This window comes from Pseudomonas sp. S3_G06, assembly GCF_054667565.1.
The window spans coordinates 1,034,003-1,089,204 of the sequence record NZ_CP162738.1; the positions used below are offsets into that span (position 1 = coordinate 1,034,003).

Consider the following 55,202-nt stretch of genomic DNA (forward strand, 5'->3'; position numbering starts at 1 on the left):
ATGACCAGTGCCGGAATACAAGCGAGCAACAACGACGCTTCGTACATGAAGCAGGCGGCAGAGAAAAGAGTGGCGCCAAGAGTGCTGACCAGTCCCGCATGAAGCTTGCGTTGCAGGTTCAGAGCAAAAAGGAACAAGGCGCTGCCCAGCAGAGCCAGGCTGAGTGCCCAATTGATATGAATCGCGCGAAACGACAGCTGCATGGTATCCGCGGGATAGATGATCACCAGAACACTGGCAATCATCCCTAACTTCATACTGCCTGTCAGATTTCTCAGGAGGTAGCTGACCGCAGAGCCTTTGATGACCAAGGCAATCATCAGCAATACATGCCAGTAATCGAACGAGTTGCTGTCCAGCCAGTAGGCAACAGCCTGAGGGAAAATCGTCAGCGGTCGGAGCGCGTGGGGTGCAAGAGGGCTGGTGGTTCCGGTGAAAAAGAACACACCGTTATTGACGAACAGGCCCAGAATTCCCCATTCCTCCAGCAAGCCTGTCAGGGCGAATCCGAAGGGCAGCCAAAGTATCAGTACCACAACTATGGCAGGCAGGATATCGGCGAGACAGCGGCTCGTAAATGTGTGCCGGGAAAGCGTGCCTGGCTCGCTAGTCTTTACCGAAGACTTCGTAATCATTGCAAATGCCTTTGCGCGATACGCCGGGATCCAGGTAGGCCAGTCCTCGGCGGGAATAATTTAAAGTTGCCGGTATCCCGGATACCTGCGAAGAAGCATCCAGGATCAAACGGCTTGTCGGAGCTACGGGTCAGCGCTGCTTGGCTATTTTTACCCAGTCCAATCTGGCTGAAAGTCCGTAGTAGTTGTTATCCACTGCCGACACGAACTCGATGACATTGCGCCCGGTCTTGAGCAATTGCGGATTCAAATCACCTCCGAAGCTGCCGTCCGCGCTCCACTGCACCGGTATGACGGTACCGTTGACCAAAACCTGCATTTCGGCACGAATTTTTTCATTGGCAAATGCGTTGAACAGACCACTGATTGCGTAAGGGCCCGGGGTCGGCGCCAAGTCAAAATTCAGTGTGGCATGGGGAGCGTTTTTCCAGGCGGACGAGGTATGCCCGACTCGGCTTGCCTCCCATTCCGTGTTGCGCCAGCCAGATCCTGCAATAGGCGCGTCCAGGCTCCAGTATTTGCCGAAGCCCCAGAAGTATTCGTCTCGGTGTTCCTGAGTGCGGAACGTGAAGAAATTGAACCACGGTGCACTTTCAGTAATGCCATGCAGTCGCGCTGAAATCGGCAATACATTGGAGGCAAGGTTGCGACGGTAGACCTCCAGTTCCGGTGTAGTCGGTGCCGGATCTGGTTTGCCAACGGCGACCGTCACGACGTCGGCTTTTGCCAGTTTCCTGTCAGGTAGTTGCTGCGTAGTCGCAACTCCCGGGCCGCCAGCGGGGGTTGGATAGTGAAATGTCCAGCCCTCTGCGGTTTGTTCACAGGTACCCTTGCGTGCCAGCGAGTCGGTTTGCTGCCATTCATGACTCGGCATATAGCAAACCTCGAGAGTGTCGACAGGCTTGCCGTAGATGTGGAAAAGAGCCGCTGAAAGATTGGGGTTCAAGAACATCCAGTCATGGTTCAGCTCATTGGAATAATCAAGGATCACCAACGTTTTATTGACAGCATTGCCATCGAAATTTTCGACGATGTCTTTCAGCACGCGTTGTTGTCTTTGCGAAATGTCGATGTAGTGCTGAAACTGGAACAGCTGGGCCGCCAGACCTGTGCAAACAAGCAGTGCCGCCACAGCCGTGCTGGCGATCTTCGAATAGCGGTCCACAGCGACAAACAGGGCGAGGAAGAACAGGGTTGCGCCAGGCGCTGCGTAGAGGAAGGTCCGCTGGCTGACCGACATGTGAGCGAGGTTGAAGATGAAGGGCAGGTAGCCCATGCAAATCAGCAACAGGCCAACGACGATCATGCGACCCAGCATGGACCAGCTACGGCCGTTTTCGTTTGCGGAAGTCAGGGCGGTCGACTTACGGGCGACGACCTGGATCAGAACCAGCAGCACCAGAGTGGCGAGGGCCAGATACCAGTAGCTGCTGATTTCGCGGAGCGTGATGCGTACAGCGTCTATCCAGCCACCGATGATGCTGTGTCCCAGGCCCAGAGTGAAAATCTTGCTGTAGTGGCTCTTCAGCGAGGCCAGGGCGCTATCGCCGACGACTGCGCCTTGATAGGTCTGGACCAGCGGAGCGGTATGGATGACGTAGGCGATGTAGGCGACCGCTCCGGCGGCCCAGATCAGGTAGTGGGCGAAAAATCGCTTGAGATGGGGTATCAGCCCGCTGAAGCCGACTTGAACGAAGACGACCAGTGCCGGAATAGCGGCCAGCAGCAAGGCGACTTCATACATTGCGCAGCCTGCAGCGAGCAGGAGGCTGGAGAGAATGCTGAATGTAAAAGCGCGCGCGCGACTGCGCTGGTCAAGCGCATGCAAAAAGGTGACGCTGGCGAGCAGAACCAGACTCAATGCCCAGTTGATGTGAATCGATCTGAACGACAGCTGCATGGTGTCGGCAGGAAAAACGATGACCAGAATGCTTGCCAGCATGCCCCATTTCAATGCGCCCGTGATGCGCGTGGCGATGACGCTCAGCGCCCATCCCTTGATGACCAGAGCGATGATCAACAGCACATGCCAGTAATTGAACGTGTCCGGGTCCAGAAAGTAGCCAAGAGCGTGTGGGAAAATGGTCAATGGGCGCAGTGCATGTGCCGGCATCGCACTGGTCACATCGGTCACGAAAAACACGCCGATTCTGCTGAACAGACCGATGACACCCCATTCTTCGAGCAGGCCTGTCAGCGCGAAGCCAAACGGCAGCCACATGAAAAAGACTGTCAGTAAAGCCGGGCCGAAATGCGCCAGCAAAGTCAGCGCCGTTCTGCGCTGCAACGACGACGTCGGCGTGAACGCCAGATTAGTTGATGTCATGGGGCGCCTGTTAATCCTTCGCGGGCTTGGTTTTATGAGTTGCCTTAAGAACGACTTTGTTTAGAAGGTAACTTGAGGGTAGGAGAAGCAATATGACCAGAATCGGTGCAACAGCCTTGTGCATATTCAAGTGCTCGACCAGCACATTGAGTAAAACTGCGCCGAGTACGTACTGCACGAGATAAATGGTCGGATAAACAAGCATGCCGATCACCGAGTGCTCGACCTTGAACACGACTTTCGAGTTGAAGAAGTAGGCAAAGACTATTCCGGCAACATAGGCGATCGCATAGGCTATCTGGTAGTTGATCACATAGCTGAGCAACAGATAGAGGCAGTAGGTTATTCCGGTATTGAGCCCGCCGCCGATCAGGAAGCTGATCCAGCGGCGAACTTGCGGATTGTTTTTCAGTGTGGTCACGGCGCGCTTTTTTTGGCAGTCAGCTTGGTGAACTCTGAATAATCACGGATGTAATCGTCAGCTTCGTAATAGTCCGAGGTGAACACCAGCAGTACCGCATCTTCGGAATATTTGTACTGGATACCCCAGGTCAGTGGCGGCAGATAGATGCCTTTGTTCGGAGCGTCGAGCAACACTTCGGCACGGTTGGTGCCGTCATCTACTACTACTGCGCAACTGCCTTTGACGCAAATCAGGAACTGGTGGCACTTGTGGTGGGCATGCTCGCCGCGGGTTTTCTGGCTCGGAACATTGAACACGAGAAAGTAACGCTTGGGGGTAAACGGAATTTCCTTGTGAAACTCACCTACGGAGAGGTCGCCGCGCATGTCCGCAATGTATTTGAAGCGGTGGGTGGTGACATCGCCGACGCCGATACGCACTACCGCATCATCCTGCTCCTGGGTTTTGACAGCAGGAGTCTTGGTGGCATCACTGGATGCGGAGTTTTCCACGTAGCCAGTTATACGCGCCGGAGAGCCAGTCACGATGGCGTACGGAGGTACGGACTTGGTAACGACCGCACCTGCACCCACCATTGCGCCGGTACCGATGGTGATGCCAGGCAGAATGACCGCGCCGCCGCCAATCGAGGCGCCGTCCTGGATGACCGTCTGCGAAAACGACTCCGGATATACCTTGGAGCGTGGGAACTTGTCGTTGGTGAACGTGGCGTTCGGGCCGATGAATACGTCGGAACCGATCCGCAAGCCGTCCCACACGTAAACACCGGACTTGATGGTGGTGCGATCACCGATCACCACGTCATTTTCAATCAGTGAGTGCGAGCAGACGTTGACGTCGTCACCGATCACCGCGTCCGGGAAGACCACAACGTATTGCCAGATGCGAGTGTTCTTGCCGATCTTCGAACTCTTTACATCGGCGCTGGCGTGGATGAACGGCTCAATCATTGGAATGTTCCTTGTTGTCGAGTTTCATGCAGACGATGGCAAGCGGTCGCTGCTTGCTGTTTTCGTAGGCGCGCCAGGCATAGGTGCCCACGAGCCCCAGGCCGAGCAGATTGAGTGTGCCCAACAAGAGCACCACCAGCATGGTGGCGGCATACCCTGGCACTTCGATAGCTCCAGACAACTTCGCAATGACCACCATGAAGCCGATGAACAGCGAAATGAGCGAACCCATGGCGCCCATGCGTGTGAGCAGTCTGATCGGGTAATCGGTAAACGCGAACACACTGTCCATCATGTACTCGAGTTTCTTCTTGAAGGTCCACGCCGATTTGCCTTCCAGGCGTGTCTGCCGTTCGTATTCGATGAACTTGCGCCGGAAGCCGAGCCAGAAAATAAGCGCAATCAGCGACGAGCGCGACTCGTTCAGCTGCAGCAACTGCTCGCGAAACGCCTTGTTGCAGCCGAAGATGTCGACCCCTCCTGCAGGCATGTCGTGCACCACCAGGCGGCGATACAGGCCCCAGAAGATCGACGACGCCATCCGGCTGGAGAACGGATCCTGGCGGGCATTGCGCGTACCGATGGCAACGTCGCATTCATCGTCGGACAGCGACTTGAAAAAACTGATCAAGAGTTCTGGCGGCTCTTGCAGGTCGGCGGCCATCACTCCGAAATAATCACCCTTGGCAGCCATCAGGCCGGTGCGAATGGCAGGGAACGACCCGAAGTTGCGCGAGTGCGCGAGCAATTGTGCAGAAAACTTCATGCTACCCAAAGCCTGTTTGAGCAACAGGAACGAGTCATCAGGGCTGCCATCCACCACAAACACCACCTCGAGCTGATTCTCGAGTGTGGTGTTCATGTCGGTCAGAGCCTGGATCAGCCGGGGAATCGAATCAGCGTTTTTATAGACTGGAACGATGACGGAATATCTCATGCAGTCCATCCATTGACGGCTGCAATCACGTTGCTGACTTCGGCGTCGGTCATTTCCGGGTAGCAAGGCAGCGTGAGGATGACCGAAGCCAGTTGCTCGGTGTTGACCAGGTTGAGACCGGCGAACTGTTGGCCGAATACCGGCTGCTTGTAGTCGGGGATCGGGTAGTGCACGTCGGAGGCGATCTGCGCTTCACGCAGGTGTTTTTGCAGAGCGTCACGTTTCGGCGACTTGATCACGTACAGGTGGGCAACCGAGGCCAAGCCCGTGTCTGGCGCGTGGTTGATGTCACCGTGGCGAATCTCGGTGCGGTAACGCTGGGCGATTTCGCGGCGGCGCGCATTACCCTCATCAAGGTGCGGCAGAAATTCGGACAGGATGGCCGCCTGCATTTCATCGAGGCGACTATTGCGGGCGCCTGCGAGCTCCACGCAATACTTGGATGACCACCCGTATTGGCGCAATTGCGCAACACGCTGGGCAATTGCAGCCGAATTGGTCACGACAGCGCCGCCGTCGCCCAGGGCTCCGAGATTCTTCGTGGGATAGAAGCTGAAACTGGAAGCGTCCCCGAAGGTACCCACCCGCTGACCATCGCGCTCGGCGCCATGAGCCTGGGCGCAATCTTCCAGCAGAGCAACCTTGTGCGCCGCGCAGTACGCGGCGATGGCCTTGATGTCCGGCACTGCGAGACCGTACAGGTGGGTAACGACAACGGCTTTGGCCCCGGTTTCGATCGCTTGCTTGACGCTCGCCAATGTGACCACATGAGTGTCCAGGTCGACGTCCATGAACAGCGGAGTTGCGCCGATGGCCAGTACCGATGTGGTGGTGTACATGCCGGCATTGGCCACTGTAGCGACCTGATCGCCTTCAGCGACACCGAGTGCCTTGAGCGCCAGCTCGATGGCGTCGGTTCCATTGGCGACGCTGATGCAGTGTCCAGCCTGCAGATATTCTGCGAATGCTGTTTCAAAGCGTTTGACTTCCGGCCCTAATACCACCCAACCGCTGTCGACCACGCGCTGCACCGAAGCGTTTATCTGCGACTTGAACTTGTCGATCTTCGCTGCGAGGTTGTTGATCTGTTGCATGGGTGCTCTCCATTTCGAAGCAAAAGGCGTCTGCTATCTTGATTTTGGCCGGTGTTAGCCGAGATTTGACGTGATGACGGAGCTGAAATCCTGTAACTGCGAGCGCTCCGATCACTTTTCCGCACGGATTCTATCCGTACCCTGAGTCCGCTCCAACAGCAAAGTGCAATTAGCGCCAGTGTTTGGCTTTGCGGTAGATGCGACTTGCACGATTGCCATCGCCACAGAAGTGGCTATGACGTTGTCGATTCAATAAACTGCCCGCCTCGTGCGCTAGCCGATCGATTTCCTGGCATCGCGCCAGAAGCGCGGTTCCGCCACTTGCAACAGCGTCGCTGCAGTGTGTTTGCAGTATCCATTTCTTCCAAGGGTCGCCCATGAGCACCAAGACATTTCTGGTAACGGGTGGCAGCGGTTTCGTGGGCCGGGCATTGATCGGCCGATTGCTTGCGTCAGCGGACTGCCATGTCGTGGCCCCTCTGCGCCGCGCCGAAACGGCTACGGATCCTCGCATCCATTCGGTCCAGTGGTCCGGTCTTGGCCGCGGGCAGGATCTATCGGAGGCAATGCAGGGCGTCGATTGCGTCATCCATACTGCGGCTCGGGTGCATATCATGAACGAGGTGGTCGCCGATCCGCTGGCAGCGTTCCGTCTAGCCAATGTGCAAGGCACTCTGGACCTCGCACGGCAAGCCGCGACGGCCGGAGTGCGGCGTTTCATCTTCGTCAGTTCTATCAAGGTCAACGGGGAGGGCACTGCGCCCGGGCGCGTGTACACGGCCGATGACATACCTGCGCCGGTCGATCCTTACGGCATCTCCAAGCACGAAGCCGAACAGGCGTTGCTGTCTTTGGCGGCCGGCACCGGCATGGACGTGGTCATCATTCGCCCGGTGCTGGTCTACGGCCCGAGCGTCAAAGCCAATTTCCTCAGCATGATGCGCTGGCTATATCGCGGCGTGCCACTGCCGTTCGGTGCCGTCGACAATCGGCGCAGCCTGGTGGCGCTCGATAATCTGATCGATCTGGTGCTGACGTGCGCCGAGCACCCGGCAGCTGCAAATCAGGTGTTTCTAGCCAGTGATGGTGAAGATGTCTCGACCACTCAGCTGTTGCGCAGGCTCGGCACCGCGCTTGGCAGACCGGCCCGGCTATTGCCGGTCTCCGTCGGCTTCATGAGCGGTGTGGCCAGATTGCTGGGCCGTGAAGCGCTGTCGCAAAGACTCTTCGGTTCTTTGCAGGTCGATATCAGCAAGAACCGCCAACTATTGAACTGGGTGCCTCCAGTGGCCCTTGATCGCGCCTTGAACCTGACGGCGCAGCATTTTCTGGATACTCGCCAAAAATGAATTACGGATGGTTCATCGCGATCATTGCACTTCTCTCCCTGACGCTGACCTGGGCTTTGCGTCACTACGCTCTGGCAAGAAGCCTTATGGATATTCCCAATGCGCGAAGCTCGCATTCGGTGCCAACCCCGCGTGGTGGCGGGGTGGCGATTGTTCTGACGTTCTTGTTGGCAATGGTGTATCTGCTGTGGCGGGATTTGATCGCGTTCGCGCCGTTTATCGCTATCGCCGGGGCGGGGGCGCTGGTCGCCGTGGTTGGGTTCATGGATGACCATGGACACATCGCTGCACGCTGGCGCTTGCTGGGGCATTTTGCTGCGGCGACCTGGTTGCTCTGGTGGTTAGACGGACTCCCTGCCCTGCAGTTCTGGGGCGTGGTGGTTGACCTGGGTGTTGTCGGTCATGTGCTGGCGGTGTTTTATCTTGTCTGGCTGCTCAATCTGTACAACTTCATGGACGGTATTGACGGTATCGCCAGTGTCGAGGCCATTTGCGTATGCCTCGGCGCCTGTCTGCTTGGCTGGCTGGGTGGTTGGCCGCAAGTGGTCTGGGCGCCGCTGCTGCTGGCAGTGTGCGTCGGCGGTTTTCTATTCTGGAATTTTCCGCCCGCTCGGATCTTCATGGGCGATGCCGGCAGCGGATTTCTCGGTATCGTGCTGGGAGGCTTGTCGCTGCAGGCGGCATGGCAGAGTGCCGAGCTGCTATGGGGCTGGCTGATTCTGCTCGGCGTGTTTATTGTCGATGCGACATTCACGCTGTTCCGGCGCTTGCTGCGCGGCGATAAAGTTTATGAGGCGCATCGCAGTCATGCCTATCAATATGCCTCTCGTCGGTTTGGCAGTCATCTGCCCGTCACTATTACCGTTGCCGTGATCAATATGTTCTGGTTGTTGCCGATTGCCGTGGCCGTTACGCATTTCGGACTGGACGGGAGCCTGGGCGTTTTTGTCGCCTATGCTCCTCTGCTGTGGCTTGCAATCGCATATCGTGCCGGCGAACTGGAAAAGAACTGAAAGGCCACCCCGTCACGGCTCTGTCATTTGGGTTTACAGTGCATGCCAGCAGTTCAGCAGAGGATTACAGCAGTTGAAGGGAGAGAACTGAGTGTTTGAAGAGTTGATGGACAAGGTTCGGGAGCGGCTCGTCGCATTGCCGAGGCGACGCAAACGCCTGATTCAGGTGGCAACGGACATCGTCCTGGTCTGGGCAGCCCTGTGGCTGGCGTTCATCGTCCGCCTGGGCATCGATGACATGTATAACCCGTTCAGAGTGCATGTCTGGCTGTTTGTCTGCGCCCCCGTCGTCGCTATCCCCCTTTTCATTCGCTTCGGCATGTACCGGGCTGTCATGCGGTATTTCGGCAATGACGCGCTGATTGCCATTATCAAGGCGGTAAGTCTTTCTTCGCTGATCCTGGCCGTTGTCGTGTACTGGTACAGCAACCACGAGGCCGTGGTACCGCGTTCGATCATTTTCAATTATTGGTGGTTGAGTCTGGTCATCATTGGCGGACTGCGCTTGTGTATGCGCCAATACTTCATGGGTGACTGGTTTACTGCAGCGCAACATGTGCCCTTTACCAATCGTGATAACGGCTTGACCAAGGTTGCCATTTACGGCGCGGGCGTCGCAGGCAATCAGCTGGTTGCCGCGTTGCGCATGGGCAAGGTCATGCGCCCGGTGGCTTTCATTGACGATGACGCCAGTATCGCTGACCGATCGATCTCGGGTCTGCATGTCTACAAACCCAAGCACATTCAGGAAATGATCGACGTTACCGGAGCCCAGGAAATCCTGCTGGCCCTGCCATCCTCCACCCGGGCCAGACGGCGGGAGATTCTCAACCTGCTCGAGGGTTTTCCTCTGCATATCCGCAGCGTGCCGAATTTCACCGATCTGGCCAGCGGAAGGGTGAAAGTCGAGGACATTCAGGAAGTCGACATCGCTGACTTGCTGGGGCGCGACGCAGTGCCAGCGCAACCGGACCTGCTCCAACGCTGCATCAGGGGCAAAGTCGTCATGGTGACCGGTGCCGGTGGCTCGATCGGCTCAGAGCTGTGCCGGCAGATTTTTGCCCTGGGCCCGACCACACTACTGCTGTTCGATCACAGTGAATTCAATCTCTATAGCATTTTGTCCGAACTGGAGCAGCGTGGGTGCAGGGAGTCGGTCAAGGTGCGTCTGTTGCCCATCCTCGGTTCCATTCGCCATCCGGACAAGTTGCTGGATGTGATGAAAACCTGGCAGGTCGACACGGTTTATCACGCAGCGGCTTACAAACACGTACCGATGGTCGAGCACAACATTGCCGAAGGTGTACTGAATAACGTGATCGGCACCTTGAATACCGCGCAGGCAGCCCTGCAGTCAGGTGTGGCCAATTTCGTGTTGATTTCTACCGACAAGGCCGTTCGCCCGACCAATGTTATGGGCAGTACCAAGCGCCTGGCCGAGCTGGTTCTGCAAGCGTTGAGCCACGAGATCGCTCCGGTCCTGTTTGGTGACAAGTCCAACGTTTCACGGGTCAACAAAACCCGCTTCACCATGGTGCGGTTCGGCAATGTGCTGGGGTCTTCCGGTTCAGTGATCCCGTTGTTCCACAGTCAAATCAAATCTGGCGGTCCTCTGACGGTGACCCATCCGAAAATCACCCGCTATTTCATGACCATCCCCGAGGCGGCCCAATTGGTGATTCAGGCCGGCTCGATGGGACAAGGCGGCGATGTGTTCGTGCTGGACATGGGCGAGCCGGTGAAGATCGTCGAGCTCGCCGAGAAAATGATTCACCTCTCGGGTCTGAGTATCCGCTCCGACCGCAACCCGCAAGGCGACATTTCCATCGAATTCACCGGATTGCGTCCCGGCGAAAAGCTCTACGAAGAGCTGTTGATCGGCGACAACGTTGCCGCAACACCGCATCCGATGATCATGACGGCCAATGAGGATCATCTACCTTGGGAAGTGTTAAAGGTTAAGTTGGCCAGTTTGTTGGCGGCGGTTGATGAGGATGATTACTCTCGCGTTCGCCAGTTATTGCGTGAAACGGTCAGCGGCTACTCCCCCGACGGCGAAATCGTCGACTGGATCTACCAGCAACGTCGTCTCGAGCCCTGATTGTTTCACATCCTGTAACGCTCGCATTTTTGACTTAGCTCCATCATGACCTAGGTTTGGAGAGCAGCTTGGGAAAAGTTGCTTTCTAAAACGATGATGGAGCGTCACTTATGCGTACCGGTTATTTCTACTCGCTGATTTTTGCTTTCCTCACCAGCGCCTCGATCGCTGCGATTGCTGCCCCTGTAGCGCCCACCGAGACAACAAAAGCGCCGTTGCTGATGGATGCAGCTGCGCCCTCGGCAAGCGCGAAGGTCGATCTCAACGGCGCGGATGCGGCGACGTTGCAGAAGGAGTTGGCGGGTGTGGGTGAGGCCAAGGCACAGGCGATTGTTGCGTATCGTGATACAAACGGGCCGTTCGCGTCGGTGGATGAATTGCTGGAAGTGAAGGGGATTGGCAAGGCGATTCTGGATCGCAATCGTGAAAAGCTGGAAGTGAACTAAGCTGACAGTTCAACGCCGAGAGGCCGGTCCTTGACCGGCCTTTTTATTGGGTGATGATCGGGTGGATGCCTGAACGCTGAAAATTACGGGTATCATATTGTGCCTTGATTATGCCTATAATAATTACGCTCGGGACTGATTCAGCAGTCGAATCGCCGCACACCGATGCACGTCGAATTTTGAATTGATAGGGGTAACCACGGTATGAACCAACGTCGAGTCGTCGTCACGGGCATGGGCCTGGTTTCACCCTTGGGCAGTGATGTTGAAATTGTCTGGCAGCGTTTGCTGGCCGGGCGTTCCGGGTTGCGCAACCTGCCAGATGCGGTTGTGGCTGACCTGCCGACCCGGGTCGGCGGGAGTGTGCCGACGGTGGAGGAGGACGCGGAGGCCGGGTTTGATCCGGATCGTGCGACGCCGCCCAAGGAACAGAAGAAGATGGATCGCTTCATCATGTTCGCCATGGAAGCGGCTCGGCAGGCGCTGGAGCAGGCCGGTTGGCATCCAGCCGACGCCGAAAGCCAGGAGCGCACTGCGACAATCATCGGCTCGGGCGTCGGTGGTTTCGGTGCGATTGCCGATGCGGTGCGTACCACCGACAGCCGTGGCCCTCGGCGGTTGTCGCCGTTCACCATTCCATCGTTTCTGGTAAATCTCGCGGCGGGTCATGTGTCGATCCAGCATGGCCTCAAAGGACCGTTGGGCGCACCGGTTACCGCCTGTGCCGCCGGGGTGCAGGCGATCGGTGATGCCGCGCGGTTGATCAGGGCGGGGGAGGCGGACATCGCGGTGTGTGGCGGCGCGGAAGCTTCGATTGATCGCGTCAGTCTGGCCGGTTTCGCGGCGGCGCGGGCGCTGTCCAGCGGCTACAACGACACCCCGGAAAAAGCTTCGCGTCCCTTCGACAGTGGGCGCGATGGTTTCGTGATGGGCGAGGGCGCCGGTCTATTGGTCATCGAGTCGCTGGAGCATGCGCTTGCACGCGGTGCGAAGCCGCTGGCCGAACTGGTCGGTTACGGCACCACCGCCGACGCCTATCACCTGACCGCTGGCCCGGAAGACGGCAGCGGCGCACGCCGGGCGATGCAATTGGCACTGGCTCAGGGCGGTGTAAAGCCGGAGCAGGTGCAGCATCTCAACGCACATGCGACGTCGACGCCGGTCGGCGATTTGGGCGAGTTGGCGGCGATCAAGGCGTTGTTTGGCACGCAGAACAAGATCGCCGTGACTTCGACCAAATCCGCCACCGGTCATTTGCTCGGCGCGGCCGGCGGGCTGGAGGCGATTTTCACGCTACTGGCGATTCGGGATCAGGTAGTGCCACCAACGCTCAACTTTGAAAACCCGGATCCGGCGAGCGAAGGGGTGGACATTGTCCATGGCGAAGCGCGATCAATGGCGATCGAATATGCGTTGTCCAACGGCTTCGGTTTCGGCGGGGTCAATGCGAGCGTGTTGTTCAAGCGCTGGGAAGGTTAATCGCTCGATTGCTTGAGATGTTCGCGGGTGACGTCGAGGATGCGCTGGGCGAAGTCAGCATCCGCGACGCTGCGTGACAGCAGCAGTGCACCGGCCAGGGTCGCCATGATGACAATGCTGTGATCGGCGCTGTTCTCGCCTTCGAGCGTGCCCTGAATTTGTCCGAGGCGAGCATTGAGGACTTCGTCACTGGTGGGGCTTGGCTGGCCGCGCAGGCCCAGCTCGGAGGAAATGGTCAGCAGCGGGCAGCCTTCGTGGGGCGAGGTTTGATGCCACTCCGACAGGTAGGTGTCGATGAACACTTGCAGCGGGTTTTCCTGCGCGAAGATTTCTTCGCACAGGCCCGCGACTTGCTCGCCGGCCTCTTGCAGGGCTTTTTCGACCAGTTCTTCCTTGGATCTGAAGTGCGAGTAGAAGCCGCCATGGGTCAAGCCCAGGGCTTTCATCAAAGGCTGCAGGCCGGTGGCGCCGATACCGTCCTTGCGAAATCGGGCGGAAGCTTCCTTGATGATGCGTTGATGGGTCTGGGCTTTGTGATCTGGCGAGTAACGCATGTGGAGCTCTCCGCGACGATGCTGCCATCTTAACCACGGAAGATTAAATGGTGACTGTACTTCTAAAATCTAAACAGCCTGCGGGTAAGTCCGATTGTGCTGAAAAAACAAACCCCGCCATTGCGGCGGGGCTCGTATCAGCGGTCTTGTGCATCCTTGGCATCCGCTTCGGCATTGCGCTGTGCGACGCGCTTGCGTTCTTCATCGGTCAGTTCGACCTTGTTGGCGGTGTCGCGCAACATCATCAATCCGCCGACAATCGAGCCGATCGCAACGACCAGAATCAACCAGGCATACCAGGGCATAACGGCTCTCCTTAATGGCAGCTCGACGGGCGAGGACTTCGCCGTGCGATGCTGCATACCACCTTTGAGCGAAACGACTTCGCGGTGGTTCCATTCTAGGCCGCTTATGCCCGGCACACCCGAACAGTGTTACAGACCGGTCAACATCGCATCCGCCGGCGCATCGGCACGCAGTTGCCCGGTCAGCATGAAGTAGCAGAACCCGACCGCCATGAAGCCGAGGAAAATCAGCCCGATCAGCGTGTTGAACCACGCCATCGCCACCAGGCAAACCACCGCCAGTACCAACGCGATCAGCGGAACCAGCGGATAGCACGGCGCGCGGAAAGTGCGCTCCAGATTCGGTTCCGATTTACGCAGTTTGAACAGGCTGAGCATGCTCATGATGTACATCACGATCGCGCCGAACACGGCCATGGTGATCATCGCTGCGGTGAGTGTCATACCGCCGAGGTTGATCAGGCCGTCGCTGTAGATCGCCGCGATGCCGATAAGCCCGCCAGCGATGATTGCGCGGTGCGGGGTCTGGAAGCGCGACAGTTTTGCCAATGAGGCGGGCAGGTAACCGGCGCGGGCGAGGGCGAAGAATTGTCGTGAGTACCCGAGGATGATGCCGTGGAAACTGGCGACCAGGCCGAACAGGCCGATCCACACCAGCATGTGCAGCCAGCCGGAGTTGTCGCCGACCACGGTTTTCATCGCCTGCGGCAGTGGGTCGTTGATGTTGGACAAGGTGCGCCAGTCGCCAACACCGCCCGCGAAGAACATCACGCCCATGGCCAGCAGCACCAGGGTCAGGATGCCGCTGATGTAGGCTTTTGGGATCGTGCGTTTCGGGTCCTTGGCTTCTTCGGCGGCCATGGCGGCGCCTTCGATGGCGAGAAAGAACCAGATCGCGAAGGGAATCGCCGCGAACATGCCGGCAATCGCCGGCGCGCCGAAGACATCGGAACCGGCCCAGCCATTCAGGGCAAAGTTGCTGAAGCTGAACGCCGGCGCGACCACGCCCATGAACACCAGCAACTCAGCCACCGCCAGCACGCAGACGATCAGCTCGAACGTCGCGGCCAGTTTCACCCCCAGAATGTTCAGGCCCATGAACACGATGTAGGCGCCGACCGCCGCGTGTTTCGGGTCCAGTGCCGGAAATTGCACATTCAAGTAAGCGCCAATCGCCAAAGCAATCGCTGGCGGGGCGAAGACGAATTCGATCAGCGTGGCCAGTCCGGCGATCAATCCGCCTTTTTCGCCAAACGCGCGGCGGCTGTAGGCAAACGGCCCGCCGGCATGGGGAATCGCGGTGGTCAGTTCGGTGAAACTGAAGATGAAGCAGGTGTACATGGTCGCGACCATGAACGAGGTCACGAGAAAACCCAGCGTACCGGCCACGCCCCAGCCGTAACTCCAGCCGAAATATTCCCCGGAAATCACCAGCCCCACGGCAATGCCCCACAGGTGCAACGTGCCCAGCGTGGGTTTGAGTTGTGTGTTCATGCGCTTGCTCCCTGAAGGATTGGAAAGCTTCGGGGGAGGGCGTGTGCAGTGGGCGTGCCATCGCAGTGAAACAAGTCGTAATAAGTTGAAAGCTGTCGTATCGGGAATGTTCGCAGCTGGATGAGCGATTTTTGTGCGCCAGTTGGGAGCAGCGGAGTCTGTTATGCCGCCTTCGCGGGCAAGCTCGCTCCCACAGGTTTTTGCGTCGTCCGCAGAGTTCGATTCCGGCACGGAACCTGTGGGAGTCGGGCTCGCCCGCGATGAGGTCCGACCTGACGCTGCAAAAACCTGCTGTAACGCCGGCATAAACCCACTCTTTACGCTTTCTTTATGACCCACGCCGCGCCTCGCTCTCGTTCCTTTACAGCCTCCTTCCCGACAATCGCTGCACACACGGCAATACGCCGTTACACGGAGATCTTCCATGAGCGTTCTGGACGGGGTGTCACTGCTGTTGGCAGTGGGGCTGTTCATTTATCTGTTGGTTGCGCTGTTGCGCGCGGACCGGAACTAGGAGCGGCTATGCACAGTTATGACTATTGGCTGATCCTCGGGTTTTTTGCGCTGGTCCTGCTGCCGGCGCCGTTCCTTGGGCGCTTCTATTACAAGGTCATGGAGGGCCAGCGCACCTGGCTGACGCCGATTCTCGGACCGGTCGAGCGCGGTTGCTATCGTCTTGCCGGGGTCGATGTGCAGACGGAGCAGAGCTGGCAGAAGTACACGCTGGCGCTGTTGGCGTTCAACCTTGCCGGTTTCCTGCTGCTGTTTGCGATTCTGCTGTTCCAGGATCACCTGCCGCTGAACCCGCAAAACCTGCCCGGCCAGGAATGGACCCAGGCGTTCAACACCGCGGTCAGTTTCATGACCAATACCAACTGGCAGTCCTACAGCGGTGAAGCGACCCTCAGCTACCTGAGCCAGATGGTCGGTCTCACCGTGCAGAACTTCGTCAGCGCCGCCACCGGCCTCGCCGTACTTGTCGCGCTGTGCCGTGGCATCGGCCGTAAGTCGGCGCAGACCCTCGGCAACTTCTGGGTCGACATGACCCGCGCCACCCTCTATGGCCTGCTGCCGCTGTGCCTGCTGCTGGCGCTGTATCTGGTCTGGCAGGGCGTGCCGCAAACCTTCGCCCAGTATGTAAATGCCGTGACCCTGCAAGGCGTCGATCAAGTGATCCCGCTCGGCCCGGCTGCCAGCCAGATTGCGATCAAGCAGTTGGGCACCAACGGTGGCGGTTTCTTCGGCGTCAACTCGGCGCATCCGTTCGAGAACCCGACCGCGTGGAGCAACCTGTTCGAAGTCGCCTCGATCATTCTGATCCCGGTGGCGCTGGTGTTCACCTTCGGCCATTACGTCAAGGACCTGCGTCAGAGCCGCGCGATCATCGCCTGCATGCTGGCGTTGTTCCTGATCGGCGGTGCGACATCGTTGTGGGCCGAGTATCAGCCGAATCCGACCCTGAACAACGCCGCTGTCGAGCAGACTGCGCCGCTGGAAGGCAAGGAAGCGCGCTTCGGTACCACCGCGACGGTGCTGTGGTCGGTGACTACCACGGCGGCTTCGAACGGCTCGGTCAACGGCATGCACGATAGCCTCAACCCGCTGAGCGGCATGGTTGCGCTGGTCAACATGATGGTCGGCGAAGTGATCTTCGGCGGTGTCGGTGCCGGGCTCTACGGCATGTTGCTCAACGTGCTGATCGCGGTGTTCCTCGCCGGTCTGATGATCGGTCGTACGCCGGAATACCTCGGCAAGAAGCTTCAAGCGCGTGAGGTGCAATTGTTGGTGGTGACGCTGCTGGTGATGCCCGTCGGCGTGCTGGTGCTCGGCGCGATTGCCGCCACGGTTCCCAGCGCTGCAGCAACCATCAGCAACCCCGGCGCGCACGGTTTCAGTCAGTTGCTCTACGCCTACACCTCGGCGAGCGCCAACAACGGTTCGGCATTTGGTGGCCTGGGCGCGAACACGCCGTTCCACAACCTGATGCTCGGTCTGGGCATGTTGATCGGCCGCTTCGGCTACATCCTGCCGGTGCTGGCACTGGCCGGTAGCCTGGCGATGAAGAAAAGCGCACCGGTCGGCCAGAACAGCTTTCCGACTCACGGCCCGCTGTTCGTGACCCTGTTGACCGTGACCATTCTGCTGGTGGGCGGCCTGACGTTCTTGCCGACGCTGGCGCTCGGTCCTGTCGCCGAACATTTAAGTATGGGCTTCTAAGGAATCCATCATGAATATGCCTGCAATCAAACCCGCCGCCGTCAAAGCGCCGGAACAAGCCAAAACCGCGATCTCGGCCCTGTGGCGCCCGGCGCTGGTGCAAGCCTTCGTCAAGCTCGACCCACGGCAGCTGGCGCGTTCGCCAGTGATGCTGGTGGTCGAACTGACGGCGATTTTCACCACCGTGCTGTGCTTCATTCCGGACGCTGATGTGCCGACCTTCGTCGCCGCACAAATCGCTCTGTGGCTGTGGTTCACCGTGCTGTTTGCCAACTTCGCCGAAGCCTTGGCCGAAGGTCGTGGCAAGGCTCGCGCCGACAGCCTCAAGGCCGGCAGCGAAGGCCTCAGCGCCCGCTGCCGCCAAGCCGATGGCAGCTTCAAGATCGTGCCGGCTGCCAGTCTGCGCAAGGGCGACGTGGTGCGAGTCGAAGCCGGGGAAATGATCCCCGGTGACGGCGAAGTCATCGAAGGCATCGCGGCGGTCAACGAAGCGGCGATCACTGGCGAATCGGCGCCGGTGATCCGCGAGTCTGGCGGCGACCGCTCGGCCGTCACCGGCAACACGCGGTTGGTGTCCGACTGGCTGCTGGTGAAGATCACCACCAACCCTGGTGAATCGACCCTCGACCGCATGATCGCCCTGGTCGAAGGCGCCAAGCGTCAGAAGACCCCGAACGAAGTCGCGCTGGATATCCTGCTGATCGGCCTGACCCTGATCTTTCTGCTGGTGGTCGTCACCCTGCAACCGTTCGCGCATTTCGCCAATGGCAGCCTGCCGCTGGTGTTCCTCGTGGCGTTATTGGTCACGCTGATTCCGACCACCATCGGCGGTCTGCTGTCTGCCATCGGTATCGCCGGGATGGATCGCCTCGTGCGCCTGAATGTGATCGCCAAATCCGGTCGCGCAGTGGAAGCGGCGGGTGACGTGCACGTGCTGTTGCTCGACAAGACCGGCACCATCACCTTCGGCAACCGTCGTTGCAGCGCGGTGTATGCCGCGCCGGGTGTGACCGGGCGTGAGCTGGCCGAAGGCGCGCTGTTCGCCTCGCTGGCCGATGAAACCGCTGAGGGCAAATCGATCGTCGAGTTCCTCCGTGGCCTGCATCCGCAACCGGAGCCGGCCCCGGAAACCCTGACCGCCGTGCCGTTCAGCGCGGAAACCCGCTTGTCCGGCGTCGATTATCAGGGCCGCGTGTATCGCAAAGGTGCGGTGGATTCGCTGCTGGCGTTTCTCGGTCAGCAACGTAGCGATCTGGCCCCGGCGCTGGCGCGGGAAATCGACAAGATTGCCCAGAGCGGTGGCACGCCGTTGCTGGTCTGTGCAGACGGTAAGTTGCTTGGCGCGATCCATCTCAAGGACGTGGTCAAGCCAGGCATTCGTGAGCGTTTTGCCGAGTTGCGCAAACTGGGGATTCGCACGGTGATGGTCACCGGCGACAACCCGCTGACCGCTGCTGCGATCGCCGCTGAAGCGGGCGTCGATGATGTGCTCGCCGAAGCCACGCCGGAGAAGAAGCTCGCGCGGATTCGTCACGAGCAGAACGACGGCCGCCTGGTCGCCATGTGCGGCGACGGCGCCAACGACGCCCCGGCCCTGGCCCAGGCAGACGTCGGGATGGCGATGAACGATGGCACGCAAGCGGCACGCGAAGCGGCGAACATGGTCGATCTCGACAGCGACCCGACCAAGCTGCTCGACGTGGTGCAGATCGGCAAAGAATTGCTGGTGACCCGTGGCGCGCTGACGACCTTTTCCATCGCCAACGACATCGCCAAATACTTCGCGATTCTGCCGGCGCTGTTCGCCTCGATTTACCCGCAGCTGGGCGTGCTGAACATCATGCATCTGAGCAGTCCGCAAAGCGCGATTCTCTCGGCCATTGTGTTCAACGCGCTGATCATCGTTGTGCTGATTCCACTGGCATTGCGCGGCGTGCGCGTGCAGGCGGCGAGTGCGGCGGCGTTGCTGCGGCGCAATCTGCTGATCTATGGCGTCGGCGGGATTGTCGTGCCGTTCTTGGGGATCAAGGTGATCGACATGCTGCTTACGGCGTTGCATCTGGTGTAACGCTTTCGCGAGCAGGCTCGCTCCCACCTGAAACTGCATTCCCCTGTGGGAGCGAGCCTGCTCGCGAAGAATGCGCCACTGCTTATCTGACTCAACACAGTACTGGTTTCTGAATCGAGGATTCTGCAATGTCCACAATGATACGCCCGGCCCTGACCCTGTTGGCGCTGATGACCCTGATCACCGGCGTCGCCTATCCACTCGCGGTCACCGGCATCGCCCAGGTCGCTTTCCCGGCTCAGGCCAACGGCAGCCTGATCCACGACGCCGACGGCAAAGTCCGCGGCTCGGCGCTGATTGCTCAGGATTTCAGCGGTGACAACTGGTTCCACCCGCGCCCGTCCGCCGGGGCTTTTGCCACGGTCGCCAGCGGCGCCAGCAACCTCGCGCCGAGCAATCCGGCCCTGGCGACCCGCGTAATCGAAGACGCGCAAAAACAACAAGTCGCTGGGCAGGGGCCGGTGCCATTGGCCTTGCTGACCACCTCCGCCAGCGGCCTCGATCCGCACTTGCCACCGGCGGCAATTGCCTATCAACTGGCGCGTGTCGCGGCGGCGCGCAATCTGCCGGTGTCGACCTTGCAGCAACTGCTCGATAAGCACATCGAACAGCCGCTGGTGGGGCCGCCGGTGGTGAATGTGCTGGAGCTGAATCTGGCACTGCAAAACCTGTAATCGGCGGCGCGGCCATTCGCGAGCAGGCTCGCTCCCACCTTTGGAATGCATATCCATGTGGGAGCGAGCCTGCTCGCGAAGGCGCCCTGACAATCACCGCATAAACATCAGAAGAAAGAGAGCATCCCCAGCATGAGCGACTCCGGCCGCGCCGACGCATTGTTAGCAGACCTGCCCCGCGATGGCCGTGGCCGGCTCAAGGTTTTCCTCGGCGCGGCGCCCGGGGTCGGCAAGACCTACGCCATGCTTCAGGCCGCGCATACGCAACTGCGCCAGGGCGTGAAGGTTCTCGCCGGCGTGGTCGAAACCCATGGCCGCGCCGAAACCGAAGCCTTGCTCGGCGGCCTGCCGCAGCAACCGCTGGTGCGCAGCGAATACCGTGGCGTGCTGCTTGAGGAAATGGACCTCGACGGCATTCTCGCCGCCAAACCGAAGCTTGTGCTGGTGGATGAACTGGCCCACAGCAACGCCCCCGGCAGCCGTCACGCCAAGCGCTGGCAAGACATTCAGGAACTGCTCGCCGCCGGCATCGATGTGTTCACCACGGTCAACGTCCAGCACCTGGAAAGCCTCAATGATCAGGTGCGCGGCATCACCGGCGTGCAGGTGCGCGAAACCCTGCCGGACTGGGTCCTGCAGGAAGCCTTCGAGCTGCTGCTGATCGACCTGCCGCCGCGTGAATTGCTCGAGCGTCTGCGCGAAGGCAAGGTCTACGTGCCGGAGCAGGCCCGCGCGGCCATCGACGCTTTTTTCACCCAGACCAATCTCACCGCACTGCGTGAACTGGCGATGCAGACCGCCGCCGCGCAGGTCGACAACGATCTCGCCCAGGGCTATCGCCAACTCGGTCAGGCCGCGCCGGCGGTGCGCGGGCGTTTGCTGGTCGGCATCGATGGCGATGCGCAGGCCGAACGGCTGGTGCGTCACGCCAGCCGCGTCGCCCAGCGCCGGCATCTGCCGTGGAGTCTGGTGCATGTCGACAACGGCAGTGCCCGTGACGAGCAATCGCGGTTGCGTTTGCAAAGCGCCCAGCAACTGGCCGAACGCCTCGGTGGCGAAGTGGTGCTGTTGCGGGCGGGCGAAGTGGCGAAAACCCTGATTCAACACGCCGCCGAGCGCCGCGCCAGTCTGTTGCTGGTCGGCCAATCGCGGCCACGTCTGCGCCGTCGACTGTTCGGCGGTGGTCTGGCGGCGCGCCTGCTGCGTCAGGCTCACGGTCTGGAAATCAACGTGCTCGACAGTGATCACGAGCAGCACCAACCGCGCCCGCGCAATTCAGTCACGCTGGTATGGTTCGACTACGCGCTGGCGCTGGTCGCGACGTTGTTGGCCACGGCCTTGGCCTGGGCGGTGTCGAGTGTGTTGCCGTTGCCGAACATCTCCTTGGTGTTTCTCGCGGCGGTGTTGCTGGTGGCGGTGCGCAGCAGCCTCGGCCCGGCGCTGGCCTGTGCGGCGCTGTCGTTTCTCACCTACGATTTTCTATTCATCCCGCCGAATTTCTCGTTCAGCATTCAGCGCGAAGAAGACGTGCTGACGCTGCTGTTCTTCCTGTTGATGGCGGCGCTCACCGGCAACCTTGCGGCGCGTCAGCGGCGGCAGTTGCAGGCTTTGCGCGATACCCAGGAAGAGACCAGCGAACTGCTCGACCTGTCGCGCAAACTCACCGCCGCGACGGATCGCCAAGCCGTGATCAGCGCTGCCGCGCAACACCTCGAAGGCTGGAGCGATGTGCAATTGTGCTTGCTCAACCGCGACGGCCAGGGCGGCTGGAAAGTCGAAACCGGCGGGCCACTGCAATTTACCGAGGCCGAACGCGCCGCCGCCGATTGGGCCTGGCAACACGATCAACCGGCGGGCAAGGGCACCGGTACCTTGCCGCTGGGGCGTTGGTGGTGGTGGCCGTTGTCGGTCGAGGACGGGCCGCTGGCGTTGCTTGGTGTTTGCGCCAAGGAAGGCCAGAGCTTGAGCGGTCAGCGCCGACGTTTGCTCACTGCGCTGAGCCAGCCGTTGGCGCAAGCCCTGGCCCGCGCGCAATTGGCCGATGACCTCGAAGCGGCGCGTCTGCACGGCGAAACCGAACAGTTGCGCAGCGCTTTGCTGGCCTCGGTGTCCCACGATTTGCGCACGCCGCTGACGGCCATGCGCGGCAGCATCGACAGCCTGTTGGCCCTCGGCGAAGCGATCCCGCTGGAGGATCGCCGCGAGCTGCTCGAAGGCACCCGCGATGAGGCCGAACGCCTCGACCGCTACATCCAGAACCTGCTCGACATGACTCGCCTCGGCCACGGCGCCTTGAAGCTGGCGCGCGACTGGGTATCGCCGGCCGATATCGTCGGCAGTTCGCTCAATCGCCTGCGCGCCGTGCTGGCGCCGCTGCAGGTCAGCACCGAAGTGCCGGCCGAGCTGCCGTTGCTGTATGTGCACGCGGCGTTGATCGAGCAGGCGCTGGTCAATGTGCTGGAAAACGCCGCGCGATTTTCGCCCAGCCACGGTCGCCTGCAACTGCGCGCCGGCGCCGATGAGCAGGAGATTTTCTTTGCGGTCAGCGACGAAGGCCCGGGGATCCCTGAAGAGGACCGAGCGAAGATTTTCGACATGTTCTACACCGCCGCGCGCGGTGATCGCGGCGGGCAGGGCACGGGGTTGGGGCTGGCGATCTGTCAGGGCATGGTCGGCGCCCACGGCGGGCGTATTTCCGTGGCGGACGGCATCGACGGGCGCGGCACCTGCATCACCTTGCACCTGCCGTTGCAGGCGCAGCCGGGGATGGACGGTGAAGCTTGAAGTCGACTGCGCTACTCTCTTGCCAATCTATTGTGTTGATGTGAATTCATGAGCCAGACCGCGACCATTTTGGTCATCGACGACGAACCGCAGATTCGCAAATTCCTGCGCATCAGCCTCGCTTCACAAGGCTACAAAGTGCTCGAAGCCGGCACCGGCGCTGAAGGCCTGGCACAAGCCGCGCTGAGCAAACCGGACCTGGTGGTGCTCGACCTCGGGTTGCCGGACATGGACGGTCAGCAGGTCCTGCGCGAATTGCGCGAATGGGCGACCACGCCGGTGCTGGTGCTGTCGGTGCGCGCCAGTGAAGGGCAGAAGGTCGAGGCGCTGGATGGTGGCGCCAATGACTACGTGACCAAGCCGTTCGGCATCCAGGAATTCCTCGCCCGGGTCCGCGCGTTGTTGCGTCAGGCACCGGCGGGGGAGGCGCAGCCAGCGGCGCTGAGTTTCGGCCCGTTGACCGTGGATCTGGCCTATCGGCGCGTGCTGCTCGACGGCGCCGAAGTCGCCCTGACCCGCAAGGAATACGCGGTGCTGGCGCAACTGGCGCGGCATCCGGGGCGGGTGATCACCCAGCAGCAATTGCTCAAGGATATCTGGGGACCGACGCACACCGAGGACAGTCATTACCTGCGCATCGTGGTCGGGCATCTGCGGCAGAAACTGGCGGATGACCCGACCCGGCCGCGGTTTATCGTGACTGAGGCGGGGGTGGGGTATCGGTTGTTGAGTGAAGCTGGCTGAGCTGACGCTTTCGCGAGCAGGCTCGCTCCCACAGGGGAATGCATTTCAAATGTGGGAGCGAGCCTGCTCGCGAAGAGGCCATCAAATACTCCGAAAAATCCGCATCAGTTCAACCCTGCTCCTGCTCATACCGATCCAGCGTATCACTGGCAATCTGTCTGCCCAGCGCGATCAACTCCGGCGCTTTGTAGAACTCGAAAAACCGGCATACCCGCTTCGGCACGTTGATCAGGATATCCGGCGGATACCCGGCGATCTTGTACTGCGCCAGTGAGGTCTGCATCACCTCGAAACTCTGGTTGATCAAATCCAGCAGCGACGCCGGCCCGACGTTATCGATGATGAACGAACCTGTGGCGGATTTCGGCGCGCCTTCGCGTTCCGGGGCGGCGGCCGGTTGCTGGCTTTCCGGTTCGACGCCTTCGAGCCACGGATTGATCTCCGCCGCCTCGGCGCGCAACGCTTCCTGTTCCAGCTTCAACAATTGTTCGGCCTGTTTACGGCGGAATGGCAACTTCGAACCCATGGATTTGATCAGACTGTCGAAGCGCGAACGGAACGCCGCCGGCCGCTCAATCACCGGCAACTTGTACTGGCGCTGATTGGTGGCGTTGAGGTTGACCGCGATGATCAGGTCGCAATGGCTCGATACCACCGGAACGATCGGCAACGGATTGAGAATGCCGCCGTCGACCAGCATGCGGTTGCCCTGCATCACCGGGGTAAACAGGCTGGGAATCGCCGCCGAGGCGCGCATGGCCTGATGCAGGCAGCCTTCCTGAAACCAGATTTCCTGCTGGTTGGTCAGGTCGGCGGCGACGGCGGTGTAGGGGATGCGCAGGTCTTCGATGTTGATCTCGCCGACGATCTTGCGAATCTGCCCGAAGACCTTTTCACCGCGAATCGCGCCGAGACGGAAACTCACATCGACCAGGCGCAGCACGTCGAGGTAATCAAGGCTTTCGATCCAGCGCCGGTACTCATCCAGTTTGCCGGCGGCATAGATCCCGCCGACCACCGCGCCCATCGAACAACCGGCAATGCAGGCGATGTCGTAGCCGCGTCTTTCAATTTCTTCGATAACGCCGATATGGGCATAGCCCCGGGCGCCACCGGAGCCCAGCACCAGTGCGACACGCTTTTTCATCAAACTTCCTCCCGACAAGCCTGCACAATGCACGCATCGGCCAAGCGGCTCAATCGCCAAGGTCGTTGCGTGAAGCAGTGACGTCGTTTTTCGTTCGCGGCGCACGCTTGCGCGCTATGCTCTGCGCCACGTGGTTTGACCGATCAGCGAGGCACTTTTTCGCCGCTTGACCGTCTTACCTGCACGACTGTTGACCTACCTTGAGGTGTGAGTGATGAAAGCCTGGATCTGTGTACCGTTGATGGCTCTGGTTCTGGCCGGTTGCGCCGGCAAAACCGCGTACCGCGACAGCTGCGGCAGCCAACTCGACGCGGCCTGGCACGAACTGGACCTGGCCAAGGCTGAAGGCTTCGCCGGCACCGTCAGCTATTCCAAAGCGCTGTCGCTGCTGACCGCCGCCAAGACCCAGCAACAATTCGAAGGCTTCGAAGGCTGCAGCAAAAAAGCCGAGAAAGCCCGCTTCTACATTCGCGAATCCCGCGCAGGACGTTAAAAAAGCAGCTGCAAGTTTCTAGTTGCAAGCGGCAAGCTTGAAGCAAACGCATTCAGCTTGAAGCTTGTAGCTAGAAGCTTGCAGCCGTCTACGGAGTAGACCCCCATGATCGATCGCTTGGTGGCTCATGTTTTGAGCCTGGATGTGCGGCTGCTGGCATGTCAGGCGCGCTTGACTGCGCGCACTGATCCCGAGGCGTTGCATGATTTGCGCACTACGGTGCGGCGCTTGCGCAGTCTGTTGCGGCCGTTGCGCGGCTTGCCGGGTGTCGAGCAACTGGAGGCGGCGGCTTCTGCGGTGGGCGATCTGACCACACCGTGGCGTGATCGCGAAGTGCTGGCGGCGTATCTGCTCGAGCATCATCAACCCGAGGCTGCGCAGCGGCGTCTGGCGCAAATGGCCGAGGCGTATCCGGCGCTGGCGGCGAGTGCGGAACTGGCTTCGTTGCTGATGATTCTCGACGCATTTCCACGGTTTCTGCGCGCGTCCGAGCGTCAGGGCTTACTCAAGGATCTGGGTAAACGCATTGAAAAACGCTTGGGCAAACAATGGCAGAAACTCGATGCGGCGCTGCACGATCCCGCCCATGACCGCCATCGTCTGCGCCTGCTGATCAAGCGCGTGCGCTATGGCATCGAAGCCTATCCCGAGCTCGATCGCTTGCCGAAACCGGCTTACAAACGCCTGAAATCGGCGCAAGGCGCATTGGGCGACTGGCACGATTGCTGGCAATGGCTGGCGCGTGCCGAGCAGGAGGCTGATCTGCAACCGTGCGTGGCCACCTGGCAGGCGGGGTTGATCAAGGCAGAGCTGAAGGCCGATCAAGTGCTGGAAAAGCTCAGCGTGACGTGTTTCAAACATTCCTGAAGATGACTCCGTTCCCCTGTGGGAGCGAGCCTGCTCGCGAAGGGGCCGTGTCAGTCGCAATCGTTGTTGACTGATCGACCGCTTTCGCGAGCAGGCTCGCTCCCACAAGGGAATTCGTCGTTACACGAATCGGGTCAAGGCCTATCTGTCAGCCCATTTGACCGGAATAGACGCTGCGCCGCCGCCCGGGGCTCGGTAAGATCCGCGCATTCCTTTCTCGTTTTCCGAGGTTGTCATGCGCTTTTGCGATCTGCTCGATGCTGTCCGCCAACAACCTGAAGTAATCATCCCCGCCGAATGGGGGCAGGGCCGTGCGAGTTTTGGCGGGCTGGTGGCCGCGCTGCAATTTGAAGCCATGCGCGCCAGGGTGCCGACGGAGCGCCCCGTGCGTTCGCTGGCGATTACCTTTGTCGGTCCGGTCGAGCCGGAGGTGCCGGTGAGTTTCGAAGTCGATGTGCTGCGTGAAGGCAAAGCGGTCAGTCAGGTGTTGGGTCGCGCCATGCAAAATGGCCAAGTGGTGACGATCATTCAGGGCAGCTTCGGTGCCTCGCGGCCTTCGGAAGTCGCCGTCGAAGCCTACCCGGCGCCAACGATGAAGCACTGGGACGAATGCCAGGAGCTGCCCTACATCAAAGGCGTGACCCCGGAATTCATGCGCCATCTGGCGATGCGCTGGAGCGTCGGCGGTATTCCGTTCTCCGGCACGGCCTCGCGCTTGATGGGCGGCTGGGTGCGGTTGCGTGGGGATGTCAAAGAGGAGCCGGTCAACGAGGCGCATCTGCTGGCGCTGGTGGATGCCTGGCCGCCGGCGCTGTTGCCGTATCTGAAGAAACCGGCACCGGGTAGCACGCTGACTTGGACCATCGAATTCGTGCAGCCGTTACACGACTTGAGCACGCTGGATTGGTGCCAATACTTGGCCGACATCGAGTACGCAGCCGACGGCTACGGCCATGTCGCCGCGAAGTTGTGGAGTGCGAAAGGGGAGTTGATTGCCATGAGTCGGCAGACCGTGACGATCTTCGCCTGACTCAATGCCGACGGTGGCGCTCACGCCAGGCGCGCCACCAGCCACCGCTGAGAAAGAACCGTGGGAACGTCAGAAACTGCTCGACCAGCAAACGTGACACGGCATCTTTGCGATCACTGAACGGCTCGGAGGCTTGCGCCTCCAGGCCGTGACCGTGGCGCTGCAGACCCAGCGCCGCGACGATACCGATCACGCCGATGGCGACGCTGGCAAGGCTCAGGCTGAACACTCCCGACACGATCAACAGAAACGCCACGATGAACAACGGCACGGCAATCAAGTGCAGGACCAGATTGGTCGGATGCTGATGATTGCCCGGGTATGCGCGCCATTGCCACGCGGGAAGGTTGGGGTGACGTTTGCCCATGTTTGCTACTCCTCGATCCATGTTGAACTTCATGGTTGAAGAATAGGCCCGGGCGCGGAGGGCGGCGAATCAAGGTTGGCTATTGAGTTGATAGCGGCAATGGCAAAATTTGATGTCGCCTGAGCGGACGCCATCGCGGGCAAGCCCGCTCCCACAGTGTGCTCGGTGTACGCACAATTGTTGATTGTAGAAAATCCCTGTGGGAGCGGGCTTGCCCGCGAATAGGCCATCAGAGTTTCAACTGACCTATCGCCTTGTTCAGTTCCCCGGCCAACGTCGCCAACTCATTACTGGTCGTCGCCGAATCCACCGTCTGCTGCACGGTGTTCTCGGTCACGTCACGAATACTCACCACCGCCCGGTTCATCTCCTCGGCAACCTGACTCTGCTGTTCCGCCGCCACGGCAATCTGCGTGTTGCTTTCGCGCATCTGCGCCACCGCTCCGGTGATTTCCGCCAGCGCCGCGCCAGCCTCCTGCGCCTGCTGCACGCAGTCGTCGGCCTTGTACGAACTCTCCTGCATGAAATCCACCGCATCGCGGGTGCCGGCCTGCAACGCGGCGATCATGCCGGTGATCTCGTCGGTGGACGCCTGCACGCGCTTGGCGAGGTTGCGCACTTCATCGGCGACCACGGCAAAGCCGCGCCCCATCTCCCCGGCTCGGGCCGCTTCGATCGCCGCGTTGAGCGCGAGCAGGTTGGTCTGTTCGGCAATGCTGTGAATCACGCTGACCACGCCGTTGATCTTCTGGCTGTCCTCGGCCAGGCGTTGAATCATTTCTGCCGTCTGCTGCACGCCGCTGGACAACCCGGCAATCGATTGCTGCACCCGCGCCACCACCTGCTGACCGCTTCCAGCGAGACCATCGGCGGTTTTCGACAGATCGCGGGTGGCGCCGGCGTGTTGCGCGATGTGATAAACGGTGGCGGTCATTTCGTTGATCGCGGTGGCAGCCTGATCGGTTTCGCTTTGCTGGCCGAGCATGCCGTGGCGCACATCATTCATGCTCGAGGCCAGCCGCGCAGCGCCGTCATCCAATTGTCGCGCGGTGCTGGCAACGGTGGTTACGACGCGTTGATAACCGGCCTGCATGGCGTTGAAGGCATTGGCCATCTGCCCGACTTCGTCCTTGCCCACCAGCGGCACACGAGCAGAAAGATCGCCGGTTTTTTCAACGTGCAGCATCACGTCTTTCAACGTGTTGAGCTGGCTGAGCAGAAAGCGGATCAACAGTTGCGAGGCGCCGAGCATCGCCAGCATCAGGACGAAGACCGCCAATGCATAGTTGGCGAAACGCTCGCTGAACACCTGGCTCAGGCTCGGGGCATAGGCGATGACCGCCACTTGCTCACCGTCGGCACGGCTGAACACTTCGGCGCCCATCAACGGGTCGTCGCCGAACAGTGGCATTTCATTGATGGCGTTCCAGCCGTTGCTGCCGCTGATTTCCAGCAGCGGTTGATCATTGAGACGCGGCGCTTCACCGCGCTTGAAGGTCAGCACCTGGGCGGATTTGGGCAAAGCTTGCCCGGTCGGCCAGGCCTTGAGCAACTGCGCCTGCGCCTGCGCGGACACCTGCGCGGCGTGGCTACGGGCCTGTTGTTCGAGATGCACGGCGTACAAAACCAACAGCAGGGTGGTGACAAAGGCGACCGCGTTGACCGCCCAGAATTTAAATTTCAGCGAGATGTTGCTAAGCCAGGCACCCATGGAGGTCTTCTCTGATAGCGGAAACAGTTTTGGCAAGGTGCCATTATTGTGCCGCTATGCAGGTTCGGGGGTTTTGATATGAATCAACAGGGCGCATTGTTCCCCCTTGTGGGAGCGAGCCTGCTCGCGAAGAGGGCGTGTCAGTCAACATCATTGCCATCTGAACCACTGCTTTCGCGAGCAGGCTCGCTCCCACAAGAGAATTATGGTGTGTCAGGGAGGGCGGGGAGGTTGTAGAACGCCCGGGCACACGCGGTGGTATGTGCGGCCAGCGCTTCCTCGGTCTCGCCGCGATGCAACGCCACTTCGCGCAGCACTTCGCTCAGATACGCCGGCTCATTGCGGCCGTTTTTCGGCTTCGGCCGCAACGTGCGCGGCAGCAGATACGGCGCGTCGCTTTCCAGCATTAGCCGTCCCGCTTTGATCTCTTTGACCAGCGGATGCAGATGCGTGCCCCGGCGTTCGTCGCAGATCCAGCCGGTGATGCCGATGTGCAGATCCAGATCGAGGTAGCTGAACAAGGCCTTTTGCTCGCCAGTGAAGCAGTGCACCACCGCCGCCGGCAGTTGATCGCGGAAGTCCTTGAGGATCTCCAGCAGGCGCTGGCTGGCATCGCGCTCGTGCAGGAACACCGGCAATTGCAACTCGACGGCCAGCGCCAGATGTTCTTCGAGAACCTTTTCCTGTTGCGGGCGCGGGGAGAAATCGCGGTTGAAATCCAGCCCGCATTCGCCCACCGCGACGACGTTGGATTCGTTCAACAGACTGCGCAAGCGGCGCGCGCTGTCAGCGTTCCAGTCGCTGGCCGAATGCGGGTGAATACCGGCGGTGGCGAACAGCCGTTGGCCGCTTTCATCCAGTTGCCGGCACAGTTCCAGCGCCTGCTCGCTGCCCTCGACGCTGGTGCCCGTCAGCACCAGTTGGCAGACGCCGGCGGCGTAGGCGCGGTCGAGCACGGCCTGGTGTTTGTCGGCGAAACTGGGGTTGGTCAGGTTGACGCCGATATCGATGAGTTGCATGGTGCTACCTCGGGCCGAAGGCCGGAAAGCATATCAGAGCTGTAGATTTATAAGAAAAACCAAGAACTACAAAGACTTATGGCTGTCTGTTGAGGCCGCGGGGGACTCCGGGGTGGCGACAATGCCATCACTGTGCCAGTCTCTCGCACTTTACCAGCGCACAAAGCGCTCTGTTTTCGTCGGTGATATCGTCTCTTTTGCGACGCGATCGCCCCGTATTCTTTTCGGAGAGTGGATGCATCGTCCCTCGGTTCTGCTGCTGTTATGTGCTGCGTTACTGCTGCCGATGACGGCGGTCGCACGCCTGCCCGGGCCGCTGCAAACCGTGCCGGCGAGCAAGGTTCGCGACCTCTCGGACATTCGCAGCAGCCGCGTGCTGCGGGTACTGGTCAATCAGAGCCGCAACAGCTCCGGCGAAGTCCAGGGCCAAGCCATCGGTGTCGAGTACCACCGATTGCGCGCGTTCGAGCAATACCTCAATGGCCATGCTCGTGACGGCCAGGAAGTCACCCTCAAGATCATTCCCAAAGCCAAGGATCAGTTGCTCGGCGCCTTGCAACGCGGCGAAGGCGATATGGTCGCGCCCGGTGAATTGCTCGATTTGCCATCGGGCTATGCGGTGGCCAGCAGTGAACCGATTGCCAGCAACGTGCCGCTGGTGCTGGTCGGCATCAAGGGCCAGCGCCGTTACACCAAGGTCGAGCAACTGTCCGGCAAAACCCTGGCGCTGCCCACCGGTAGTGCGGCGGGGGAGGTGGTCAGTCAGCTCAACCAGAAACTGGCGCTGCACAAACTCGCGCCGATCAACATCGAATGGGTCGATCCGACGCTGGCGGTGGAGGATGTGCTGGAGATGGTTCAGGGCGGGATTTTCCACCTGACCATCGTCGAGCAACCGATTGCCGAGCGTTGGGGCAAGATCCTGCCGAAGCTGCGTCTCGATCGGCAACTGAGCCTCGGCGAGCCGGGCGAGGAGCATTGGTTCGTGCGTCGCGATGCATCGATGTTGCGCGCGAGCATCGATCGCTTCCTCACCGGTTACAAAAAACCGTCGGACGAAGACGCGGCGTTTCTGCGCATCTATCGACGCCTGTATCAGGTGCACAATCCGCTGGCCAAAGCCGATCGCCAGCGTCTGGAAAAACTCCGTCCGACCCTGCAGAAGCATGCCGACGCGCAAAACATGGACTGGCTCAATCTGGCGGCGCTGGCGTTCAAGGAATCGCGTCTGCAGCCCAACGCTCGCAGCGGCAGCGGTCCGACCGGGCTGATGCAGATCACCCCGTCCGCCGCGCAGCGGGTCGGCGTGAGCAATATCCAGAATCTCGATGCGAATGTGCAGGCCGGCGCCAAATACCTGGCGATGATCCGCCGCAAGTTCTTCAGCAGCCCGAAACTCAACGAGCGTGAGCGCATGGCTTTCACCCTCGCCGCGTACAACATCGGCCCCGAGCGCGTGCAGGGTATGCGCGCGGAAGCCCGCCGCCGTGGCCTCAATCCCAACCAGTGGTTCTTCCAGGTCGAGCGCATTGCCATGGAGCAGGTGGGGATGGGCGCCGTCAGCTATGTTAATAGCGTGAACAAGTATTACCTGGCATTCGACCGGGAGCGAGAGTCGCTCGAGCCCCGGCAGCAGAAAGTGGTCACACGGAAATAATCTAACAATTCGATTGTTATGGCGAAATTTTTGCGCTTTAAACATGAAATAAACTGATTAATATAGCGACCAACCCAAACACACAAACACTTCTGCACAACAAGGAATGCACCATGAGCTCTCTGATCAACAAGGTTCTGTTCACCCGCGCCGGTTACGGCCTGACTGTCCTGCGCATTGCTGTCGGCGTGATCTTCGCCGCCCACGGTTCGCAGAAACTCTTTGGTCTGTTCGGTGGTTACGGCCTGGCCGGCACCGCACAATGGATGGAAAGCATTGGCCTGACCCCCGGCTACCTGATGGCCTCGCTGGCTGGCGGTACCGAGTTCTTCGCCGGTCTGGCGCTGATCATCGGCCTGCTGGCACGCCCGGCGGCACTGGGTCTGGCGTTCCTCTCGCTGGTGGCGATCTTCTCGGTGCACATCGGCAACGGTCTGTTCATGGCCAACAACGGTTACGAGTTCGCCCTGGCTTTGTTGGCCGGCAGCATCGCGGTACTGATCGAAGGTGCCGGCAAGCTCTCGGCGGATCGTGCCATCGCCGGTTGAAGGCTCTGGCTCAAGGCAAAGGCCCGCATTGCGCGGGCCTTTTTTGTTGCTGGCGATTCTTGACACTGATCGGTCACGTTCTCTAGGATGTTGCCCATGCGCCGATTTAAACAGCTACTTGCGGGGCGCCAGGTGACTTCTACAGTTACCGTCAGAAGCCGGAACAGGGCTTCGAAATACCGCTAAAGCGCTGGTTCGGTGTTGCCTCTCACCTGCCATGCAGAATTTTGAGGCAGAGACACGACACGATGAACGCACTACGCCCTCCAGCACGTCCCGCGCCGATCACGGCACATGTCACCCAGCGCAACCCGAAAATCCTTCTTGGCGGCAAACACCAGCCGACGCTGTTGCGTTATCTCGATGGCTGGCCACGTCGCAGCGGCGGTCCTGCCGCGTTCCTGATCCAGTTTGTCGATGACGGCGAGTCGCTGGCGCGTTTTGCTACGGACAGCTTCGATCTGGCGGTGATTCAGGCGCCGAGCGCAGAAGATGCGCCGGAGATGATCAAGCAACTCACCCGCGTTGCACGGCAGGGCCTGATCACTCGGCGCTGATCAGTCTTACGGGTATTCAATCGCAACGATGTAAACGAACTGCTCGCCGGTCGGCGTCTGCACCCGCACTTCCGCGTCGAGTGCCTTGCCGATCAGCGCGCGGGCGAGCGGCGAGTCGATGCTGATCAAACCCTGTTTGAGGTCCAGTTCATCGGGGCCGACGATGCGGTAGCGCGACTGCTTGCCGTCCTCGTCTTCGATGGTTACCCAGGCGCCGAAGTAGACCTTGTTCGGGTCGCTGGGTTTTTCGCTGACCACTTTGAGCGCTTCCAGGCGTTTGGTGAGAAAGCGCACGCGACTGTCGATTTCGCGCAGCATCTTCTTGCCGTAGGTGTACTCGGCGTTTTCCGAACGATCGCCCTGCGCCGCCGCTTCACTCACCGCCTGGGTGACCTGCGGGCGACGCACATGCCACAACTCATGGAATTCGGCGCGCATCCGCGCTTCACCCTCGGGGGTGATCAGCGCGGTGCCGGCGGTGCGGGGAGGGCGATAACGGCTCATGGCGACTTCTTGTGATTAAGACCGCGTGAGTCTATCAACCCTCGCGCAACACTGTCAGCGGGCTGGCGTTCAGTGCCCGACGCGTGCCGAACACACCGGCACCACCAATCAGCGCGGCGCCAATCAGCGGTAGCACCAGCAGCCATGGATGCGGATGCCACGGCAAATCGAAGGCGAAGCGATACAGCACCAGGCTGACCACCTCCGAACCGATCGCCGCGAGCAAGCCGCTGACCGCACCCAACAAACCGAACTCGATACGCCGCGCCTTGATCAGCAACTGCCGCTCGGCGCCCAGCGCACGCAACAGCGCCCCTTGGCGAATGCGTTCATCCAGCGTCGCTTGCAGACCGGAGAACAGCACCGCCATCCCCGCAGCCAGAACAAACAACAACACATATTCCACCGCCAGGGTGACCTGAGCGAGGATGCTGCGCAGCTGTTCGAGCAACGCTTCGACCTGCAGGATGGTCACCGCCGGGAAGGTCCGCGACAACTCGACAATCTGCTGATCATGCCCCGAAGCCAGATAGAAACTGGTCAGGTAGGTCGCCGGCAGATCCTTCAAGGTGCCGGGCTGGAAGATCATGAAGAAGTTCGGCTGGAAATTGTCCCAGTTGATCTCGCGCAGGCTGGTGACCTTCGCCTCCCGATTGACCCCGCCGACGCTGAACACCATGTGATCGCCGAGTTTGAGTTTCAGGCTTTCGGCCACCTTGCCTTCCACCGAAACCCCCGGCACGTCGTCGGACGGCTGGCCGCTCCACCACGAGCCGGCGGTGAGCTTGTTGCCGGCCGGCAGATCCGCCGCCCAGGTCAGGCTCAGGTCACGCTGAATGGCGCGGTCACCGGCGGAGTCCTTGCTGACGATTTGCTGCACCGCCTCGCCATTGATGCTGATCAGTCGTCCTGGCACCACCGGATACAACGGCGCCGCTTGCGCGGACACCTTGATCAGGTGATCGGCGAAAGCCTGTTTGTCCGCTGGCAGGATATTCAGCGCGAAGTAGTTCGGCGCGTTTTTCGGTAGCTGGTTCTGCCAGGTGTCGAGCAGTTCGCCGCGCAGCAGCGCGATCAGCGCCATCGACAACAGGATCAGACCGAACGCCAGCGACTGCCCGGCCGCCGCCAATGGATGCCGCAACAACTGGCCAAGGCCCAGACGCCATGGCAACGAGGCGCGGGCGAGCAGGCGGCGCAGGCTTTGCAGCAGCAACAACAGCAGGCCGCCCAGCACCAGCGCGGCGACCACGCCGCCGCCAAGCAGGGCGAAGGTCAGCAGCAGGTCGAGGCTCAGACGCCACATGATCAGGCCCAGCGCACCCAGCGCCGCGCCATAGACCATCCATGTGCTCGAGGGGATCGGCAGCATGTCGCGGCGCAACACCCGCAGCGGCGGCACGCGACCCAGTGCAGCCAATGGCGGCAAGGCAAAACCCGCCAGCGCCACCAGCCCGGTGCCAATCCCGGCCATCGCCGGAAACAGCCCGCCCGGCGGTACGTCACTTGGCAGCAAATCATGCAGCAGGGCGAACAGCCCCAGTTGCGCCAGCCAGCCGAGCAGCGCGCCACTGATGGCGGCAACCAGGCCGAGCACGGTCAGTTGCAGGCTGAACAGCACCATGGTTTCCCGGCGCGACAAGCCGAGGCAGCGCAGCAAGGCACTGGCGTCGAAACGTCGACTGGCGAAACGGTTCGCCGACAACGCCACGGCTACGCCAGCCAGCAATACCGCAACCAGACTGGCCATGTTCAGGTAGCGCTCGGCCTTGCCCAGCGCGCCGCCAATCTGTCGGTTGCCGTCGCGGGCATCCTGGATTCGCTGGTTTGCAGCGAGGCCCGGTTTGATCAACTCACGATAGGTTTCCAGCGTCTGCGGTTCACCGCGCCACAGTTCTCGATAGCTTACCCGGCTGCCCGGTTGCACCACGCCGGTGGCGGCGAGGTCGTCAAGATTGATCAGCACCCGTGGCGTCAGGCTGTAGAAGTTGCCAGCGCGATCCGGCTCGTAGGTCAGCACGCGGGTCAGCTTCAAGGTCTTCATGCCGACGTCGATGCTGTCGCCGATCTTCAGATCCAGCGCGGTCAGCAGACGTGCCTCGACCCAGGCTTCACCGGATTGCGGTTCGCCGCCGACTTCTTCCTGGGCAAAGGGTGCGGGCGCGCTCTTCAGCTCGCCACGCAGTGGATAGGCGCGGTCGACGGCTTTGATGCTGGATAACTGAATGCCGTTGTCGGTGGCAATGACGCTGGAAAACTCCACCACTTGTGCATGATTGAGGCGCAGTTCGGTGCCGCTGCGGATTTGCTCCTCGCGGGCCGGCGAGCTGCCTTCAAGGACCAGATCGGCACCGAGAAACTCGGTAGCGCGCAGCATCATCGCGCCGTTGAGGCGGGCGCCGAAGTAGCCGATCGCGGTGCTCGCCGCGACGGCCACCACCAGCGCAAAGAACAACACGCGCAACTCACCGGCGCGGGCATCGCGCATGAGTTGGCGCAGGGCAAGGCTGAACAGACGCAACAGCGGCAGACGTGCCATCAAGGCTCCAGAGGGGCGACCAGCAGCCCGGCTTCAAGACGGATCAGGCGCCGGCAGCGATGGGCCAGGCGTTCGTCGTGGGTCACCAGCACAAGGGTGGTGCCGCGTTCCTTGTTCAATTCGAACAGCAAGTCGCTGATGCGCTCGCCGGTGTGGCTGTCGAGGTTGCCGGTCGGCTCGTCGGCGAACAGCACGTCCGGTTCGGCGGCGAAGGCGCGGGCGATGGCCACGCGCTGCTGTTCACCGCCGGAGAGCTGGCGCGGCGAGTGGGTCAGGCGCTGGCCGAGGCCGACGCGCTGAAGCAATTGCGTGGCGCGCTCGCGGGCATCTTTGCGGCCGTCGAGCTCAAGCGGCAGCATGACGTTCTCCAGCGCATTGAGGCTGTCGAGCAACTGAAATGACTGGAAGACAAACCCGACGTGCTCGGCGCGGATTCGTGCGCGCTGGTCTTCGTCGAGATTGCTCAGGCCCTGGCCGGCGAGGGTGACTTCGCCGCTGCTCGGCAGGTCGAGACCGGCGAGCAGGCCGAGGAGGGTGGATTTGCCGGAACCGGACGCGCCGACGATGGCCAGGCTGTCGCCCTTGTTCAGTTCCAGGCTGAGTTCGTGCAGGATAGTCAGTTCACCTTCCGCGCTAGGGACCACTTTGCTGAGGTTCTTCGCGGTGAGAATGCTTGCGCCCATGGAGAATCCGATGCGTGTATGGTTTTTGAGTGCTGGCCTGGCCTTGATGTGCATGGCCCAGAACGCAGCGGCGGGTACTGTCCTGATCGTTGGCGATAGTATCAGCGCCGGTTTCGGCCTGGATACCCGTCTGGGGTGGGTGTCGCTGCTCGAGCAGCGCCTCAAACAAGAGGGTTTCGACGATAAAGTGGTCAACGCCTCGATCAGTGGCGACACCAGTGCCGGAGGCCAGGCGCGGCTGCCGGCGCTGCTTGCAGAGCATAAGCCGGAGTTGGTGATCCTCGAGCTGGGTGGCAATGACGGCCTGCGCGGGATGCCGCCAGCGCAATTGCAACGAAATCTTTCCTCGATGATCGACAGCTCGCGGCAGAGCGGCGCGAAAGTGCTGCTGCTCGGCATGCAGTTGCCACCCAATTATGGCAAGCGCTACACCGATTCGTTCGCCGAGGTTTACGGCAAGCTCGCCGCAGAGAAAAACATCCCGTTGGTGCCGTTTTTTCTCGAAGGTGTCGGTGGTCATCCGGACCTGATGCAAGCCGACGGTCTGCACCCGGCTGCCGGGGCTCAGGGCAAGTTGCTGGAAAATGTCTGGCCGACGCTAAAACCGCTGTTATGAGGCTTTTCTAGAGGCAGGCTTTCGGCTAATGTGGCGCCCCCTAATTTGGAGCCCCCGATGCCGCGTCCTGCCTGGTCCCTGTTTGCCTACCAACTGATCGAGCCTGACGAGCAGCTGGATCTGTTCGCCTGCCAGGAAGTGCGGGTGCATCTGGTGACGCGTCAGCTGGAACTCGGCGGCTCGGCCGATCGCACGCTGTGCGGCACTCTGCTGCCGGCGCAACCGCGCTGGTCGAATGTTGATCGCCGGGTGTTTCAGGATCAGCGCCTTTGCTCGCTGTGCCGGGCGATTCTCGAATCGCAGAAGCGCGGTACGTCGCCGATCTGGCCCGAGCTGCGATTCGAACTCTGAGCGCTCAAGATCAAAGTGCGGGAGCACCCTGTCGCCAATAGCGGTGCTACCTCCCCGAATCCCCAAGCCGCGGTGTACAATCGCGCCCTTATACCCTTGATGATCATGCGAAGGATTTTCCGGATGTTGCCGCGCTTTCCTGCCGTCACCCGCTGCCTGTCACTTGCCGCCCTGTGTGTGGCCGGTCCCGTTGCTGCATTGGAGCTTCCCCTGCCACCACCCGGCGAGGACATCGTCGGCCAGGTGCAGGTGATCAAAGCCAAGTACGAAGACACCTTCGCCGACCTGGGCACCACCTACGATCTGGGCTATTCGGAAATGGTTGCGGCCAACCCGGGCATCGATGCCTGGCTGCCTGGCGCCGGTACCGAGATCGTCCTGCCGACGCGCTTCATCCTGCCGCCGGGCCCGCGTGAAGGCATCGTCATCAACCTCGCCGAATACCGTCTCTATTACTACCCGAAAGGCCGCGACGTGGTGTACACCTTCCCGCTGGGTATCGGCCGCGAAGGCTGGGGCTCGCCGATCGCGCACACCTCGATCATCGCCAAGACACCGAACCCGACGTGGACGCCTCCGGCTTCGATCAAGGCCGAACACGCCGCTGACGGTGATCCGCTGCCGAATGTGGTGCCGGCCGGTCCTGATAACCCGCTGGGGCCGTTCAAGTTCACCCTCGGCACACCGGGCTACCTGATCCACGGTTCGAACAAGAAGTTCGGCATCGGCATGCGCACCAGCCACGGCTGCTTCCGCATGTTCAACAACAACGTGCTGGAAATGGCCGGCATGGTCCCGGTCGGCACCTCGGTGCGCATCATCAACGACCCGTACAAGTTCGGTCGCAGTGGCGGCAAGGTCTATCTGGAAGCGCACACGCCGCTCGACGACAAGGGCAACCCGTCGGTAGTCGACAAGCACACCGCGGTAATCAACGCGATGCTCAAGCGTGAAGACATCACCAGCAACCTGCGCATGAACTGGGATGTGGTGCGTGATGTGGTCGCCGCCGAAGACGGCCTGCCGGTAGAGATCGCCGTGCCGAATACCTCGGCGCCAATGGTGAGCAGTGCACCGATCGATCTGCAGCAATAAGAGCTGATTGAAAACCCGCCGATGCGTGCAGCGTCGGCGGGTTTTTTATTGCGCGGGGAAAAGCACCGGGCACAAAAAAGCCGACCCGGAAAACCGGATCGGCTCGATAACAATCCCGAGGGATTATTACTTGCGGCTAGCTTTTTCCAGCATGCGCAGAGCACGCTCGTTAGCTTCGTCAGCAGTCTGTTGTGCTTTTTGAGCAGCAGCCAGAGCTTCATCAGCTTTACGGTAAGCTTCGTCTGCACGAGCCTGGGAGCGAGCAGCTGCGTCTTCAGTAGCGGTCAGACGTGCTTCGGTTTCTTTCGATGCGCTGCTGCAACCGGTAGCCAGAACTGCGGCCAGAGCCAGAGCAGAGAATTTCAGAACGTTGTTCATCGTGTTCCCCTTCAAGGACTTTCAAATTAAGTGGCTGTCTCCTCACGATTGAGGAAATAGCCGGCGTACATACTACCCATTACTTGTAGTAAGTAAACTGACGTAGCGCAAGAAGCAAAAAAAATTGTAGGCGTTGATTCTTTTTCGAGCAACTTTTAACTGCGCTGTATAAAAAATATCCAGCTGCAAGCCCCGGCGTGAGCGACTCAAACGGAAAAAGTTCCCGCCCTCGTGCGCTGTTTTTGCGACTTCGGCTAAAGTCTTTCTAAATGAATTCGTCCACACTTTTGTTCAGGTTCTGCGAAGCGCTTCGCGTATCTTTGTTGATGTACAGGTGACTTTAAAAAAGGTCGCACGTCTTAAGTCTCAACATTCCGGCAATGTTCAGGCAAACGGCACGCAAAGATTGTCTTGCGGCCGAACCTGCGACCATCGATGCCAATGCACGCAAACCATCCGATGACGAGCGTACCTTGAGCATTTTCGCCAATGGTGCCTACTATTCAGCAGGTGTCAGATTGCGCGAGATCGGTGTGGCTCTTCTCAGTGTCCATCAGGCACGGGGTGGCGTAGATGTTCCTTCGCCGGAAAAACATCGGTAAGGTAGGGGTCACAATTCAAGACCCGCGAGGAGTAGTGATGAGCGAGGCGTTGTCCATCCACCATGACCAGGCTGGTCATCAATTCGAGACCACTGTGGACGGTCATCGTGCTTACCTGACCTACATGGATCTGGGCAAGCAGACCCTGGATATCTACCGCACCTTCGTGCCTAATGCCCTGCGCGGCCGTGGCATTGCCGCAGCGCTGACTGAACGCGCGCTGCAATACGCCGAAGAAATGGGCTACACGGTGATCCCGTCTTGCTCCTACGTCGAGCGCTACATGGAACGCCATCAGCGTCGCGCCGCGAAGATCTGAAACGCACACACAAAAACGCCGGACAATGTCCGGCGTTTTTTTATGCCCGTAAAACACAGCTTACGTGCGCTGACGCTTCGGCAATACGTCCTTGAGCTTGGCATGCATGCTGCGCAAGGTGTTTTCGGTAGCGGACCAATCGATGCAGGCATCGGTGATCGACACGCCGTATTGCAGGTCGGCGAGGTCTTTCGGAATCGCCTGGCAGCCCCAGTTCAGGTGGCTCTCAACCATCAGGCCGATGATCGACTGGTTGCCTTCGAGGATCTGGTTGGCGACGTTTTCCATCACCAGCGGTTGCAGGGCCGGGTCCTTGTTGGAGTTGGCGTGGCTGCAATCGACCATGATGTTCGGCTTGATCTTCGCTTTGTTCAGCGCCTGCTCGCACAGGGCCACGCTGACCGAATCATAGTTCGGCTTGCCGTTACCGCCACGCAGCACCACGTGACCGTAGGCGTTGCCTTTGGTGGTGACGATCGACACGCCACCTTCCTGGTTGATGCCGAGGAAACGGTGCGGGCTGGACACCGACTGCAAGGCGTTGATCGCCACGGTCAGGCCGCCGTCGGTGCCGTTCTTGAAGCCGACCGCCGAGGACAGGCCGGAAGCCATTTCGCGGTGAGTCTGCGATTCGGTGGTACGCGCGCCGATGGCCGACCAGCTGATCAGATCCTGCAGGTACTGCGGGGAGATCGGGTCGAGGGCTTCGGTCGCGGTCGGCAGGCCTTTCTCGGCCAGGTCGAGCAGCAACTGACGACCGATGTGCAGACCGTCCTGGATCTTGAACGAGTCGTCCAGATACGGATCGTTGATCAGACCTTTCCAGCCGACGGTGGTGCGCGGCTTCTCGAAATACACGCGCATGACCAAGTACAGAGTGTCGGAGACTTCCTCGGCGAGCACCTTGAGGCGATCGGCGTATTCGTGGGCAGCCTTGATGTCGTGAATCGAGCACGGGCCGATCACGACGAACAGACGGTGGTCGGTGCCATCGAGAATGTTGCGAATGACTTCGCGGCCCTTGGTGACGGTGCGCAGGGCGGCGTCGCTCAGGGGGATATCACGCTTGAGCTGATCGGGAGTGATCAGGGTCTCGTTAGAGGCGACGTTTAGGTCGTTGATCGGTAAATCAGCCATCGTTTACTCGTCAGGTCACGGGTGCCGGCCGCCAGCGATCCCCGCGCGGCGGAGCACAGCAGATTTAGCGCGTCGGGGGAGCCGAACCTTAGCGCGTCAGAGGCGGCTCGACAATGGGCAAACCATGCTTTAGTCCAGCGCTGGCTGCGCAAAAGCCTTGCGCAGGTTGTCGTGGGAGAACTCTTCGGCGTGCTCCTCGACCCATTGCAGGGCCAGCGCCTGACTATCCTGCAGATCGTCGTGGCTGTCCTGCATGCGCGAATAGCGTTCGATCTGACACACCTGCTCACCCATTCGCGCGCTGAACAGGGTCTGTTCGTCAGTGAAGGCAATGCCCACCAGATAGCCTTTTTTACGCCGCAGACACCAGGCCACGTAGCCCGGGCAACAGAAGTCGGCATTCAGCGTCGGCATGCGTACTTGCAGCGCAGTGCCATGGCGCCAGGCGCGGTGGTAATTGCAAGCGATGCCGCCGAGGCTGATAGTGTGCAGCTGTTGTCTGGAAATGCATTCAGGCTTGAGTAACGTCAATTCAACCGGCACTTCGTCCGGATGAGGAATGAAACGTCCCATGAGCACAGACTCCCTGTGTCGGCCATCTGACATTGTTTCCCCCAGTATAGTGGTCGAATCCGAGCTGACCGACTTCGACGCCGACCAGCGGCTGCTGGCGATGCGCGGGGTTTCTCTGGTGATCTTCACCAGCGTCGGCTGTGCCAGTTGTCGTTATGCCCGCGAGGTGTTGCCGGGATTGCCGCTGGCGATCGATCGGCTGTGCTGGATCGACGCCGGCGACAATGGCGGGCTGGTCGCGCGTTATCAGGTGTTTCATTTGCCGGCGCTGTTTGTGGTGCGCGACGGCGAGTTCTTTGGCGCAGTGTACAGCCGCCTGACGGTTGCCGAGCTCAATCAGGCAGTAGCGCAGGCGCTGAGTCGAATTGCAGAGGAGTTGCCATGAGCGAGACAGTCAGCAAACCGGTGGTGGGGATTATCGGCACCGGTGCAATCGGCGGATTCTACGGAGTGATGCTGGCACGTGCCGGTTTCGACGTGCACTTTTTGTTGCGCAGCGAATTCTCGGCAGTGGCTGAGCGCGGTTTGCAGATCAACAGTGCGGTGCACGGGCCGATGACGCTGAATCCGGCCAATGCCTATTCCGCTGCCGAAGACATGCCGCCCTGTGACTGGCTGCTGGTCGGCACCAAGACCACCAGCAACGCCGGTCTGGCCCCGGCGATCATTCAGGCCGCCAAACCTGACGCAAAAGTGCTGTTGCTGCAGAACGGTCTGGATGGCGAAGACAGCCTGCGGCCACTGTTGCCGGATTCGCTGCATCTGCTCGGTGGTCTGTGCCTGATCTGCGTGCACCGCGAAGGGCCGGGGCAGATCACCCATCAGGCTCTTGGCGCGGTGAATGTCGGTTATCACAGCGGCTCGGCCATTGATGAAGTAGCGCGCATGGCGATCGTCGAGGAGGGCGCCGGGCTGTTCCGTGCCGCCGGCATCGACTCGCAGGCGATGGCCAACCTGCATCAGGCGCGCTGGCAGAAGCTGGTGTGGAATATCCCCTACAACGGCCTTTCGGTGTTGCTCGGCGCGGGAACGCAAGCGCTGATGGCCGATGCCGACAGCCGCGTGTCGATTCAGGCGTTGATGGCGGAAGTGGTACAGGGCGCCCGGGCCTGTGGATACGAGATCCCGCCCGGCTATGCCGAGTACCTGTTCACCATGACGGAAAAAATGCCCGATTACTGGCCGAGCATGTACCACGACTTTGCACACAAACGCCCGCTGGAGCTGGAGGCGATCTACGCCCGGCCACTGGCGGCGGCGAAAGCGGCGGGCTGCGAGTTGCCACGCATCGAGGCGTTGTATCGCCATTTGGGTTTTATCGACCGACGCAATACTTGAGTCGTTTTCTTGCGGACCGGTAAGGGACGTTGTGCGTGTCTAGCCCTGTGCGCGTATAGCATAGTTAAATGCTAGTCGTGGCCGAGAGCCAAGGGCTGCGAGTGGCTGTTCAGCAGTTGGGGCATAGGCGGCGTATGCTGGTATTCCGTCCCTGGGCAGCTATTTCTCAGCTTCCAGAACAGTGATATTCGAGCCCCGTCTAGCCCAGATATTTCCGGATGGAGGACGCTAGCCATTTTGGCGTCTACCCTGTGACTCGGTGCTGAGGAAGGCGAATCATGAGAGGCGCCTGTCTGTAACTGACCGCCACCCACATAGGCGCGTTTATGTGTCGCAGAAATTGTCATTTGATGATGGTGCTCAGTATTGCCGGGGTACGAAAGACAACTTGACAATCGCTAGCTCATACGAGTTGGCCGAGCGCTGAGCCGGCAGCGAGTCGGATAGATGGGAAAATCATAGCTTTGTTGAAAGTCAATATTCACCTACCATTACGGCAGGCTGAGAATTTTTTGGAGCAATGTTTTGCTATTAAATGATGAAGAGATACGGGTAGCGGAGCTCGCCGGGCAGATAAGTTTTGGTGTCTCCTTCAGTTATCGACAGATTCAATCTTCTTCCGTCGATCTAACAGCAGGGAGGATATATGTTCCCGATAGAATAAAGGAGATTAACAAGGTTCAGGATTTTTCTGACTTGGCGATACGTCAGTGCAGTATAGGGGCTGGAGAAACCATAATTATTGAGTTGGCAGAGGATATTCAGCTAAGCAAGGACATTGGAGGTATACTCCTGCCGCCTAATTCGCTCACAAAGAGTGGTATTATTATGACTAATCCGGGTCATATCGATCCTGGCTACTGCGGTAAGCTAACCGTTTGTCTCATAAATATGGGTAGAGCTGCAGTTACAATAGAGTCAAATTCCGTTGTCGCAACACTGCTTCTATTTAAGCTAGGGTCGTCCTCTGCCGGATATCAGAAAGGACCGGGTGTGGGAGCAAGTCTAAAGCAGCTTTCTAAGTTGTCTAAGGATTTTGCCAATATTTCAGAGCGTTCGTTTGACTTCATAAAAAGAGCTATATGGGGGCACTTGGTGACTGCGTTGGCGGTAATATCGTTGGCGATTGCTGTTTTAGCTATATTTGTCCCTGCTGTACTCCCTGTTTTGACCGGTTTATTAGAGAGTAAATACAATGAATCCAAAAATGCTCAAGCCATCGAGAAATTGGAAGAACAAATAAAAACTCTACAAAGCCAGCTAGGAAAAGCGCCACCTAACCTAGACGCAATCACGGTCATGCCTGCTTCCGCAGCCTCACCTGTGGTCCATGATACGGTGGCAAAATGAAAGTTTCTAGTCCGCATATTAGGTGTATTGCCAAAACATCTGCTGACTTTAATGCTATTCAGGAGTTCTTGGATTCTGAGAGTGTAGAATGGAAAAAGAGCGCGGACTCTAATGGTTGTGATGACTTGATAGAGTTTTCTGGAAGAATTTGTTATATGTCGTTCGGTGATCGCCAATCCCCAAAAAATAATAAGCAATACATACGTAATCTCATCGACAGTGGTCATGGTAGTGTGCTGGAACACGTAAATTGGACTTTCGTTGCTTCGGGTGTGTCGCGAGGTTTTACTCATCAGTTGGTGAGACATAGAGCAGGCTTTTCATATAGTCAGCTTTCCCAACAGTATTATGATGAGTCTGATGCTGATTTCGTTGCTCCTCCATCGTTAAAAAAAGATACTCCTCTATACAAAAAATGGCTTAAGGGTATGCACTCTTCGGTTAAGCTGTATAGAGAGTTGATAAAAAGCGCGGAGGAACTTTCGATAAGTCCCTTTTTTTCCAATAAGGAACGGCTGCGCGAGTTAAGAACGACTGCGCGTTCAATTCTTCCTAATGCAATTGAAACAAAAATTGTGTTCACTGCAAATGCTAGAGCTATAAGAAACTTTCTCGTTACGAGAGGGGCGATAGAAGGAGATTGGGAAATGCGAGATGTATCCAGCCAAATTCTAAGAATAGTGCAAAAAGACGCACCTTCTCTCTTTCAGGATTTTGAAATTTTCACCCTGGCGGATGGTAGTTGCTCGGTAATTAAGCAGTCTTAATTGAGCTTCTACTCTTTTATAAGATACTGGTGTCGGAGCGGTATCGGCGCTGACCCCATAACAGCCGTCTTAACTCGAAACTGACACTTACTGACGATTTCTGCCGCCACAGGAGTCATTGGCGGCAGTGGTTTTTGGAATCTGAAGCCTCTTGGACTGGGGCACGTGAATAGGCCCGTGAAATGGTTGCTAACGGCACCACGGTCGTGGCATCAGCGCCGATCTAGAGCCTTTTCATTCAGGACGTTGCGTCGCACGTCGTACTCGCCAAGGCACTGCTAAGCTGAATCAATCTCCGCCATCGTTGGCTCGCGAGGAGGTCCCATGATTCGCTCAATGCTGTATGCCACCGACCTCGGTCTGTACGCACCGTTCGTGATGCAGCATGCCCTGGCCTTGGCGCGCACCTTCAATGCCGATCTGTATGTAGTACACGCGGTGGAACCCATGGGCCTGTTTGCCGAGTCGGTGCTGCAAAGCTATCTCGACGAACAGGCATTGAACGAATTCCATAGTCAGGGTCTGAAAACAGTCATCGCCAATATCGAACAACGGGTGCTCGACAGCTTTCGTGAAGAACTGGGGGACGACGGCGAACAGGATCTGCAGCGCATTCGCGCGGTGCGCGTGCTGCAGGGTGATCCGTCGCAGGTGATTCTCGACCAGGTGCACAAGCTCTCGGTCGATCTGCTGATCGTCGGCAGTCACAGTCATGGTGTCGGTGCGGAAACACCGTTGGGGCGCACGGCGGCGCGGGTTCTGCAGTTGGCCAAGGTGCCGGTCTATCTGGTGCCGCTGATGGAACGTCGGCGGCGTGAGGATCGCTGAAGCAGGAATAATGGCGTTTTGATAAAAAAGTTCTAGATTTATTCTTCGAACCATTAATATAGTTATATACCGTCGCTGATGCCCGTGGCGTCTACCTGCTTTGAGGGATTGATATGAAGCTTCAACAACTGCGCTACATCTGGGAAGTGGCGCACCACGACCTCAACGTTTCCGCTACCGCTCAAAGCCTGTACACCTCGCAACCGGGCATCAGTAAGCAGATCCGCCTGCTGGAAGACGAGCTGGGCGTCGAAGTCTTCGCCCGCAGCGGCAAGCACCTGACCCGCGTCACCCCGGCCGGCGAGCGGATCATCACCACCGCTGGCGAGATCCTGCGCAAAGTCGAAAGCATCAAGCAGATTGCCCAGGAATTCTCCAACGAGAAAAAGGGCACCCTGTCGATCGCCACCACCCACACCCAGGCGCGTTATGCGCTGCCGCCGGTGATCAGCAATTTCATCAAGCAATACCCGGACGTGGCCCTGCACATGCATCAGGGCTCGCCGATGCAGATCGCCGAAATGGCCGCTGACGGCACCGTCGATTTCGCCATTGCCACTGAAGCGCTGGAGCTGTTCGGTGATCTGGTGATGATGCCGTGCTACCGCTGGAACCGCTGCGTGGTCGTACCCCATGGCCACCCGCTGACCAAGCTGCCGAAGCTGACCCTCGAAGCGCTGGCCGAATATCCGATTGTTACTTACGTGTTCGGTTTCACCGGCCGTTCCAAGCTCGACGAAGCCTTCAGCCATCGTGGCCTGACGCCGAAAGTGGTGTTCACCGCTGCTGACGCCGACGTGATCAAAACCTACGTGCGTCTGGGGCTGGGCGTAGGCATCGTGGCTAAAATGGCCGTCGATACCAAACTCGATAACGACCTGGTGGTGCTGGATGCCAGCGAGCTGTTCGAGTCGAGCATCACCAAGATCGGTTTCCGTCGTGGCACTTTCCTGCGTGGCTTCATGTGCGACTTCATCGAGAAATTCGCCCCGCACCTGACCCGCGAAGTCATGGCCAAGGCCATTCAGTGCCACAACAAGCAAGAGCTCGAAGAGCTGTTCGACGGCGTCGAACTGCCCGTTCACTAAGCACCCGCTTCAGAGCACCTCGGTGACAGCAAACTGTTGCCGGGTGCCCGCCACCAGAATCTCCACCTCATCGCCCTCGAACTTGCCCAGCAGGCTTTTGCCCAGCGGCGAGCGCGGGGTGATGACGGTAACCGGCTGACCCACCACGTCGACTTTCAGCCCCGCCGCATCCGGCGCCAGAAACAGCCATTGCTCGCGACCCTTTTCGTCCTCCAGACCGAGCAGGGCGCCGACTTCAATGCCGCGATTTTCATCGTAGGCACGCAACGTCAGGTTCTGACACAGCGCCAGTGACTGGCGGATTTCCTCAACCCGCTTCGCCTGACCCGCCGCCAGATACGACGCCTCCAGCCCCAGCGTGTCGTATTTGTTTTCGGCGATGTTTTCTTCGTGGGTCGCGGTTTCGTAAGCGGTTTGCGCGGCGCGCTCGGCGATGTCGAGGTCGATGCGCAGCTTGTCGAGAATCAACTGGTGGACGCTGTGTTTGTTCATGATCAATCGCAGAATTGCAAAACGTTGGCGCGGCTCTTTTCGGTCGGCGCGGTCTGGTCCTGCTGCAGCCAGAACTGGCATTTCGGATTGGACGCGTTACGCGAATTGGCGCGCGCCTGATCCAATCGGGCCTGCTGTTCATTCTTGCGCAGGTTTTCTTCGTACTGTTGGAACAGCGGACTTTGCGGCGGAATGTCCGGCTGAACCTGCACGGGCGCCACAGCCGGGGGATTGACGCGCTGCTGCACCGCTTGCGCGACAGGGGCCAGTTGCTCGGGAAAGATAAAGCGCGAAAGCAGCCAGCAGGTCAGCGCAATCGCCAGGAACCCCAGCCACAGGCCCAGCGCAATGCTGCCGGTCAGATGCAGCGCGCTAAGCTGAACAGGCAAGGGACGACGGGGATTGGGACGGTAGGGCATAGCGGCCTCCTGGCGGATGGTTGCGGGCAAGTGGCGATTGTCGCACGAAGATTAATCGCCGTCGGCTCTTCTGCGCGAGCGCATTTATGCGGACAATCGAGGTTTTTTGCCAACGGGAGAACGGCATGCCTGAAGCGAAACCCCGCTGGGACATTTTCTGCACCGTGGTCGATAACTTCGGTGACATCGGCGTGACCTGGCGCCTGGCCCGGCAGCTGGTGGCCGAGCATGCCTTGCCGGTGCGCCTGTGGGTGGATGATCTGCGCGCGTTCGAGCGCCTCTGTCCTGAGATCGATATCGATCTAGCGCAGCAGTGGCAGCAGGGCGTCGAGGTGCGTCAGTGGCCGAGCGAATGGCTACACGCCGAGGCGGCCGACGTAGTCATCGCCGCCTTCGCCTGTCAGTTGCCCACTGATTACATGGACAGCATGGCCGCGCGGAAAACGCCGCCTCTGTGGCTCAACCTCGATTATCTCAGCGCCGAAGACTGGGTCACCGGCTGCCACGGCTTGCCGTCGGTGAAATACAAATCGGTGCAGAAGTTCTTCTTCTTTCCGGGCTTCAAGCCGGGCACCGGTGGCCTGCTGCGCGAACGCGGACTGCTCGAACAGCGTCGGCAGTTTCAGCAGGATCGGCCGGCCCAGCGACATTTCCTGCAAGCCTTGGGCATCGATCCTGCTCCGAACGCGCAACTGATCTCGCTGTTTGCTTATGAAAACCCCGGGCTGGCCAGTTGGCTGGACGTGCTGGCGGCCGATGCGCGGCCGACTCACCTGCTGGTGCCTGAAGGGCGGATTCTCGGCGATGTGGCGCGCTGGCTGGAGGTGGAAACCCTGACGGTCGGCGCGATTCACGTGCGCGATTCGCTCACCGTGCAAGTGCTGCCGTTCGTCCGTCAGGACCAATATGACCATCTGCTGTGGTGCTGCGATTTCAACGCGGTGCGCGGTGAAGATTCATTCGTTCGCGCGCAATGGGCTGGGCGGCCGATGCTCTGGCACATCTACCAGCAGGACGATGACATCCATCTGGACAAGCTCGATGCTTTTCTCGCGCTCTACACTCACGACCTTTCACCCGCTGCGGCGCACGCGATGAACGGTCTGTGGCGAGCGTGGAGTGCCGGGCAACCGATCGGCGAGCACTGGCTGGCGGTGCGAAATCATTGGCCGGAACTCGAGAAAAACGCCGAGGCATGGTGTCTGGAACAGGCCTTGCAGGCGGATCTTGCCACGGCGCTGGTACAGTTTTATGTAAATTGGATATGATACGCGGCCTAGATTTTTGTAAATCCCATCCAAATTCGGATATTCGCAATGAAAACTGGTAAAGAACTCAAACCCGGTACCGTGATCCGTATCGACAACGATCCTTGGCTGGTTCAGAAAGCTGAATTCACCAAGTCGGGCCGTAACAGCGCGATCATGAAGACCAAGCTGAAGAACCTGCTGACCGGTTACAAGACCGAAACCGTTTACGGTGCGGACGACAAACTGGACGACGTGATTCTGGATCGTAAAGAAGCCACCCTGTCGTTCATCAGCGGTGACACCTACACGTTCATGGACACCACTGACTACACCATGTACGAGCTGAACGCCGAAGACATCGAAAGCGTTCTGCCTTTCGTTGAAGAAGGCATGACCGACGTTTGCGAAGCCGTGTTCTTCGAAGAGCGCCTGGTTTCCGTAGAACTGCCGACCACCATCGTGCGTCAGGTTGACTACACCGAAGGCTCCGCTCGCGGTGACACTTCCGGCAAGGTGATGAAGCCTGCCAAACTGAAGAACGGTACCGAGCTGTCGGTTGCCGACTTCATCGAAATCGGCGACATGATCGAGATCGATACCCGCGAAGGCGGTTCCTACAAAGGCCGTGCGAAATAAGCACTGCTTTTTGCGGAAAGAAAAAACCCGACCATTGAGTCGGGTTTTTTTGTGCCTGTAAGAAACACTCGGAACCCTGTGGGAGCGAGCCTGCTCGCGAACGCGGTGTGTCATTCAATGAAGCTATGTCTGACGGGACGCTTTCGCGAGCAGGCTCGCTCCCACAATGGGACGGTGGTTACTTCAAGTGTTGCTTCAGTTCTTCAGACGCCTGCAACATCGCCGAGCGCACCGCCGGTACCTGGCTGACCACGTTGAGCAAACCGTAATCGTGGATCATGCCGTTGTAGCGCACCGACGTTACCGGTACTCCGGCCTCGTCGAGTTTGCGTGCGTAAGCTTCGCCTTCGTCACGCAGCACGTCGGCGCTGGCCGTCTGCACCAGTGCTGGCGGCAGGCCTTTGAGCTGTGCGGTGGTGGCGCGCAGCGGTGAAGCGTAGATCTCGTTGCGCTGTTTGGCGTCGGTGGTGTAGTTGTCCCAGAACCACTTCATCATGTTGCGGGTGAGGAAGTGCCCTTCGGCGTACTGGTTGTACGAACCGGTGTCGAAGTTGGCATCGGTCACCGGCCACAGCAGCACCTGGAATTTGATCGCCGGGGTGCCCTTGTCCTTGGCCATCAGCGCAACCACTGCGGCCATGTTGCCACCGACGCTGTTGCCGGCCACGGCTAGGCGCTTGCCGTCGACATTGATCTCTTTACCGTGTTCCGCCACCCATTTGGTCGCAGCGTAGGCCTGGTTGATCGCCACCGGGTAATGCGCTTCCGGCGAAGGGGTGTAATTGACGAACACCGCCGCCGCCCCCGAACCGACCACCAGATCGCGCACCAGACGTTCGTGAGTCGGGAAGTCCCCCAGCACCCAGCCGCCGCCGTGGAAGAACATGAACACCGGCAGCTCACCCTTGACCCCGGCCGGCCGGACGATGGTCAGGCTCAGCGATTGACCATCGACCTGGATGGTCTTCTCGCTGACATCGGCCTTGGGCAACGTCAACTTGACCCCGGACTGCGCGCCGACCAGCACGGCGCGGGCATCCTTGGGCGACAGCTGCTCGATCGGCTTGCCGCTGCCAGAATTCAGCGCATCGAGGAATGCCTGGGTGTTGTGTTCGACATCACCGGCGAAAGCGCTGTGTACCGACAGGGCGAGAAGGGTACCGGTCAAGACTTTGCTGAAAGTGTTCATGTTCATTTTTCCTTGTTCGGGCCGGGGGCTTGAGTGATTACACAGTCACGTGCAGACGGACATCGACGTTGCCACGGGTGGCGTTGGAGTACGGGCAGACCTGGTGAGCGGCGTCGACCAGCGACTGCGCATCGGCTTGTTCCAGGCCCGGCAGGCTGATGTGCAAATCAATGTCCAGACCGAAACCGCCAGGGATTTGACCGATGCCGACATGGGCGGTGATTGACGCGTCGTCAGGAATCTTGCGCTTGGTCTGGCTGGCGACGAATTTCAGTGCGCCGATGAAGCAGGCCGAGTAACCGGCAGCGAACAGTTGCTCAGGGTTGGTCGCCGCACCGCCAGCACCGCCGAGTTCTTTCGGGGTGGCCAGTTTGACGTCGAGTACGTTGTCGCTGGAGATCGCACGACCGTCACGGCCGCCAGTGGAAGTTGCGATTGCGGTATAGAGAGTTTGCATGGTGTGAGCCTCATTGGTTGTGGTTTTGCGCGCTAATTGTTTGCGCGCTAAGTAGGTGTGAAGAGAATGTATAGCGCTAATGTTTAGCGCGCAAGATAAATTTTTAATAAAAATCGCGGTTTGCTCAAGGGCATAGCGTGGAAGGGGCGGGTAAGGCTTGATTTAGAGCGCTTGACGAGGGAATGCAGGCGGGAAAAATATTTTTGTTGGCGCTGAAATCACTGTGGGAGCGGGCTTGCCCGCGAAGACGGAGTGTCAGTCAAAATGATGTCGGCTGACAGGTCGCCATCGCGGGCAAGCCCGCTCCCACAGGGACAGTGTTGTGCTCGGAAATGAGGATCAGGTCAGGCTGTCTTGCAGATGTCCGCGCAGCGCTTGCAGCTCGGCCTGCAACTTCTGCAGACGTTCAAGGGTGAAACCGCTGGCGCCAAGAATGCACTGCGGCACGGTCTGCGCTTTGTCGCGCAAGGCGCGGCCCGCTGCGGTCAGTTCGACAATCACCACCCGCTCATCTTCGCGACTGCGGGTGCGGCTGAGCAGGCCTTCGGCTTCCAGACGCTTGAGCAATGGCGTCAGCGATCCCGGATCGGTCAGCAGGCGTGCGCTGATTTCTCCGACAGTCAAACCGTCCTTCTCCCACAACACCATCATCGCCAGATACTGCGGATAGGTCAGGCCCAGCGCCTGCAACAGCGGCTTGTAGACCTTGGTCATCATCAGCGAGGTCGAGTGCAGGGCGAAGCACGCCTGATTGTCGAGCAGAAGGTCGTCGCAGTTGTCGCGTTCGCAAGTCATGTCAAAGCCTTGATCGTTGATCGTTTTTTAATCTAGCGCTCGAATCTTTAAGGCGCCAGATAAATATGTCCGGCGTCAGTGCCGGGCGAATTGCCGTTGCAGCGCCAGATCCCACGGCGGCACCGGGCTGAAGCGGGTTTTCAGGTATTCCAGCAACAACCGACTGCGCGAATGGACCTGCTGTTCCATGCGCAGCGCGTAAATACCGGTGGACTCCGGCGGCGGCAGGCCGTTTTCGCAGAACAGTGGCACCAGTTCGCCACGCAGCAAGTATTCGCTGGCCAGCCAGGTCGGCAGGTGTGCGACGCCCAGACCCGCCGCCGCGCCACACGCCAGAGCTTCGGCATTGTTGGCGCTCAGGCGCACCCGCGATGGCCGGTGCAATTGCATTTGCCCGTCCACTTCGAATTTCCAGGCAAACGGCGGCGCAAGGCCCTCCCAGTCGAGCCCGTCGTGTTCACTCAACTGCGCCGGGTGCTCGGGCACGCCACGCTGCTTGAGATAGTCAGGGCTGGCGCAGGCGACGCGGACCATGCTCGCCAATGGCGTGGCGACCAGGCGCGAGTCAGCCAACTGGCCGGTACGCAGCACCAGATCGACCTTGCCCAGGCTGCTGCCGGCCATGTCGCTGAAGCTGTCGATCAGGTGCATCTGCACATCCAGTCCCGGATACAGCAGGAGAAAATCGGCAATCACCGGCGCCAGATGCCGCCGCCCGAAAGCTGCTGGCGCATCGATGCGGATCAGACCTTCCGGTGCGCTGCTCAATGACACCGCTTCGGCACGCGCCAGTTGCAACTCGGCGATGATCCGCCGCGCCCGTTCGGCAAAGGCCAGGCCGGCCGAAGTCGGCAGCACGGCATGGGTGCTGCGCACGAACAGCTGACTGCCGACGGCACTTTCCAGGCTGTCGATGCGCCGGGCCACGGCGGATGGTGTCAGCGGATGGCGGCGCGACGCGGCAGAAAAACTGCCACTCTCCAGCACATCGATAAACAGGCCGAGCTGATCGGTCAATTGGTTGGGATTCATGGAAGTTACGCTTGTGCAAAATCGGCACAGCCATTGTGCGTTGCTATGCGTTTCCCCGCTAGGCGCGAGTGCGTAGCATTGGCCGCCTGTCGTTAGAGGATTACCGTTGTGATGGATTTTCTGTTGTACCTGCTGTTCGGCGCCGCCCTGGGCACATTGGGCGGGATCTTTGGCATTGGCGGTGGCTTGATTGCGATTCCGTTGCTTGGCGTGTGGTTTGGGCTTGATCAGCAAATCGCCCAGGGCACGGCGCTGGTGATGGTGGTACCGAACGTGATGCTGGCGCTGTGGCGTTATCACCAGCGCAATCGCATCGAATTGCGCCATGCGCTGCCGTTGGCGGTGATGGGTTTCTGCTTTGCCTGGCTCGGCTCGATCTGGGCGGTGGGCATCGATGCGCAGACCATGCGCATCGGATTTGTCGCCTTTCTGGTGGCGCTGTCGGCCTACAACCTGTTGAAGATGTTCGGTCCGCGACCAGCGCCGACTGCCGAGATGCGCTATTCGTGGCCGTGGTTGGGCGTGCTTGGCGCCGCCTCGGGGACCATGGGCGGCTTGTTCGGCGTCGGCGGCGCGGTGGTGGCGACGCCAGTGTTGACCAGCCTGTTCGGCACCAGCCAAGTGGTTGCTCAGGGCTTGTCGCTGGCGCTCGCCCTGCCGAGCACTGGCGTAACCCTGGTGACCTACGCCGTGCACCACGAAGTCGACTGGATGATCGGCCTGCCTCTGGCGGTCGGAGGTCTGCTCAGCATCAGTTGGGGCGTGAAAGTTGCCCACGCCATGCCGGAAAAACTCCTGCGTGGGCTGTTCTGCGGCTTTCTGGTGCTGTGTGCGGTGATGCTCGCGTTTAAAGTTTGAAGCCCTCGACGATGTGCTCGGCCAGGCACTCGGTGATCGGCGACGGGTTGTTCAAGTTGCGGATCAGCATGATGCTCGCCTCGGGCAACAGTGGCAGGTCTTCGACGGCGCCAAGGATGCGCATGTCGGGGGTGATCAGGCTCTCCAGTTGCGCGGTGATCGCCAGCCCCGCGCTGACTACCGCCATCAGCGCCGACAGGCTGCTGCTGTTGTAGGCGATGCGGTAATCGCGGCCCATCGCGTCCAGCGCATTGCACGCCCACAGGCGGCAGAAACAATCACTGTTGAACATCGCCAGGGGCAGCGGCGTCTGTTCGTGGGCGCTGAAGTTCTGCGCCTCGGCCCAGACAAAGCGCTCCTTGCGCAGCAACTGGCCGATCTCGTTGCCCGGCTCACGGGTGACGATCGACAAGTCCAGATCGGTGCGTTGCAGCAACTGCTTGCTCGACTCGCAATGCACTTCGATCTGGATCAGCGGATAGAACTGCGCGAACCGCGACAGGATCCCCGGCAGAAAACGCATCACGTAATCATCCGGCGTGCCGATGCGCACGGTGCCGACCATGTGCGGCTCGCGCAGGGTGTTGAACACCTCACTGTGCAGTTTGAGGATGCGCCGCGCGTAACCGAGCAGCACCTGGCCTTCAGCTGTCAGCCGCACCTGACGGCCATCGCGCTCGAACAGCTGGCGCTGCAACACGTCTTCTTCCAGGCGTTTCATCTGCATGCTCACCGCCGACTGGGTGCGGTTGACCATCTCGCCAGCACGGGTGAAACCGCCCTGATCGGCAATCGCGACGAAGGTGCGCAGGACATCGGTATCGATACTGGGGTAGGCGGACAATTGATGAATCTCCGTGATGCATGCCATCAGAAACATTCGTTGGATTGATCTTAGCGCCGGCGCGAGACTTGA

Annotated in this window: 56 protein-coding genes (1 of these 56 cut by a window edge); 30 read left to right on the forward strand and 26 right to left on the reverse strand. The window is 59.8% G+C overall.

The window, feature by feature from the left end; genetic code table 11:
• From AB4N47_RS04710 to AB4N47_RS04735, 6 genes are all read right to left on the reverse strand, one after another.
• Nucleotides 1-635, reverse strand: the 5' portion of a protein-coding gene (locus AB4N47_RS04710) for a hypothetical protein (RefSeq protein ID WP_341639360.1). Its footprint begins 1,567 nt before the window's first position; only the first 635 of its 2,202 coding nucleotides appear in the window; the start codon lies at nt 633-635; its stop codon lies beyond the left edge, outside the window.
• Between the two features lie 130 nt (nt 636-765).
• Complete coding sequence (locus tag AB4N47_RS04715) at nt 766-2,961, reverse strand: hypothetical protein (RefSeq protein WP_341639361.1); 2,196 nt, start codon at nt 2,959-2,961, stop codon at nt 766-768.
• Between the two features lie 10 nt (nt 2,962-2,971).
• Nucleotides 2,972-3,382, reverse strand: a complete 411-nt coding sequence (locus tag AB4N47_RS04720) for a GtrA family protein (protein ID WP_235374471.1) — start codon at nt 3,380-3,382, stop codon at nt 2,972-2,974.
• Nucleotides 3,379-4,335, reverse strand: a complete 957-nt coding sequence (locus AB4N47_RS04725; protein ID WP_341639362.1) for a WxcM-like domain-containing protein — start codon at nt 4,333-4,335, stop codon at nt 3,379-3,381. Before AB4N47_RS04725 ends, AB4N47_RS04720 begins: the two co-directional genes overlap by 4 nt.
• Nucleotides 4,328-5,272, reverse strand: a complete 945-nt coding sequence (locus AB4N47_RS04730; RefSeq protein WP_341639363.1) for a glycosyltransferase family 2 protein — start codon at nt 5,270-5,272, stop codon at nt 4,328-4,330. Before AB4N47_RS04730 ends, AB4N47_RS04725 begins: the two co-directional genes overlap by 8 nt.
• Nucleotides 5,269-6,366 (reverse strand): DegT/DnrJ/EryC1/StrS family aminotransferase, encoded by a 1,098-nt coding sequence (locus AB4N47_RS04735; RefSeq protein WP_341639364.1) that lies wholly within the window; start codon nt 6,364-6,366, stop codon nt 5,269-5,271. Before AB4N47_RS04735 ends, AB4N47_RS04730 begins: the two co-directional genes overlap by 4 nt.
• A gap of 377 nt (nt 6,367-6,743) precedes the next feature.
• On the opposite strand from AB4N47_RS04735, the gene AB4N47_RS04740 reads away from it, so the two are divergent.
• The 5 genes from AB4N47_RS04740 (at nt 6,744) to fabF (ending at nt 12,754) form a co-directional block, all read left to right on the forward strand.
• Nucleotides 6,744-7,715 carry a UDP-glucose 4-epimerase family protein gene (locus AB4N47_RS04740; protein WP_341639365.1) on the forward strand — a complete coding sequence of 324 codons (972 nt, stop codon included), beginning with the start codon at nt 6,744-6,746 and terminating at the stop codon, nt 7,713-7,715.
• On the forward strand, nt 7,712-8,728 hold the full coding sequence (locus AB4N47_RS04745) for an MraY family glycosyltransferase (RefSeq protein ID WP_341639366.1): 1,017 nt from the start codon (nt 7,712-7,714) through the stop codon (nt 8,726-8,728). Before AB4N47_RS04740 ends, AB4N47_RS04745 begins: the two co-directional genes overlap by 4 nt.
• Nucleotides 8,729-8,834: 106 nt before the next feature.
• On the forward strand, nt 8,835-10,829 hold the full coding sequence (locus AB4N47_RS04750; RefSeq protein ID WP_445941221.1) for a polysaccharide biosynthesis protein: 1,995 nt from the start codon (nt 8,835-8,837) through the stop codon (nt 10,827-10,829).
• Nucleotides 10,830-10,939: 110 nt separating this feature from the next.
• Nucleotides 10,940-11,275 carry a ComEA family DNA-binding protein gene (locus tag AB4N47_RS04755; protein ID WP_056788395.1) on the forward strand — a complete coding sequence of 112 codons (336 nt, stop codon included), beginning with the start codon at nt 10,940-10,942 and terminating at the stop codon, nt 11,273-11,275.
• 204 nt (nt 11,276-11,479) lie between these two features.
• Nucleotides 11,480-12,754, forward strand: a complete 1,275-nt coding sequence (gene fabF / locus AB4N47_RS04760; RefSeq protein WP_073472389.1) for a beta-ketoacyl-ACP synthase II — start codon at nt 11,480-11,482, stop codon at nt 12,752-12,754.
• Here fabF and AB4N47_RS04765 read toward each other — a convergent pair.
• From AB4N47_RS04765 to eat, 3 genes are all read right to left on the reverse strand, one after another.
• Entirely contained in the window at nt 12,751-13,308 is a 558-nt protein-coding gene (locus tag AB4N47_RS04765; RefSeq protein ID WP_122611494.1) for a TetR family transcriptional regulator, read from the reverse strand. The two genes, fabF and AB4N47_RS04765, sit on opposite strands and share 4 nt — an antisense overlap.
• 137 nt (nt 13,309-13,445) lie before the next feature.
• The gene (locus tag AB4N47_RS04770) at nt 13,446-13,613 is read right to left on the reverse strand and encodes a DUF2897 family protein (protein ID WP_016770901.1); all 168 of its coding nucleotides are present in this window, start codon (nt 13,611-13,613) and stop codon (nt 13,446-13,448) included.
• 129 nt (nt 13,614-13,742) lie between these two features.
• The gene (gene eat / locus AB4N47_RS04775; protein ID WP_016770900.1) at nt 13,743-15,107 is read right to left on the reverse strand and encodes an ethanolamine permease; all 1,365 of its coding nucleotides are present in this window, start codon (nt 15,105-15,107) and stop codon (nt 13,743-13,745) included.
• Between the two features lie 424 nt (nt 15,108-15,531).
• On the opposite strand from eat, the gene kdpF reads away from it, so the two are divergent.
• From kdpF to AB4N47_RS04805, 6 genes are all read left to right on the forward strand, one after another.
• The gene (kdpF, locus tag AB4N47_RS04780; protein WP_007899818.1) at nt 15,532-15,621 is read left to right on the forward strand and encodes a K(+)-transporting ATPase subunit F; all 90 of its coding nucleotides are present in this window, start codon (nt 15,532-15,534) and stop codon (nt 15,619-15,621) included.
• An 8-nt stretch (nt 15,622-15,629) separates the two neighbouring features.
• Nucleotides 15,630-17,324 carry a potassium-transporting ATPase subunit KdpA gene (kdpA, locus tag AB4N47_RS04785; RefSeq protein ID WP_460154426.1) on the forward strand — a complete coding sequence of 565 codons (1,695 nt, stop codon included), beginning with the start codon at nt 15,630-15,632 and terminating at the stop codon, nt 17,322-17,324.
• Nucleotides 17,325-17,334: 10 nt separating this feature from the next.
• Nucleotides 17,335-19,392, forward strand: a complete 2,058-nt coding sequence (gene kdpB, locus AB4N47_RS04790; protein ID WP_341639368.1) for a potassium-transporting ATPase subunit KdpB — start codon at nt 17,335-17,337, stop codon at nt 19,390-19,392.
• Between the two features lie 128 nt (nt 19,393-19,520).
• Nucleotides 19,521-20,066, forward strand: coding sequence for a potassium-transporting ATPase subunit KdpC (gene kdpC / locus AB4N47_RS04795; protein WP_041478316.1), 546 nt, complete (start codon nt 19,521-19,523; stop codon nt 20,064-20,066).
• A gap of 132 nt (nt 20,067-20,198) precedes the next feature.
• On the forward strand, nt 20,199-22,850 hold the full coding sequence (locus AB4N47_RS04800; protein ID WP_073472405.1) for a sensor histidine kinase: 2,652 nt from the start codon (nt 20,199-20,201) through the stop codon (nt 22,848-22,850).
• A gap of 48 nt (nt 22,851-22,898) precedes the next feature.
• Entirely contained in the window at nt 22,899-23,594 is a 696-nt protein-coding gene (locus tag AB4N47_RS04805; RefSeq protein WP_016770895.1) for a response regulator, read from the forward strand.
• A 109-nt stretch (nt 23,595-23,703) separates the two neighbouring features.
• On the opposite strand, the gene AB4N47_RS04810 is transcribed toward AB4N47_RS04805, so the two are convergent.
• Nucleotides 23,704-24,741: a patatin-like phospholipase family protein gene (locus AB4N47_RS04810; RefSeq protein ID WP_076563739.1), complete on the reverse strand. Its 1,038-nt coding sequence runs from the start codon at nt 24,739-24,741 to the stop codon at nt 23,704-23,706.
• Nucleotides 24,742-24,955: 214 nt separating this feature from the next.
• On the opposite strand from AB4N47_RS04810, the gene AB4N47_RS04815 reads away from it, so the two are divergent.
• The 3 genes from AB4N47_RS04815 to AB4N47_RS04825 all read left to right on the forward strand — a co-directional run bounded on the left by AB4N47_RS04815 (nt 24,956) and on the right by AB4N47_RS04825 (nt 27,131).
• Nucleotides 24,956-25,234, forward strand: coding sequence for a hypothetical protein (locus tag AB4N47_RS04815; protein WP_016770894.1), 279 nt, complete (start codon nt 24,956-24,958; stop codon nt 25,232-25,234).
• Between the two features lie 105 nt (nt 25,235-25,339).
• A complete protein-coding gene (locus tag AB4N47_RS04820; protein ID WP_341639369.1) occupies nt 25,340-26,101 on the forward strand; it encodes a CHAD domain-containing protein in 762 nt (253 codons plus the stop codon).
• Between the two features lie 235 nt (nt 26,102-26,336).
• Complete coding sequence (locus AB4N47_RS04825) at nt 26,337-27,131, forward strand: acyl-CoA thioesterase (protein ID WP_041478384.1); 795 nt, start codon at nt 26,337-26,339, stop codon at nt 27,129-27,131.
• A gap of 1 nt (nt 27,132) precedes the next feature.
• Here AB4N47_RS04825 and AB4N47_RS04830 read toward each other — a convergent pair whose 3' ends face one another.
• The 3 genes from AB4N47_RS04830 to AB4N47_RS04840 all read right to left on the reverse strand — a co-directional run bounded on the left by AB4N47_RS04830 (nt 27,133) and on the right by AB4N47_RS04840 (nt 30,228).
• Entirely contained in the window at nt 27,133-27,498 is a 366-nt protein-coding gene (locus AB4N47_RS04830; RefSeq protein WP_041478386.1) for a DUF962 domain-containing protein, read from the reverse strand.
• 229 nt (nt 27,499-27,727) lie between these two features.
• Nucleotides 27,728-29,209 (reverse strand): methyl-accepting chemotaxis protein, encoded by a 1,482-nt coding sequence (locus AB4N47_RS04835; RefSeq protein ID WP_341639370.1) that lies wholly within the window; start codon nt 29,207-29,209, stop codon nt 27,728-27,730.
• Nucleotides 29,210-29,412: 203 nt separating this feature from the next.
• Nucleotides 29,413-30,228 carry a TatD family hydrolase gene (locus AB4N47_RS04840; RefSeq protein ID WP_341639371.1) on the reverse strand — a complete coding sequence of 272 codons (816 nt, stop codon included), beginning with the start codon at nt 30,226-30,228 and terminating at the stop codon, nt 29,413-29,415.
• Nucleotides 30,229-30,463: 235 nt separating this feature from the next.
• Here AB4N47_RS04840 and AB4N47_RS04845 point away from each other — a divergent pair, with 235 nt between their 5' ends.
• The 3 genes from AB4N47_RS04845 to AB4N47_RS04855 all read left to right on the forward strand — a co-directional run bounded on the left by AB4N47_RS04845 (nt 30,464) and on the right by AB4N47_RS04855 (nt 32,990).
• Nucleotides 30,464-31,885 carry an MltF family protein gene (locus tag AB4N47_RS04845; protein WP_341639372.1) on the forward strand — a complete coding sequence of 474 codons (1,422 nt, stop codon included), beginning with the start codon at nt 30,464-30,466 and terminating at the stop codon, nt 31,883-31,885.
• 113 nt (nt 31,886-31,998) lie between these two features.
• Nucleotides 31,999-32,433 (forward strand): DoxX family protein, encoded by a 435-nt coding sequence (locus tag AB4N47_RS04850; protein ID WP_016770887.1) that lies wholly within the window; start codon nt 31,999-32,001, stop codon nt 32,431-32,433.
• A 248-nt stretch (nt 32,434-32,681) separates the two neighbouring features.
• Nucleotides 32,682-32,990 (forward strand): hypothetical protein, encoded by a 309-nt coding sequence (locus AB4N47_RS04855; RefSeq protein WP_041478394.1) that lies wholly within the window; start codon nt 32,682-32,684, stop codon nt 32,988-32,990.
• A 6-nt stretch (nt 32,991-32,996) separates the two neighbouring features.
• On the opposite strand, the gene greB is transcribed toward AB4N47_RS04855, so the two are convergent.
• The 3 genes from greB to AB4N47_RS04870 are packed head-to-tail and all read right to left on the reverse strand — an operon-like array spanning nt 32,997 to nt 36,716.
• Nucleotides 32,997-33,494, reverse strand: a complete 498-nt coding sequence (gene greB / locus AB4N47_RS04860; RefSeq protein WP_071173132.1) for a transcription elongation factor GreB — start codon at nt 33,492-33,494, stop codon at nt 32,997-32,999.
• A gap of 34 nt (nt 33,495-33,528) precedes the next feature.
• Nucleotides 33,529-36,033 (reverse strand): ABC transporter permease, encoded by a 2,505-nt coding sequence (locus AB4N47_RS04865; protein ID WP_341639373.1) that lies wholly within the window; start codon nt 36,031-36,033, stop codon nt 33,529-33,531.
• Nucleotides 36,033-36,716, reverse strand: coding sequence for an ABC transporter ATP-binding protein (locus AB4N47_RS04870; RefSeq protein ID WP_016770883.1), 684 nt, complete (start codon nt 36,714-36,716; stop codon nt 36,033-36,035). The genes AB4N47_RS04865 and AB4N47_RS04870 overlap by 1 nt, the downstream gene beginning before the upstream one ends.
• Nucleotides 36,717-36,726: 10 nt before the next feature.
• On the opposite strand from AB4N47_RS04870, the gene AB4N47_RS04875 reads away from it, so the two are divergent.
• The 3 genes from AB4N47_RS04875 to AB4N47_RS04885 all read left to right on the forward strand — a co-directional run bounded on the left by AB4N47_RS04875 (nt 36,727) and on the right by AB4N47_RS04885 (nt 38,778).
• Entirely contained in the window at nt 36,727-37,332 is a 606-nt protein-coding gene (locus tag AB4N47_RS04875) for an arylesterase (protein ID WP_341639374.1), read from the forward strand.
• A gap of 57 nt (nt 37,333-37,389) precedes the next feature.
• A complete protein-coding gene (locus tag AB4N47_RS04880) occupies nt 37,390-37,683 on the forward strand; it encodes a hypothetical protein (RefSeq protein ID WP_016770881.1) in 294 nt (97 codons plus the stop codon).
• A gap of 123 nt (nt 37,684-37,806) precedes the next feature.
• Entirely contained in the window at nt 37,807-38,778 is a 972-nt protein-coding gene (locus tag AB4N47_RS04885) for a L,D-transpeptidase family protein (RefSeq protein ID WP_024013783.1), read from the forward strand.
• A gap of 126 nt (nt 38,779-38,904) precedes the next feature.
• Here the strand turns inward: AB4N47_RS04885 and oprI are convergent, their stop codons facing one another.
• Entirely contained in the window at nt 38,905-39,156 is a 252-nt protein-coding gene (oprI, locus tag AB4N47_RS04890; protein WP_003183784.1) for an outer membrane lipoprotei OprI, read from the reverse strand.
• Between the two features lie 639 nt (nt 39,157-39,795).
• Between oprI and AB4N47_RS04895 the strand changes: the two genes are divergently transcribed.
• Nucleotides 39,796-40,077, forward strand: coding sequence for a GNAT family N-acetyltransferase (locus tag AB4N47_RS04895; protein ID WP_016770879.1), 282 nt, complete (start codon nt 39,796-39,798; stop codon nt 40,075-40,077).
• Between the two features lie 60 nt (nt 40,078-40,137).
• Here AB4N47_RS04895 and AB4N47_RS04900 read toward each other — a convergent pair whose 3' ends face one another.
• Together AB4N47_RS04900 and AB4N47_RS04905 are read right to left on the reverse strand one after the other, a co-directional pair.
• Nucleotides 40,138-41,214 (reverse strand): 3-deoxy-7-phosphoheptulonate synthase, encoded by a 1,077-nt coding sequence (locus tag AB4N47_RS04900; RefSeq protein ID WP_016770878.1) that lies wholly within the window; start codon nt 41,212-41,214, stop codon nt 40,138-40,140.
• Between the two features lie 129 nt (nt 41,215-41,343).
• Nucleotides 41,344-41,787 (reverse strand): PilZ domain-containing protein, encoded by a 444-nt coding sequence (locus AB4N47_RS04905; protein ID WP_056788469.1) that lies wholly within the window; start codon nt 41,785-41,787, stop codon nt 41,344-41,346.
• On the opposite strand from AB4N47_RS04905, the gene AB4N47_RS04910 reads away from it, so the two are divergent.
• The 6 genes from AB4N47_RS04910 to cysB all read left to right on the forward strand — a co-directional run bounded on the left by AB4N47_RS04910 (nt 41,786) and on the right by cysB (nt 47,158).
• A complete protein-coding gene (locus AB4N47_RS04910) occupies nt 41,786-42,172 on the forward strand; it encodes a thioredoxin family protein (protein WP_341639375.1) in 387 nt (128 codons plus the stop codon). The two genes, AB4N47_RS04905 and AB4N47_RS04910, sit on opposite strands and share 2 nt — an antisense overlap.
• Nucleotides 42,169-43,125, forward strand: coding sequence for a putative 2-dehydropantoate 2-reductase (locus AB4N47_RS04915; RefSeq protein ID WP_341639376.1), 957 nt, complete (start codon nt 42,169-42,171; stop codon nt 43,123-43,125). The genes AB4N47_RS04910 and AB4N47_RS04915 overlap by 4 nt, the downstream gene beginning before the upstream one ends.
• Before the next feature lie 525 nt (nt 43,126-43,650).
• Nucleotides 43,651-44,475 (forward strand): dCTP deaminase, encoded by an 825-nt coding sequence (locus AB4N47_RS04920; protein WP_341639377.1) that lies wholly within the window; start codon nt 43,651-43,653, stop codon nt 44,473-44,475.
• Entirely contained in the window at nt 44,472-45,242 is a 771-nt protein-coding gene (gene thyX, locus AB4N47_RS04925; protein WP_341639378.1) for an FAD-dependent thymidylate synthase, read from the forward strand. The genes AB4N47_RS04920 and thyX overlap by 4 nt, the downstream gene beginning before the upstream one ends.
• Before the next feature lie 324 nt (nt 45,243-45,566).
• Entirely contained in the window at nt 45,567-46,070 is a 504-nt protein-coding gene (locus AB4N47_RS04930) for a universal stress protein (RefSeq protein WP_016770874.1), read from the forward strand.
• Between the two features lie 113 nt (nt 46,071-46,183).
• On the forward strand, nt 46,184-47,158 hold the full coding sequence (cysB, locus tag AB4N47_RS04935; protein WP_016770873.1) for an HTH-type transcriptional regulator CysB: 975 nt from the start codon (nt 46,184-46,186) through the stop codon (nt 47,156-47,158).
• Between the two features lie 9 nt (nt 47,159-47,167).
• On the opposite strand, the gene AB4N47_RS04940 is transcribed toward cysB, so the two are convergent.
• Nucleotides 47,168-47,650: a GreA/GreB family elongation factor gene (locus AB4N47_RS04940; RefSeq protein ID WP_071173126.1), complete on the reverse strand. Its 483-nt coding sequence runs from the start codon at nt 47,648-47,650 to the stop codon at nt 47,168-47,170.
• Between the two features lie 2 nt (nt 47,651-47,652).
• Nucleotides 47,653-48,069: a hypothetical protein gene (locus AB4N47_RS04945; RefSeq protein WP_056788478.1), complete on the reverse strand. Its 417-nt coding sequence runs from the start codon at nt 48,067-48,069 to the stop codon at nt 47,653-47,655.
• 125 nt (nt 48,070-48,194) lie between these two features.
• On the opposite strand from AB4N47_RS04945, the gene earP reads away from it, so the two are divergent.
• Both earP and AB4N47_RS04955 read left to right on the forward strand, forming a co-directional pair.
• Complete coding sequence (earP, locus tag AB4N47_RS04950; RefSeq protein WP_341639379.1) at nt 48,195-49,337, forward strand: elongation factor P maturation arginine rhamnosyltransferase EarP; 1,143 nt, start codon at nt 48,195-48,197, stop codon at nt 49,335-49,337.
• 48 nt (nt 49,338-49,385) lie between these two features.
• Nucleotides 49,386-49,955 (forward strand): elongation factor P, encoded by a 570-nt coding sequence (locus tag AB4N47_RS04955; protein ID WP_003226785.1) that lies wholly within the window; start codon nt 49,386-49,388, stop codon nt 49,953-49,955.
• A gap of 178 nt (nt 49,956-50,133) precedes the next feature.
• On the opposite strand, the gene AB4N47_RS04960 is transcribed toward AB4N47_RS04955, so the two are convergent.
• From AB4N47_RS04960 to AB4N47_RS04975, 4 genes are all read right to left on the reverse strand, one after another.
• Nucleotides 50,134-51,144 carry an alpha/beta hydrolase gene (locus AB4N47_RS04960; RefSeq protein WP_341639380.1) on the reverse strand — a complete coding sequence of 337 codons (1,011 nt, stop codon included), beginning with the start codon at nt 51,142-51,144 and terminating at the stop codon, nt 50,134-50,136.
• Between the two features lie 37 nt (nt 51,145-51,181).
• Nucleotides 51,182-51,601, reverse strand: a complete 420-nt coding sequence (locus tag AB4N47_RS04965) for an organic hydroperoxide resistance protein (RefSeq protein ID WP_007940002.1) — start codon at nt 51,599-51,601, stop codon at nt 51,182-51,184.
• A gap of 339 nt (nt 51,602-51,940) precedes the next feature.
• Nucleotides 51,941-52,396: a MarR family winged helix-turn-helix transcriptional regulator gene (locus AB4N47_RS04970; protein ID WP_024013772.1), complete on the reverse strand. Its 456-nt coding sequence runs from the start codon at nt 52,394-52,396 to the stop codon at nt 51,941-51,943.
• 75 nt (nt 52,397-52,471) lie between these two features.
• A complete protein-coding gene (locus tag AB4N47_RS04975; protein WP_341639381.1) occupies nt 52,472-53,428 on the reverse strand; it encodes a LysR family transcriptional regulator in 957 nt (318 codons plus the stop codon).
• A 111-nt stretch (nt 53,429-53,539) separates the two neighbouring features.
• Between AB4N47_RS04975 and AB4N47_RS04980 the strand changes: the two genes are divergently transcribed.
• Nucleotides 53,540-54,286: a sulfite exporter TauE/SafE family protein gene (locus AB4N47_RS04980; protein WP_166554492.1), complete on the forward strand. Its 747-nt coding sequence runs from the start codon at nt 53,540-53,542 to the stop codon at nt 54,284-54,286.
• Here the strand turns inward: AB4N47_RS04980 and AB4N47_RS04985 are convergent.
• Nucleotides 54,276-55,130, reverse strand: coding sequence for a LysR substrate-binding domain-containing protein (locus tag AB4N47_RS04985; RefSeq protein WP_281923490.1), 855 nt, complete (start codon nt 55,128-55,130; stop codon nt 54,276-54,278). The two genes, AB4N47_RS04980 and AB4N47_RS04985, sit on opposite strands and share 11 nt — an antisense overlap.
• Between the last annotated feature and the right edge of the window lie 72 nt (nt 55,131-55,202).

Excerpts from the sequence above, each read along its gene's own strand:
- AB4N47_RS04715 (WP_341639361.1), bottom strand. The coding sequence starts at position 2,961 with ATGACATCAACTAATCTGGCGTTCACGCCGACGTCGTCGTTGCAGCGC.
- AB4N47_RS04725 (WP_341639362.1), bottom strand. The coding sequence starts at position 4,335 with ATGATTGAGCCGTTCATCCACGCCAGCGCCGATGTAAAGAGTTCGAAG.
- AB4N47_RS04730 (WP_341639363.1), bottom strand. The coding sequence starts at position 5,272 with ATGAGATATTCCGTCATCGTTCCAGTCTATAAAAACGCTGATTCGATT.
- AB4N47_RS04735 (WP_341639364.1), bottom strand. The coding sequence starts at position 6,366 with ATGCAACAGATCAACAACCTCGCAGCGAAGATCGACAAGTTCAAGTCG.
- AB4N47_RS04740 (WP_341639365.1), top strand. The coding sequence starts at position 6,744 with ATGAGCACCAAGACATTTCTGGTAACGGGTGGCAGCGGTTTCGTGGGC.
- AB4N47_RS04745 (WP_341639366.1), top strand. The coding sequence starts at position 7,712 with ATGAATTACGGATGGTTCATCGCGATCATTGCACTTCTCTCCCTGACG.
- AB4N47_RS04750 (WP_445941221.1), top strand. The coding sequence starts at position 8,835 with ATGGACAAGGTTCGGGAGCGGCTCGTCGCATTGCCGAGGCGACGCAAA.
- AB4N47_RS04755 (WP_056788395.1), top strand. The coding sequence starts at position 10,940 with ATGCGTACCGGTTATTTCTACTCGCTGATTTTTGCTTTCCTCACCAGC.
- fabF (WP_073472389.1), top strand. The coding sequence starts at position 11,480 with ATGAACCAACGTCGAGTCGTCGTCACGGGCATGGGCCTGGTTTCACCC.
- AB4N47_RS04765 (WP_122611494.1), bottom strand. The coding sequence starts at position 13,308 with ATGCGTTACTCGCCAGATCACAAAGCCCAGACCCATCAACGCATCATC.
- AB4N47_RS04770 (WP_016770901.1), bottom strand. The coding sequence starts at position 13,613 with ATGCCCTGGTATGCCTGGTTGATTCTGGTCGTTGCGATCGGCTCGATT.
- eat (WP_016770900.1), bottom strand. The coding sequence starts at position 15,107 with ATGAACACACAACTCAAACCCACGCTGGGCACGTTGCACCTGTGGGGC.
- kdpF (WP_007899818.1), top strand. The coding sequence starts at position 15,532 with ATGAGCGTTCTGGACGGGGTGTCACTGCTGTTGGCAGTGGGGCTGTTC.
- kdpA (WP_460154426.1), top strand. The coding sequence starts at position 15,630 with ATGCACAGTTATGACTATTGGCTGATCCTCGGGTTTTTTGCGCTGGTC.
- kdpB (WP_341639368.1), top strand. The coding sequence starts at position 17,335 with ATGAATATGCCTGCAATCAAACCCGCCGCCGTCAAAGCGCCGGAACAA.
- kdpC (WP_041478316.1), top strand. The coding sequence starts at position 19,521 with ATGTCCACAATGATACGCCCGGCCCTGACCCTGTTGGCGCTGATGACC.
- AB4N47_RS04800 (WP_073472405.1), top strand. The coding sequence starts at position 20,199 with ATGAGCGACTCCGGCCGCGCCGACGCATTGTTAGCAGACCTGCCCCGC.
- AB4N47_RS04805 (WP_016770895.1), top strand. The coding sequence starts at position 22,899 with ATGAGCCAGACCGCGACCATTTTGGTCATCGACGACGAACCGCAGATT.
- AB4N47_RS04810 (WP_076563739.1), bottom strand. The coding sequence starts at position 24,741 with ATGAAAAAGCGTGTCGCACTGGTGCTGGGCTCCGGTGGCGCCCGGGGC.
- AB4N47_RS04815 (WP_016770894.1), top strand. The coding sequence starts at position 24,956 with ATGAAAGCCTGGATCTGTGTACCGTTGATGGCTCTGGTTCTGGCCGGT.
- AB4N47_RS04820 (WP_341639369.1), top strand. The coding sequence starts at position 25,340 with ATGATCGATCGCTTGGTGGCTCATGTTTTGAGCCTGGATGTGCGGCTG.
- AB4N47_RS04825 (WP_041478384.1), top strand. The coding sequence starts at position 26,337 with ATGCGCTTTTGCGATCTGCTCGATGCTGTCCGCCAACAACCTGAAGTA.
- AB4N47_RS04830 (WP_041478386.1), bottom strand. The coding sequence starts at position 27,498 with ATGGGCAAACGTCACCCCAACCTTCCCGCGTGGCAATGGCGCGCATAC.
- AB4N47_RS04835 (WP_341639370.1), bottom strand. The coding sequence starts at position 29,209 with ATGGGTGCCTGGCTTAGCAACATCTCGCTGAAATTTAAATTCTGGGCG.
- AB4N47_RS04840 (WP_341639371.1), bottom strand. The coding sequence starts at position 30,228 with ATGCAACTCATCGATATCGGCGTCAACCTGACCAACCCCAGTTTCGCC.
- AB4N47_RS04845 (WP_341639372.1), top strand. The coding sequence starts at position 30,464 with ATGCATCGTCCCTCGGTTCTGCTGCTGTTATGTGCTGCGTTACTGCTG.
- AB4N47_RS04850 (WP_016770887.1), top strand. The coding sequence starts at position 31,999 with ATGAGCTCTCTGATCAACAAGGTTCTGTTCACCCGCGCCGGTTACGGC.
- AB4N47_RS04855 (WP_041478394.1), top strand. The coding sequence starts at position 32,682 with ATGAACGCACTACGCCCTCCAGCACGTCCCGCGCCGATCACGGCACAT.
- greB (WP_071173132.1), bottom strand. The coding sequence starts at position 33,494 with ATGAGCCGTTATCGCCCTCCCCGCACCGCCGGCACCGCGCTGATCACC.
- AB4N47_RS04865 (WP_341639373.1), bottom strand. The coding sequence starts at position 36,033 with ATGGCACGTCTGCCGCTGTTGCGTCTGTTCAGCCTTGCCCTGCGCCAA.
- AB4N47_RS04870 (WP_016770883.1), bottom strand. The coding sequence starts at position 36,716 with ATGGGCGCAAGCATTCTCACCGCGAAGAACCTCAGCAAAGTGGTCCCT.
- AB4N47_RS04875 (WP_341639374.1), top strand. The coding sequence starts at position 36,727 with ATGCGTGTATGGTTTTTGAGTGCTGGCCTGGCCTTGATGTGCATGGCC.
- AB4N47_RS04880 (WP_016770881.1), top strand. The coding sequence starts at position 37,390 with ATGCCGCGTCCTGCCTGGTCCCTGTTTGCCTACCAACTGATCGAGCCT.
- AB4N47_RS04885 (WP_024013783.1), top strand. The coding sequence starts at position 37,807 with ATGTTGCCGCGCTTTCCTGCCGTCACCCGCTGCCTGTCACTTGCCGCC.
- oprI (WP_003183784.1), bottom strand. The coding sequence starts at position 39,156 with ATGAACAACGTTCTGAAATTCTCTGCTCTGGCTCTGGCCGCAGTTCTG.
- AB4N47_RS04895 (WP_016770879.1), top strand. The coding sequence starts at position 39,796 with ATGAGCGAGGCGTTGTCCATCCACCATGACCAGGCTGGTCATCAATTC.
- AB4N47_RS04900 (WP_016770878.1), bottom strand. The coding sequence starts at position 41,214 with ATGGCTGATTTACCGATCAACGACCTAAACGTCGCCTCTAACGAGACC.
- AB4N47_RS04910 (WP_341639375.1), top strand. The coding sequence starts at position 41,786 with ATGAGCACAGACTCCCTGTGTCGGCCATCTGACATTGTTTCCCCCAGT.
- AB4N47_RS04905 (WP_056788469.1), bottom strand. The coding sequence starts at position 41,787 with ATGGGACGTTTCATTCCTCATCCGGACGAAGTGCCGGTTGAATTGACG.
- AB4N47_RS04915 (WP_341639376.1), top strand. The coding sequence starts at position 42,169 with ATGAGCGAGACAGTCAGCAAACCGGTGGTGGGGATTATCGGCACCGGT.
- thyX (WP_341639378.1), top strand. The coding sequence starts at position 44,472 with ATGAAAGTTTCTAGTCCGCATATTAGGTGTATTGCCAAAACATCTGCT.
- AB4N47_RS04930 (WP_016770874.1), top strand. The coding sequence starts at position 45,567 with ATGATTCGCTCAATGCTGTATGCCACCGACCTCGGTCTGTACGCACCG.
- cysB (WP_016770873.1), top strand. The coding sequence starts at position 46,184 with ATGAAGCTTCAACAACTGCGCTACATCTGGGAAGTGGCGCACCACGAC.
- AB4N47_RS04940 (WP_071173126.1), bottom strand. The coding sequence starts at position 47,650 with ATGAACAAACACAGCGTCCACCAGTTGATTCTCGACAAGCTGCGCATC.
- AB4N47_RS04945 (WP_056788478.1), bottom strand. The coding sequence starts at position 48,069 with ATGCCCTACCGTCCCAATCCCCGTCGTCCCTTGCCTGTTCAGCTTAGC.
- earP (WP_341639379.1), top strand. The coding sequence starts at position 48,195 with ATGCCTGAAGCGAAACCCCGCTGGGACATTTTCTGCACCGTGGTCGAT.
- AB4N47_RS04955 (WP_003226785.1), top strand. The coding sequence starts at position 49,386 with ATGAAAACTGGTAAAGAACTCAAACCCGGTACCGTGATCCGTATCGAC.
- AB4N47_RS04960 (WP_341639380.1), bottom strand. The coding sequence starts at position 51,144 with ATGAACACTTTCAGCAAAGTCTTGACCGGTACCCTTCTCGCCCTGTCG.
- AB4N47_RS04965 (WP_007940002.1), bottom strand. The coding sequence starts at position 51,601 with ATGCAAACTCTCTATACCGCAATCGCAACTTCCACTGGCGGCCGTGAC.
- AB4N47_RS04970 (WP_024013772.1), bottom strand. The coding sequence starts at position 52,396 with ATGACTTGCGAACGCGACAACTGCGACGACCTTCTGCTCGACAATCAG.
- AB4N47_RS04975 (WP_341639381.1), bottom strand. The coding sequence starts at position 53,428 with ATGAATCCCAACCAATTGACCGATCAGCTCGGCCTGTTTATCGATGTG.
- AB4N47_RS04980 (WP_166554492.1), top strand. The coding sequence starts at position 53,540 with ATGGATTTTCTGTTGTACCTGCTGTTCGGCGCCGCCCTGGGCACATTG.